This is a genomic window from Streptomyces sp. 4F14 (genome assembly GCF_048159485.1).
Taxonomy (GTDB): Bacteria; Actinomycetota; Actinomycetes; order Streptomycetales; family Streptomycetaceae; genus Streptomyces.
The window spans coordinates 451,442-508,941 of the sequence record NZ_JBLRVY010000003.1 but is presented as its reverse complement, the minus strand read 5'-3'; the positions used below and the strand labels follow the sequence as shown (position 1 = coordinate 508,941).

46 protein-coding genes (1 of these 46 cut by a window edge) are annotated in these 57,500 nt (G+C 70.7%); 22 read left to right on the top strand and 24 right to left on the bottom strand.

From position 1 onward, the window contains the following. Positions 1-365: the 3' portion of a DUF456 domain-containing protein gene (locus ACLZOT_RS06975; protein ID WP_416967851.1), read on the top strand. The gene continues 118 nt to the left of window position 1, outside the view; the window shows 365 of its 483 coding nt (coding positions 119-483); its start codon lies off the left edge, out of view; the stop codon is at positions 363-365. 36 nt (positions 366-401) lie between these two features. Here the strand turns inward: ACLZOT_RS06975 and ACLZOT_RS06970 are convergent, their stop codons facing one another. Beyond that, the gene (locus ACLZOT_RS06970) at positions 402-881 is read right to left on the bottom strand and encodes a methylated-DNA--[protein]-cysteine S-methyltransferase (protein WP_416967850.1); all 480 of its coding nucleotides are present in this window, start codon (positions 879-881) and stop codon (positions 402-404) included. 204 nt (positions 882-1,085) lie between these two features. Next, complete coding sequence (gene rsgA, locus ACLZOT_RS06965; RefSeq protein WP_416967849.1) at positions 1,086-2,198, bottom strand: ribosome small subunit-dependent GTPase A; 1,113 nt, start codon at positions 2,196-2,198, stop codon at positions 1,086-1,088. Positions 2,199-2,625: 427 nt separating this feature from the next. On the opposite strand from rsgA, the gene ACLZOT_RS06960 reads away from it, so the two are divergent. Next, the gene (locus ACLZOT_RS06960; protein ID WP_416967848.1) at positions 2,626-4,530 is read left to right on the top strand and encodes an AMP-dependent synthetase/ligase; all 1,905 of its coding nucleotides are present in this window, start codon (positions 2,626-2,628) and stop codon (positions 4,528-4,530) included. Positions 4,531-4,532: 2 nt separating this feature from the next. On the opposite strand, the gene ACLZOT_RS06955 is transcribed toward ACLZOT_RS06960, so the two are convergent. The 3 genes from ACLZOT_RS06955 to ACLZOT_RS06945 all read right to left on the bottom strand — a co-directional run bounded on the left by ACLZOT_RS06955 (position 4,533) and on the right by ACLZOT_RS06945 (position 8,464). Next, a complete protein-coding gene (locus ACLZOT_RS06955) occupies positions 4,533-5,225 on the bottom strand; it encodes a response regulator transcription factor (RefSeq protein ID WP_416967847.1) in 693 nt (230 codons plus the stop codon). A gap of 157 nt (positions 5,226-5,382) precedes the next feature. Continuing rightward, the gene (locus ACLZOT_RS06950) at positions 5,383-6,864 is read right to left on the bottom strand and encodes a cellulose binding domain-containing protein (RefSeq protein WP_416967846.1); all 1,482 of its coding nucleotides are present in this window, start codon (positions 6,862-6,864) and stop codon (positions 5,383-5,385) included. A gap of 280 nt (positions 6,865-7,144) precedes the next feature. After that, positions 7,145-8,464, bottom strand: a complete 1,320-nt coding sequence (locus tag ACLZOT_RS06945; RefSeq protein WP_416967845.1) for a radical SAM protein — start codon at positions 8,462-8,464, stop codon at positions 7,145-7,147. Positions 8,465-8,781: 317 nt separating this feature from the next. Here ACLZOT_RS06945 and ACLZOT_RS06940 point away from each other — a divergent pair, with 317 nt between their 5' ends. The 10 genes from ACLZOT_RS06940 to ACLZOT_RS06895 all read left to right on the top strand — a co-directional run bounded on the left by ACLZOT_RS06940 (position 8,782) and on the right by ACLZOT_RS06895 (position 22,186). Continuing rightward, positions 8,782-10,035 (top strand): D-arabinono-1,4-lactone oxidase, encoded by a 1,254-nt coding sequence (locus ACLZOT_RS06940; protein WP_416967844.1) that lies wholly within the window; start codon positions 8,782-8,784, stop codon positions 10,033-10,035. A 124-nt stretch (positions 10,036-10,159) separates the two neighbouring features. Continuing rightward, entirely contained in the window at positions 10,160-11,404 is a 1,245-nt protein-coding gene (locus ACLZOT_RS06935; RefSeq protein ID WP_416967843.1) for an ROK family protein, read from the top strand. Positions 11,405-11,477: 73 nt separating this feature from the next. Beyond that, positions 11,478-13,244 (top strand): glycoside hydrolase, encoded by a 1,767-nt coding sequence (locus ACLZOT_RS06930; RefSeq protein ID WP_416967842.1) that lies wholly within the window; start codon positions 11,478-11,480, stop codon positions 13,242-13,244. 224 nt (positions 13,245-13,468) lie between these two features. Next, positions 13,469-14,734: an ABC transporter substrate-binding protein gene (locus ACLZOT_RS06925; RefSeq protein ID WP_416967841.1), complete on the top strand. Its 1,266-nt coding sequence runs from the start codon at positions 13,469-13,471 to the stop codon at positions 14,732-14,734. 19 nt (positions 14,735-14,753) lie between these two features. Next, entirely contained in the window at positions 14,754-15,722 is a 969-nt protein-coding gene (locus ACLZOT_RS06920) for a carbohydrate ABC transporter permease (protein WP_416967840.1), read from the top strand. Then, entirely contained in the window at positions 15,719-16,561 is an 843-nt protein-coding gene (locus tag ACLZOT_RS06915) for a carbohydrate ABC transporter permease (RefSeq protein ID WP_416967839.1), read from the top strand. The genes ACLZOT_RS06920 and ACLZOT_RS06915 overlap by 4 nt, the downstream gene beginning before the upstream one ends. A gap of 12 nt (positions 16,562-16,573) precedes the next feature. Next, on the top strand, positions 16,574-19,450 hold the full coding sequence (locus ACLZOT_RS06910; protein WP_416967838.1) for a glycoside hydrolase family 2 TIM barrel-domain containing protein: 2,877 nt from the start codon (positions 16,574-16,576) through the stop codon (positions 19,448-19,450). 122 nt (positions 19,451-19,572) lie between these two features. Next, entirely contained in the window at positions 19,573-20,571 is a 999-nt protein-coding gene (locus tag ACLZOT_RS06905) for an ABC transporter ATP-binding protein (RefSeq protein ID WP_416967837.1), read from the top strand. After that, positions 20,568-21,368: an ABC transporter permease gene (locus ACLZOT_RS06900; RefSeq protein ID WP_416967836.1), complete on the top strand. Its 801-nt coding sequence runs from the start codon at positions 20,568-20,570 to the stop codon at positions 21,366-21,368. Before ACLZOT_RS06905 ends, ACLZOT_RS06900 begins: the two co-directional genes overlap by 4 nt. A gap of 35 nt (positions 21,369-21,403) precedes the next feature. Continuing rightward, a complete protein-coding gene (locus ACLZOT_RS06895; protein ID WP_416967863.1) occupies positions 21,404-22,186 on the top strand; it encodes an ABC transporter permease in 783 nt (260 codons plus the stop codon). Between the two features lie 51 nt (positions 22,187-22,237). On the opposite strand, the gene ACLZOT_RS06890 is transcribed toward ACLZOT_RS06895, so the two are convergent. Further along, positions 22,238-22,924 carry a TetR/AcrR family transcriptional regulator C-terminal domain-containing protein gene (locus ACLZOT_RS06890; RefSeq protein WP_416967835.1) on the bottom strand — a complete coding sequence of 229 codons (687 nt, stop codon included), beginning with the start codon at positions 22,922-22,924 and terminating at the stop codon, positions 22,238-22,240. Between the two features lie 145 nt (positions 22,925-23,069). Here ACLZOT_RS06890 and ACLZOT_RS06885 point away from each other — a divergent pair, with 145 nt between their 5' ends. Together ACLZOT_RS06885 and ACLZOT_RS06880 are read left to right on the top strand one after the other, a co-directional pair. Further along, the gene (locus ACLZOT_RS06885) at positions 23,070-23,669 is read left to right on the top strand and encodes an NADPH-dependent FMN reductase (protein WP_416967834.1); all 600 of its coding nucleotides are present in this window, start codon (positions 23,070-23,072) and stop codon (positions 23,667-23,669) included. Between the two features lie 13 nt (positions 23,670-23,682). Further along, positions 23,683-25,068, top strand: coding sequence for a DHA2 family efflux MFS transporter permease subunit (locus ACLZOT_RS06880; RefSeq protein ID WP_416967833.1), 1,386 nt, complete (start codon positions 23,683-23,685; stop codon positions 25,066-25,068). On the opposite strand, the gene ACLZOT_RS06875 is transcribed toward ACLZOT_RS06880, so the two are convergent. Beyond that, positions 24,989-26,305, bottom strand: a complete 1,317-nt coding sequence (locus ACLZOT_RS06875; RefSeq protein WP_416967832.1) for an MFS transporter — start codon at positions 26,303-26,305, stop codon at positions 24,989-24,991. The two genes, ACLZOT_RS06880 and ACLZOT_RS06875, sit on opposite strands and share 80 nt — an antisense overlap. Before the next feature lie 84 nt (positions 26,306-26,389). Between ACLZOT_RS06875 and ACLZOT_RS06870 the strand changes: the two genes are divergently transcribed. From ACLZOT_RS06870 to ACLZOT_RS06860, 3 genes are all read left to right on the top strand, one after another. Continuing rightward, the gene (locus ACLZOT_RS06870; protein ID WP_416967831.1) at positions 26,390-26,638 is read left to right on the top strand and encodes a hypothetical protein; all 249 of its coding nucleotides are present in this window, start codon (positions 26,390-26,392) and stop codon (positions 26,636-26,638) included. Positions 26,639-26,829: 191 nt separating this feature from the next. Continuing rightward, positions 26,830-28,149 (top strand): jacalin-like lectin, encoded by a 1,320-nt coding sequence (locus ACLZOT_RS06865; RefSeq protein ID WP_416967830.1) that lies wholly within the window; start codon positions 26,830-26,832, stop codon positions 28,147-28,149. 86 nt (positions 28,150-28,235) lie between these two features. Then, complete coding sequence (locus ACLZOT_RS06860) at positions 28,236-28,814, top strand: TetR/AcrR family transcriptional regulator (RefSeq protein WP_416967829.1); 579 nt, start codon at positions 28,236-28,238, stop codon at positions 28,812-28,814. A gap of 9 nt (positions 28,815-28,823) precedes the next feature. On the opposite strand, the gene ACLZOT_RS06855 is transcribed toward ACLZOT_RS06860, so the two are convergent. Continuing rightward, positions 28,824-29,192, bottom strand: coding sequence for a VOC family protein (locus ACLZOT_RS06855; RefSeq protein ID WP_416967828.1), 369 nt, complete (start codon positions 29,190-29,192; stop codon positions 28,824-28,826). Positions 29,193-29,341: 149 nt separating this feature from the next. Here ACLZOT_RS06855 and ACLZOT_RS06850 point away from each other — a divergent pair, with 149 nt between their 5' ends. Then, positions 29,342-30,724: a hypothetical protein gene (locus ACLZOT_RS06850; RefSeq protein WP_416967827.1), complete on the top strand. Its 1,383-nt coding sequence runs from the start codon at positions 29,342-29,344 to the stop codon at positions 30,722-30,724. Positions 30,725-30,739: 15 nt separating this feature from the next. On the opposite strand, the gene ACLZOT_RS06845 is transcribed toward ACLZOT_RS06850, so the two are convergent. The 6 genes from ACLZOT_RS06845 to ACLZOT_RS06820 all read right to left on the bottom strand — a co-directional run bounded on the left by ACLZOT_RS06845 (position 30,740) and on the right by ACLZOT_RS06820 (position 38,350). After that, positions 30,740-31,627, bottom strand: a complete 888-nt coding sequence (locus tag ACLZOT_RS06845; protein WP_416967826.1) for a hypothetical protein — start codon at positions 31,625-31,627, stop codon at positions 30,740-30,742. Continuing rightward, complete coding sequence (locus tag ACLZOT_RS06840; protein WP_416967825.1) at positions 31,624-33,699, bottom strand: hypothetical protein; 2,076 nt, start codon at positions 33,697-33,699, stop codon at positions 31,624-31,626. The genes ACLZOT_RS06845 and ACLZOT_RS06840 overlap by 4 nt, the downstream gene beginning before the upstream one ends. Further along, positions 33,696-34,628, bottom strand: coding sequence for a hypothetical protein (locus ACLZOT_RS06835; protein ID WP_416967824.1), 933 nt, complete (start codon positions 34,626-34,628; stop codon positions 33,696-33,698). Before ACLZOT_RS06835 ends, ACLZOT_RS06840 begins: the two co-directional genes overlap by 4 nt. Positions 34,629-34,736: 108 nt before the next feature. Further along, positions 34,737-35,441 carry a Crp/Fnr family transcriptional regulator gene (locus tag ACLZOT_RS06830; RefSeq protein WP_416967823.1) on the bottom strand — a complete coding sequence of 235 codons (705 nt, stop codon included), beginning with the start codon at positions 35,439-35,441 and terminating at the stop codon, positions 34,737-34,739. A 49-nt stretch (positions 35,442-35,490) separates the two neighbouring features. Further along, on the bottom strand, positions 35,491-37,176 hold the full coding sequence (locus ACLZOT_RS06825; protein WP_416967822.1) for a DUF2264 domain-containing protein: 1,686 nt from the start codon (positions 37,174-37,176) through the stop codon (positions 35,491-35,493). A 130-nt stretch (positions 37,177-37,306) separates the two neighbouring features. Further along, entirely contained in the window at positions 37,307-38,350 is a 1,044-nt protein-coding gene (locus ACLZOT_RS06820) for a rhamnogalacturonan acetylesterase (protein WP_416967821.1), read from the bottom strand. 240 nt (positions 38,351-38,590) lie between these two features. On the opposite strand from ACLZOT_RS06820, the gene ACLZOT_RS06815 reads away from it, so the two are divergent. Further along, entirely contained in the window at positions 38,591-40,297 is a 1,707-nt protein-coding gene (locus tag ACLZOT_RS06815; RefSeq protein ID WP_416967820.1) for a rhamnogalacturonan lyase B N-terminal domain-containing protein, read from the top strand. A gap of 43 nt (positions 40,298-40,340) precedes the next feature. Here the strand turns inward: ACLZOT_RS06815 and ACLZOT_RS06810 are convergent, their stop codons facing one another. After that, positions 40,341-41,750 (bottom strand): RICIN domain-containing protein, encoded by a 1,410-nt coding sequence (locus ACLZOT_RS06810; RefSeq protein ID WP_416967819.1) that lies wholly within the window; start codon positions 41,748-41,750, stop codon positions 40,341-40,343. Between the two features lie 210 nt (positions 41,751-41,960). Here ACLZOT_RS06810 and ACLZOT_RS06805 point away from each other — a divergent pair, with 210 nt between their 5' ends. After that, the gene (locus ACLZOT_RS06805) at positions 41,961-42,209 is read left to right on the top strand and encodes a hypothetical protein (RefSeq protein WP_416967818.1); all 249 of its coding nucleotides are present in this window, start codon (positions 41,961-41,963) and stop codon (positions 42,207-42,209) included. Positions 42,210-42,766: 557 nt separating this feature from the next. On the opposite strand, the gene ACLZOT_RS06800 is transcribed toward ACLZOT_RS06805, so the two are convergent. Both ACLZOT_RS06800 and ACLZOT_RS06795 read right to left on the bottom strand, forming a co-directional pair. Further along, positions 42,767-42,919 (bottom strand): hypothetical protein, encoded by a 153-nt coding sequence (locus ACLZOT_RS06800; RefSeq protein WP_416967817.1) that lies wholly within the window; start codon positions 42,917-42,919, stop codon positions 42,767-42,769. Further along, complete coding sequence (locus ACLZOT_RS06795) at positions 42,916-44,310, bottom strand: APC family permease (protein ID WP_416967816.1); 1,395 nt, start codon at positions 44,308-44,310, stop codon at positions 42,916-42,918. Before ACLZOT_RS06795 ends, ACLZOT_RS06800 begins: the two co-directional genes overlap by 4 nt. 126 nt (positions 44,311-44,436) lie before the next feature. Here ACLZOT_RS06795 and mmuM point away from each other — a divergent pair, with 126 nt between their 5' ends. Further along, positions 44,437-45,390, top strand: a complete 954-nt coding sequence (mmuM, locus tag ACLZOT_RS06790) for a homocysteine S-methyltransferase (RefSeq protein ID WP_416967815.1) — start codon at positions 44,437-44,439, stop codon at positions 45,388-45,390. A 138-nt stretch (positions 45,391-45,528) separates the two neighbouring features. Continuing rightward, complete coding sequence (locus ACLZOT_RS06785; RefSeq protein ID WP_416967814.1) at positions 45,529-46,584, top strand: LacI family DNA-binding transcriptional regulator; 1,056 nt, start codon at positions 45,529-45,531, stop codon at positions 46,582-46,584. Between the two features lie 68 nt (positions 46,585-46,652). On the opposite strand, the gene ACLZOT_RS06780 is transcribed toward ACLZOT_RS06785, so the two are convergent. The 7 genes from ACLZOT_RS06780 to ACLZOT_RS06750 all read right to left on the bottom strand — a co-directional run bounded on the left by ACLZOT_RS06780 (position 46,653) and on the right by ACLZOT_RS06750 (position 57,381). Beyond that, the gene (locus tag ACLZOT_RS06780; RefSeq protein WP_416967813.1) at positions 46,653-48,212 is read right to left on the bottom strand and encodes a carboxylesterase/lipase family protein; all 1,560 of its coding nucleotides are present in this window, start codon (positions 48,210-48,212) and stop codon (positions 46,653-46,655) included. 118 nt (positions 48,213-48,330) lie between these two features. Continuing rightward, the gene (locus ACLZOT_RS06775) at positions 48,331-49,566 is read right to left on the bottom strand and encodes an alginate lyase family protein (RefSeq protein ID WP_416967812.1); all 1,236 of its coding nucleotides are present in this window, start codon (positions 49,564-49,566) and stop codon (positions 48,331-48,333) included. Between the two features lie 17 nt (positions 49,567-49,583). Next, positions 49,584-52,679 carry an alginate lyase family protein gene (locus ACLZOT_RS06770; RefSeq protein WP_416967811.1) on the bottom strand — a complete coding sequence of 1,032 codons (3,096 nt, stop codon included), beginning with the start codon at positions 52,677-52,679 and terminating at the stop codon, positions 49,584-49,586. After that, positions 52,676-54,190, bottom strand: coding sequence for a glycosyl hydrolase family 28 protein (locus ACLZOT_RS06765; RefSeq protein ID WP_416967810.1), 1,515 nt, complete (start codon positions 54,188-54,190; stop codon positions 52,676-52,678). Before ACLZOT_RS06765 ends, ACLZOT_RS06770 begins: the two co-directional genes overlap by 4 nt. Before the next feature lie 34 nt (positions 54,191-54,224). Beyond that, positions 54,225-55,037, bottom strand: coding sequence for a carbohydrate ABC transporter permease (locus ACLZOT_RS06760; RefSeq protein WP_416967862.1), 813 nt, complete (start codon positions 55,035-55,037; stop codon positions 54,225-54,227). A 20-nt stretch (positions 55,038-55,057) separates the two neighbouring features. Beyond that, entirely contained in the window at positions 55,058-56,038 is a 981-nt protein-coding gene (locus tag ACLZOT_RS06755; protein ID WP_416967809.1) for a carbohydrate ABC transporter permease, read from the bottom strand. Next, on the bottom strand, positions 56,035-57,381 hold the full coding sequence (locus ACLZOT_RS06750) for an extracellular solute-binding protein (RefSeq protein ID WP_416967808.1): 1,347 nt from the start codon (positions 57,379-57,381) through the stop codon (positions 56,035-56,037). Before ACLZOT_RS06750 ends, ACLZOT_RS06755 begins: the two co-directional genes overlap by 4 nt. Between the last annotated feature and the right edge of the window lie 119 nt (positions 57,382-57,500).

Sequence of the window (57,500 nt, the reverse complement as noted above, 5' to 3'; positions counted from 1 at the left end):
TGAAGGATCCGCAGCCGGTCGCGTGGTCCGTGCTGGTCGGGGCGACGGTCGCGCTGTTCCTGGCCCAGGTGGTCCGCTGGGCCCTGCCGGCACGCCGCCTGCGGGGGTCGGGCGCGACGCCGAGAACGGCCGTGTACGCCGGGCTGGGCGCCCTTCTCGGGTTCGTACTGGTGCCCGTCCTCGGGGCGGTACCGGGTTTCGTCGGCGGGGTCTACCTCAGCGAACGGCTGCGGCTCGGGCGGCACGGGGAGGCGAGGGCGGCGTCGCGGACGGTGATGCGGGCGGGCGGGTGGAGCGTACTGACGGAACTGTTCACGTGTCTGCTGATCGTGGGGGCGTGGGTGGGGGCGGTGGTGTGGGGGTGAGCCGCATGGCTGGAGACCCTCACCGGCACACGCCTCTCACAAGGTGCCCTCCAACGTGAGCAGGCTGACCTTCCGCTCCAGTCCCCCCGCATACCCGGTCAGCGACCCGTCCGCCCCGATCACCCGATGGCACGGCCGCAGGATCAGCAGCGGATTCGCCCCGATCGCCCCGCCCACAGCCCGCACCGCCGCCCGGGACGCCCCGATGCCGGCCGCGATCTCCCCGTACGTCACGGTCGTCCCGTACGGAACCCCCTCCAGCGCCCTCCACACCCGCTCCCGGAACTCCGTCCCCTCCGCCCGCAACGGCAGATCGAACTCCTTCAGCTCCCCCGCGAAATAGGCACCGAGCTGCTCCCGGGCCACCCGGAAGGGCCCGGCATCCTCACGCCACCCGACCTGAGGCGTACGCCCGCCCTTCTGCCCCGGCACGGAGAGCGACGTGAGCGAGCCGTCGGGATCGGCGGTGAGGAGCAGCTCCCCAAGGGGGCTGGGGACCCTGATGTACGTACTCATCACACTTCCTCTTCTCCACCGGAACGACCCACTCCGGGCCCTCGCACAGTCCAGTGTGAGCGGTACGGGACCCCGAGGCTGGCGGAAATCCGACATGGGGTTCCACGGAGGAAGAGAACAACGGCGTCGCACGAGGCCCCGTGCCGCTCCCGTCAAGCCGGCCGCCCCCCTCCGGCCAGCCCGACCGGGCTCAGCTATCGCCCCTCAGCCGTCCCACCCCCGCTTGGCCACCCTCTTGGCGCGGCCCTCGGCGCCCTTCGCCTTCCACTCGCGGCGGATTTCCGCGCGGAGGCGGGCGTCGGACTTGGCGGTGATCCACTGGTTCTCGCGGACGAGTTTGCGGTAGCTGTCGAGGCGGCGGGGGGAGAGGGTGCCGTCGGAGAGGGCGGCGAGGACCGCGCAGCCGGGTTCGGCGTCGTGCGCGCAGTCCTGGAAGCGGCAGTCGCGGGCGAGGTCCTCGATCTCCGAGAAGACCTGGCCCACGCCGTTGCCCGCGTCCCAGAGGCCGACGCCGCGCAGCCCGGGTGTGTCGATGAGGACGCCCCCGGTGGGCAGGGGGAGGAGGTTGCGGGTGGTGGTGGTGTGCCGCCCCTTGCCGTCGACGTCGCGGGCGGCCCGGACGTCCATGATGTCGGCGCCGGCGAGGGTGTTGGCGAGGGTGGACTTCCCGGCACCGGAGGCACCGAGGAGGACGCAGGTGCCGTACCCGACCAGCGAGGTGAGCTGTTCGACCCCGTCTCCCGCGAGCGCGCTGACCGTGAGGACCGGCACGCCGGGCGCGGTGCTCTCGACGTCCCTCACGAGGTGCGCGAGGACGACGGGGTCGGGCACGAGGTCGGCCTTGCTGAGGACGACGACGGGCTGCGCGCCGGATTCCCAGGCGAGCGCCAAGTACCGTTCCACGCGCCCGAGATCGAGCTCGACGGCGAGGGAGACGGCGATGACGGCGTGGTCGACGTTGGCGGCGAGGACCTGCCCCTCGGACCGCTTGGAGGAGGTGGACCGCACGAACGCGGTACGCCGGGGCAGCAACGTCCGTACGTAGCGCGGGTCTTGCCCCGCGGGGTCGACGACGGCCCAGTCGCCGGTGCAGACGACCTTCATCGGATCGCGCGGCACGACGAACTCGGTGTCGGCGCGCACGACGCCCTCGGCGGTGACGACATCGCACATGCCCCGGTCGACACGCACGACTCGCCCGAGGACAGCGCCCGTTGACCGGTGGGGCGTAAAGACGTCCTCCCACTCCTGGTCCCACCCGTAGGGGGCCAGCGGATGCGAGGGAACAGCAGGAACAGCAGAAACGGAGAAACTCAAGGGAAACCCTTCACAAGGGCGGCCCCGGCAACGCTCGTTGAGCGCTAGACAGTAAGCCGACGACCGCGGAAGTGGAGCAAGAACACCTGGTTGCCGCGGGGCACGCCCGCCTGGAAAGCAGCCATGACTCACACCTCCCGATCTTTCGTCGACGTCCTGTACGGAACCCGCACAGCGTAGAGAACCGGGGAATGCGTTCACCACCGGTTTTCCTCACCCGTGGCCGGTTTCTCAGAGCCGGATCAGAAGCGGATCAGAATCCGTTCGGAGATTCCCGTCGGCGACCTGTCGTACCGGCCCGTCACCTTCCAATACTCCGGGTAACCGCACGAGTTCCCCACACGGCGATCGTACGATCCCCTCCCCGCCCCGGGCGTGTCGTTCCCGCCCGTTCACCCCCCCACCGCTCTTCCCCCCGGAGCCGCCCGTGTCCTCGCTCTATCCGCTCGCGTCCACGCTGATCGACGGGATCGAACCGCCGGTCGTGGAACCGGAGCTGGTCCGGTCCGACGACGGGGAGGTCAGGGAGGTGTCGGTGCCCGCGCTGGTGCCCGCGGTCGGCTACGGCTCGCTCGCGGACCTGCCGTTCGACAACGCGACGCGGGCGCCGCGGGACGTGGTGTTCAGCAGGCGTACGGGGGACGGGCGGTGGGCGGACGTGACGGCGGAGGCGTTCGCGCGGGAGGTGACGGCGCTCGCCAAGGGCCTGATCGCGGAAGGACTTTCGCCGGGTGACCGGATCGCGGTGCTGGCGCGTCCCTCGTACGAGTGGACCTTGGCGGACTTCGCGGCGTGGGCGGCGGGCCTGGTGACCGTGCCGGTGCATCCGTCGTTCTCGCCGCGCCGTATCCAGTGGGTGCTGCGGCACTCGGGCGCGGCGGCGCTGGTGACGGAGAGCGTGTCCCAAGTGACCGCGGTGGCACCGGAGTCGGTGGGGCTGAGGCATGTGTGGGTGATCGACCGGGGGCATCTGGAGCGGCTCGCGGAGCTGGGCGAGGACGTGCCGGACGCGGAGGTCGGGGTGCGGCGCGGGATGCTCGGCCCGGGCACGCCCGCGTCGCTCGTGTACACGTCCGGCACGACGGGCCGCCCCACGGCGTGCGCGCTGACGCACGGCAATTTCTTCGCCCAGGTCGACAACGTCGTGGAGTTGCTCTTCCCGGCGTTCAAGTCGGCGGCGGGCAGGGACACTTCGGTGCTGCTGTGCGCGCCGCCGGCGCACGCGTTCGGCCGGGTCGCGGCGCTGGCCTGCGTGCGGGCGCGGGTGCGGACGGGGCACGCGCCGAGCGCCGTACCGGAGGAACTGCTGCCGCTGTGCGAGGAGTTCAGGCCGTCGGCGGTGTTCGCGACGCCCGCGGCGCTGGAGGGGGTGTTCCACCATCTGCGGGCCAGGGCGCAGGAGTCGGGGAAGCTGACGGCGTTCGACCGCTCGGCGCGGATCGCGGCCCGTTTCGGCGAGGCGGAGCAGCGCCATCGGCTCGGCCGGGGTGAGGGTCCGGGGCGGACGCTGCGGGCGGCGCGCGCGGTGTACGACCAGAGTGTGTACCGGCGGCTGCGGTCCTCGCTGGGCGGCCGGGTGGGGCACGTGGTGTGCGGCGGGTCGGCGCTGCGGCGGCAGTTGGCGGCGTTCTACACGGGTGCGGGCGTCCCCGTGTACGAGACGTACGGGCTGACGGAGGCGACGGGCATCGCGGCTCTCGCGCCGCCGCTGCGGCCCCGGCTGGGCACGGCCGGCCATCCGCTGCCGGGCACGGCGGTCAGGATCGCCGCCGACGGGGAGATCCTGCTGTCCGGCGGCCATGTCCTGCACGGCCGCTGGGACCCCGGCGCGACCAAGCTGCTGCCCGCCGCGCCGGGCGGCTGGCTGCCGACCGGTGACCTCGGGCGGCTCGACGAGGAGGGGTATCTCGTCGTCACCGGGCGGCGTTCCGACACGCTGACGACCATCAACGGACAGCGAGTTGCTCCGCTGGCCGTCGAGAACCGTTTGCGGGCCCACCCGTTGATCTCCCGGGCCGTCCTGGTGGGCGAGGGCCGCCCGTACGTCGTCGCCCTGCTGACCCTCGACCCGCCCGGTCTGACCCACTGGCGCCGGACCGCGAAGCGCACCGACACGCCGTACGAACTGCTGCTGGACGACGCCGAGTTGCGGGCCGTCCTCCAGGAGGCGGTGGACGAGGCGAACACGGCGACGGGCGCGGGGATCCGGCGGTTCGCGGTGCTGCCGGGGGACTTCACGCAGACGTCGGGGCATCTGACGCCGATGGAGACGCTGCGGAGGGACCGGGTGCTGGGGGACTTCGCGGGGGAGGTGGAGGGGCTGTACCGGTGAGGTCAGTCCACGCAGAGCCGGTACCCCACCCCCCGCACCGTCCTGATCAGCGTGTGCCCGGGATCCCCCAGCTTCCGCCGCAGGTAGTAGACGTACGTCTCCACACTCCCCGACTCCGTGCGCCGCTGCCACACCCGTTCCTGGAGCTGCTCCCGGGTCAGCACGCGTCCGGGGTTCTCCAACAGGTAGCGCAGGAGGGCGAATTCGGTGCCGGTGAGGTCCAACGGGCGCCCGGAGACCCGGACCTGGTGTGCGTCGAGGTCCATCTCGACCTCGCCGGCGCTGAGGTGGCCGACCGCCGGGACCGCCGTACGGATGCCGCTGCGGCGCAGCAACGCCCGTACGCGTGCGGCGACTTCGCGGAGTTCGAAGGGTTTCGTGACGAAATCGTCGCCGCCGAGGTCGAGGCCGCGGACGAGGTCGTCGACGCCGCCGCGTCCGGCGAGGAAGAGGACGGGGACGGTGACGCCGCGGGCGCGCAGGATGCGGCAGACCTGGAAGCCGTCGATGTCGGGGAGGCGGACGTCGAGGAGGACGAGGTCGGGCAGTCCGCGGGCGATGAGTTCAAGGGCCTGGCGGCCGGTCGAGGCGGTGCTCACCCGGAATCCGGCGAACTCCAGCGCCATGGTGAGCATGCCCCGGACGCTGTCCTCGGCGTCGACGACGAGGATGCGCGCGGAGACAGGGGTGGTCATGTCCTGCCCCTCCGTGCTTGAGTTATCAACATCTACGGAACGTATCGTCACACATACCGGCGAGTAACTGAACTTGCCCGTGGCACGGTCCGGCACACACGAACGCCCCGGACCTTCACAGGTCCGGGGCGTTCGTGAAGTTCCCTGGCCGGCTCCCCTATTCGCAGGGGTGCCCGTTCAGCGTGAACCCGTAGGGCGCCGTGTTCTTGCCCTCCCAGGACGCGAGGAACCCGAAGGAGAGCGTGCCGCCCTCGGCGACCGACTTGTTGTAGTCGGCGGCGGTGGCGATGACCCGCGAGCCCATCTGCGCGAGGGACGCGTCCCACATCTGGTCGACGTGCTGGCCGTCCTTGAAGGACCAGGAGACGTGCCAGTCGGTGAGCTTCTCGACGGTCGTGACGGTCACGGTCGCCTGGAAGCCGTCGGGCCACTGGTTGACGAGGTCGTAGGTGACCGCGCAGAGCGCCCTGCCCTCGGAGGAGCCGCCGCCGCCCCCGCCGGAGGACCCCCCGGGCGTGCTCGGCGACTCGCTCGCCGCCGCCGACGAGGTGCCCTGCGGCTCCGGGTCGGTGCGCCCGCCCCCGTCGGACGGCGAGGGGCTGTCCGACTTCGGCGTGGGCGTCTCGAAGGAGGGCACGCCCCCGACGACCGGCGTGGAGTCGGTCGGCGTCCCCCGCGAGGCCGTCTCGTCGCGGGTGTCGTTCCCGCCGAACGGCATCAGCGACACGCCGAGCGCAAGCACCGACACCAGTACGGCGGCCACGAGCAGCCCGCCGCGCAGTGCCTTCGCCTTGGACGCGGCGGACCTGGCCGCCTCGCTCTCCGGGTCGTTCAGGTCGGGCCGCCCGGCGCCGAGCCGTACCTCGGCGGCGCGGCGGCGGCGCTCCAGGTAGGCGAGGCCGCCCCAGCCGATGACGCCGCCCGCGAGCGCGGCGGGCAGGCCCCCGCCGTGCAGGCGCAGACACGCGGCGGCCTCCGCGCACTCCACGCAGGTCGCGAGGTGGCGGGAGAGGTCCTCGGGCGTGTCGGCGGCCGGTGAGCGGGTGACCGCGTCGAGGAGGCGGACGTAGGAGCGGCACTCCGCGTCGAGCGGCGTGTCGAGGTGGTTGCGGTGGCAGCGGTCCCGGAACAGGCCGCGTACCTCGCCGAGCTGCTCGGCGGCGTCCTGCGGGTCGAGGCCGAGGCGGCGGGCGACGGCGCGCAGCGGGAGCGCCTCCACCTCGGCGAGCCACAGCAGCGCGGCGTCGGGTTCCTGCATGTCACGCAGGCCGCGCAGGGCGATGGGGCGGCTGAGGGGCGGGCCGGTGTAGCGGGCGGCCTTGTCCGAGTTGAGCCACAGGCGCAGGTCGGGGTCGAGGCGGTGCCCGTGGCCGCCGGCCTCCCAGCCGGCCGCGCTGGTGCGGACGGCCGTCAGCAGCAGGGGTATTCGGGGCAGCCGCGCGGAGCGGCGGCCGATGCTGCGGGTGCCGTCCTCGGCGGCCCGGGCCTCGCGGATGCCGAGGGCGAACGCCTCACGGGCCAGCTGATGGGCGGCGGTCGAGCCGGCCGTGCACAGGTCGGCGTACGAAAGGACGGCGTCCCAGCACTCGGAGAACAGCGCGGCTTCCGCGGCGTCCTTCGGGGTCGGCAGGTCGGGCATGGGTCTCCTGCATTCGAATGCGAGGTCAACTCACCATAGCGGTTAAGGAGTTGGGGGGAACCTCGCGGCAGGGCCGAAGCTTTTCACGTCATCCGCACAACTGACAAGCGCGGTATTCAAAAGCGCTTACCGCGGGTTGCCAGTTCGTGCCGAAGGTCGACAAAGCGCCCTGACGTGAAAGACGGCCGGTCCCGCACGAGAGGCCCGACTTCGGACCTTCATACGGGACCGGCCGCCTTCGCGCTCAGTCCGTGCCCTATCCGTTACACAGCCGCCTCGGCTACACCGCCGCCTCGTCCTTCGCGGGCAGGCTGTCCATGAAGGAGCTGACCGAGAAGACCGCGCGGCCGGGGCCGGGGTCGCCGTAGCCGGGCGGGGAGGAGAGGCCGAAGTCCTCCATGGTCTGCCGGTACGCCTGGAGGAGGCGGATGTGGTACTCCAGCGGGGCGCCCGCCGGGTTGGCCTTGCCGAGCGGGGTCGTCGGCTCCGGGCACCAGGTCGTGAACCGGGGGGTGATGCCCTTCGACATGAAGAAGCGCAGGCCCTCGGTGGTGGAGTCGATCGCCTCGTCGACCGTCTTGAAGCCGAACGGCTCCGCCATCTCCACGCCGGCCACGAAGTTGGGGATCACGTTGCGGGCGCCGAAGATCTCCGCCGAGTCCAGGATGCGGCGGTGCCACTCGTCGCGGCCGACGTACCGCTCCTTCCCGGGGCAGTACATCTTGAACAGGTACTCGTCCCACACCTCGTAGTTGGGGTGGTAGATCTGCACGCCGTAGTCCTTGAACCGCTGGACGTCGTCCTTCGGCAGCGCCTGCGCCACGACCTTGCCGATCCAGCGGCCCGGGAAGCGCTCCTCGATGGCCTTGGCGTAGTGGCCGTAGAAGTCGGCCTCGTCGCGGCCCGAGACGGTCTTGGTGATCGCGCCGCCGGTCAGCGTGTAGGCGGTGGACGCCTTCGCGGTGTCGTAGCGGTCGATGATCTCCAGCGCCTCAAGGACCTCCTCGACGTCCTTGACCCCCGTGTACGGGCGGCCGGCCGCCTTGTGCTGGCGCCAGTTGTGGTTGATGTCGCAGTACTGGCACTCCTCCTTGGCGCCGAAGTACTGGCAGACCCGGAAGACCGTCAGGTAGATCAGATAACCCCACTGGATCGTCGGGGCGACCTCCATCACCGACTTCCCGTTGGAGAGCTTGTGCCGGTAGTACTCCGGCATCGGCGGCACCCCGACGTCCGCGATCCGCTTCCCGTCCAGGTACAGCCCGAGCATCCCCGAGTCGTCGGCCGCGACCCGGTACGGCGACGCCGGGTTGACCCGCACGGACACGACCGTCCGCCGCAGGTCGTAGGGCCCGCCGGTCAGGATGATCTCCTCCGGCGGCCGGCGCAGCGCGGCCTCCCCCAGCTCGGGCAGAGTCCCATGATCGAACGAGAAGATGAAGTACGACTTCGGCTTCACCTCCCCGCCCTCGTTGTCACTCAGCGCGGAGGCGTCGAAGGCCACTCCCCCGCGCAGCAGGTCCTCCTTGAAGACCGCTTCCCGGGGCACCTCCGGAAACCGCTCCATCAGATCCTCGACCAGCGCGGTACGGCTGCCCATCCCGTCACTCCTCCCGCTACACACGTACGACTCCTCACGGTATGCCCCCGCGAGGGGTGACGTGGGGGCGGGGTCCCTTTACGGGGGCGTCAAGATTTCCCGGCAGACGATTTCAGCGGCCATCCACCTGTTTTCCCTACGGCGCTCCGCGCACTCCCCGACGCAATTCCGCGCACCCCTTTCCGCCCGGCGGCAATACGCGGCGCCGGCATTCCGGCGACCGCGCACATTCCCCGCCGTCCGCCCCCTCGCACCGGCCTTCACCCCGACGGGGTAGGTTTCCCCCGCATCCCCTCGGAAGCCGGAAGGACGGCCTTATGACCGCGAGCGTGACCAACTGGGCGGGCAACATCAGCTTCGTGGCGAAGGACGTGGTGCGGCCGGACACTCCCGAGGGGCTGCGGAAGGTGGTCGCGGGGAGTGACCGGGTGCGGGTGCTGGGGAGCGGGCATTCGTTCAACCGGATCGCCGAGCCCGGGGCCGAGGGCGTGCTGGTCTCGCTGGACGCGCTGCCGCGTGTGATCGACGTCGACACCGCGCGGCGTACCGTCCGGGTGGGGGGCGGGGTGCGGTACGCCGAACTCGCCCGGTACGTCGACGAGTCGGGGCTCGCGCTGCCCAACATGGCTTCACTGCCGCACATTTCGGTCGCCGGGTCGGTCGCGACGGGGACGCACGGGTCGGGGATGAGGAACGGTTCCCTCGCCGCTCCCGTCCGCGAGGTCGAACTCCTCACCGCCGACGGCTCGTTGGTCACGATCGGCCGAGGCGACGAGCGATTCCCCGGCGCCGTCACCTCGCTGGGCGCCCTCGGTGTCGTCGTCGCGCTGACCCTGGACCTGGAACCGGCGTACGGCGTGGAGCAGTACACGTTCACCGAACTCCCCCTGGAGGGGCTGGACTTCGAGACCGTGGCGGGCGCCGCGTACAGCGTGAGCCTGTTCACGGACTGGCGGGAGCCGGGGTTCCGGCAGGTGTGGGTGAAGCGGCGGATCGACGAGCCGTACACGGGGTTCCCGTGGGCCGCGCCCGCCGCCGAGAAGCTGCACCCGGTGCCGGGGATGCCGGCGGAGAACTGCACGGAACAGTTCGGCGTCGCCGGGCCCTGGCACGAGCGACTCCCGCATTTCAAGGCGGAGTTCACCCCGAGCAGCGGCGACGAACTCCAGTCGGAGTACCTGCTCCCGCGCGAGCACGCGACGGCCGCGCTCGGTGCAGTCGGGAACGTCCGGGACGCGGTCTCCCCGGTCCTCCAGGTCTGCGAGGTCCGCACGATCGCGGCGGACGAGCAGTGGCTCAGCCCGGCGTACGGCCGCGACTCGGTGGCCCTGCACTTCACGTGGATCGAGGACACCGCGGACATGGCCGCGGTGCTGCCCGCCGTCCGCGCGGTCGAGAGCGCTCTCGACGCCTTCGGTGCCCGCCCGCACTGGGGGAAGGTCTTCACCACCGCCCCGGCGGCCCTGCGCGAGCGCTACCCGCGCCTCGACGACTTCCGCGCCCTGCGCGGCGACCTGGACCCGGCCGGGAAGTTCACGAACGCGTTCGTTCGCGAGGTGCTCGGCGACTGACCGCCGGCCGACTTTATCAACCCCCTTTCCGAACCCTTGTCGAATGGGGGGAGGCCCCCATAACCTGGCGCGGCGCCGGAGCGACGCTGCTCCCGCGCGGGTGGAAGGGATGGGGGCAACTCCGGTGAAGCGCACATCACGCGACATCCGCACCGCGAACCGCTACGAGGTGCTGCGCCAGATCATCGCCCGCTCGCCCACCTCCCGGCAGGAGCTGGCCGCCGAGACCGGCCTGAGCCTCGCCACGGTCGCGACCCTCGTCGGGGAGCTGCTCGACCTCCGGATGATCACGGAGGTCGGTTTCGAGGACTCGGCGGGCGGCCGTCCGCGCGGCCTGGTCGCCGTGAACACCGGCGGCGGCGCCCTGATCGGCGTGGACATCGCGGAGACGTACGTCCATGTCGAGCTGTACGACCTCGGCCTGAACGTCCTGGCGCGGGCGCAGGAGCGGATGCGCCCGGGGCAGAGCCGCCCGGAGCAGGTCGTCGCGCACATCGCGGCGGCCACCGGCTCGGTCGTCGCCCAGGCCGGGGTGGACGCGGCGCGGGTGCTGGGCGTCGGGGTGAGCATGCCGGGCCAGGTGGACCGGGCGACCGGCATCTCCGAGTACGCGCCCAACTGGGACTGGCACGACGTTCCGTTGCTCGACCTGCTCTCCGAACACATCGCGTACCCCCTCTACCTGGAGAACCCGCTGCGCGCCTGCGCGGTCGCCGAGCTGTGGTTCGGGGCGGCGCGCGGGCACGGCGACGCGGTCGTGGTGATCCTCGGGACGGGCGTGGGCGCCGGGCTGATCCTGGGCGGGGCGGTGCACCGGGGTGTCAGCTCCAGCGCCGGGGAGTGGGGGCACTCCACGCTGGTCCTCGACGGCCGGCTCTGTCACTGCGGCAACCACGGCTGCGTCGAGACGTACGTCGGGGCGCCCGGGATCATGCAGAACATCAGGGAGTTGAGCCCGCGCAGCCCGCTGCTGCACCCCGGTGACCAGTCGGCGACGCTGGACGCGCTGGCCGCCGGGCTCGCCGAGGGCGATCCGCTGGCCGTCAAGGTGGTCCGGGATCTGGCCCGCTACCTCGGCGCGGCCATCGCGGACCTGGTGAACGTCCTCAACCCGGAGCTGATCGTCCTCGGCAGCTGGGTCGCCGCGCGCCTCGGCGAGCCGCTGGTCCAGGAGGTCCGCGAGGCGGTCGCCCGGCACGCCCTGAAGCGGCCCATGGCCGCGACCCGGATCGTCCTGTCGTCGATCCCCACCGACTCCGCCTGCCTCGGCGCGGCGACGCTCGCCCTGGAGGGCGCGTTGCAGTCCGTCGGGCAGAGCGGCGGCAAGCGCACCACCAAAGCAAGGAGCCGTACCGCACCACCTTCATGACGAACGAAGGGATGCAGTCTTGTCGAGATCACTGATCACAACCGCCTTGGTAGCACTGGCAGTTGGCTCCACCTTGCTCACCGCGCCCCCGGCGGGCGCCGCGACACCCGTCGCCGAGGTCTCTCCGTACGCGGCCCAGACCATCGACAACATCGGTGCGTCCGGGGCCTGGTGGGTGAACGACCTCCAGCACTTCGACCCTCGCGTACAGGCCCGGGTCGCCCAGCTCCTGTTCTCCAAACAGGGCTTGGACCTGAGCAGCTACCGCTACAACATCGGCGGCGGGGGCACGGCGGTCACCACGCCGTCCCGCGCTCCCCAGGACTTCCTGAAGCCCGACGGCACGTACGACTGGAGCCGGGACAAGGGCGGCCGGACGTTCCTGAGGTACGCGGCGAAGTACGGCGTGGAGGACCTGATCGCGTTCGTGAACAGCGCGCCCGCCGCCTGGAAGACCAACTCCCAGAGCTGCGGCGGGTACTTGAAGGAGGAGAACACCGCCGACTTCGCGAAGTACGTCGCCGACGTGACCGACCACTTCGCGCGGCTCGGCCAACGCTTCGACCACATCAGCCCGTTCAACGAGCCGACGAACAGCTTCGACTCCTGCGGCCAGGAAGGCATGCTGGTCCCGGTCTCCCAACGGGACGACATCGTGCGGGCGCTGGGCGCCGAGCAGCGGGCCCGGGGGCAGCGCACGGGGATCATCGCGGACGAGTCGAGCAGCACGACCGGCTTCAACTCCGAGGTCCCGCAGTGGATCTCGCAGCCCGGCACCGCCCAGTACGTGTCCAAGCTGGCGCATCACACGTACAACAACCCGGGCGACGACCAGCGGGCGAAGGTGTACGAGACGTCGAAGTCGGTCGGCAAGGAGTCCTGGTCGACGGAGATCTGCTGCTTCGGGCAGGGCGGCACCGGCTGGGCGAAGGAGTACGACCCGACGATCGAGGGCGGGCTCAACCTGTCCCGGATCATCTACAAGGACTTCGCCGTCGCACACGACTCGGCGTTCCAGTGGTGGGTGGCGCTGTCGGAGATGATCGGTTCGGATCCGTACGCGAAGAACGGTGACGGCTGGAACGACGGGCTGATCTACTACGACCCCAACTACGCGACGAACGGCAACCAGACGCTGTACTTCACGAAGCGGTACTACGTCCTCGGCCAGTACAGCAAGTTCGTGAAGCCGGGTTCCGTCGCGCACAACGTGACGGGGATGCCGTCGGGTGTCGAGGCCACCGCCTACGACCGGGGCGGCCAGTGGGTCGTCGTGGTGAACAACCACAACGCGGCCGAGACCGCCGTGGACGTGCGGTTCCACAGCAGGACGCCGGTGCGGGCGCGGGAGGCGGTGCGGACGTCCGCCGACGAGAACTGGGCGAAGGCCGCGCGCCCGTCGGTGCAGGACGGGACCGTGTCGGCGACGCTCGCGCCGCGTTCGGTGACGACGTTCGTCCTGGACCAGAAGCGCCGGTCGGCGCCGACGGCGGTCACGGGGACGCTGGTCGGCAGGCAGTCCGGGAAGTGCCTGACGGCCGACGCCTCGGGCGCGGCGCTCGCCGACTGCGCGGCGGACGGGACGAGGTGGTCGTACGACGCGAAGGGCGCGCTGAAGGGGCCGAACGGCTATCTGACGGCGGGGAGTTCGGGGCCGGCGTCGGTCGACGCGTTCACCGGGGAGAGCGCTCAGCGGTGGCTGCTGAACGCCAACGGGCAGATCGTCTCGGAGAGTTCGGGCAAGTGCCTGGACGTGAGCGGGCAGGCGACCGGGGCGGGGAGCAAGGTGATTCTCTACAGCTGCACCGGAGGTGCCAACCAAGCCTGGGCCAAGAGCTAGTCACCCCGGCCGGGAGGGCCGCCGGGTGTCTCGCCCGGCGGTTCCCAACCCCCTTGCTCCACCGCCTTGTTCGTCCGGTCGAACAGTCACAACGCTTCGAACAGACTTTGTTCAACCCCTTGCCGAAGCCTTAGCCGAAGGTTAACGTCCCGCTCCGCGACGCATTCGAGCCACAGCGCCCGAGGCGTCGCGTCGCAGCCGCACTCAAGACAAGGACGTCAGGCATGTCGGCATCGAGCAACAGCAACTTCAATCGTCGGTCCGTGCTGCGGGCCGCGATGGGTCTCGCCGCCGCCGGCGGGCTGGCCGCGTGCGGCGGCAACACGGGCCGCAGCGGGGGCTCCGGTTCGGGCAAGGACCTCGTGCAGTACTTCCACGCCTACGGCGAGGCCGGGGTCGAACAGGCCGTGAAGAAGTACGCGAAGGCGTACAAGGACGCCAACGTCTCCACGCAGTGGATCACCGGCTCCAACTTCGAGCAGAAGCTGTTCGCCGCGCTCCTCACCGACAACGCGCCCGACGTCTTCGAGTTCCACCCGCAGATCCAGCTCGTCAAGAGCGGTCAGGTGGCCGACCTGACCGACATCATCGCGCCGGTCAAGAGCGACTTCAACCAGGCCGACATCACCTCGCACACGGTCGACGGCAAGATCTACGGCGTCCGCATGATCGACGACCCGCAGTTCTTCTACTACCGCCCCTCCATGTTCGAGAAGGCGAAGATCGAGGTCCCGAAGACGCTCGACGAGCTGATAGAGGCCGCGAAGGCGCTCACCACGAGCAAGGTCAAGGGCGCCTACCTGGGCAACGACATCACCCCGGTGCAGTCGCCGCTGATCTGGTCGGCGGGCGCGGACACGCTGACCGCCGACAACAAGCCCGCGTTCAACACGGACGCGGTCGCGGCCGGCCTCAAGCAGATGCGCGGGCTGTTCACCAGCGGCAACCTGCTGCTCGGCGCCCCGGCCGACTGGTGGGACCCGTCGGCGTTCACGCAGGGCCTCACGGCGATGCAGTGGTGCGGCATGTGGGCGATGCCGGTCATGCAGAAGGCGCTCGGCGACGACATCGGCATCTTCCCGTTCCCGAAGATCGGCACGGCCGGCAAGGAGTCGGTGATCAACGGCGGCTGGTCGATGTTCGTCAACGCCAAGGGCAAGAACGTCGAGGCGGCCAAGGAGTACGTGAAGTGGCTGTGGATCGACCAGAAGCAGTACCAGGAGGACTTCGCGACCTCCTACGGCTTCCACATCCCGCCGCGCACCTCGCTCGCCGAGAGCGCCACCAAGCTGAAGTCGGGGCTGCCCGCCGAGGGCGTCAAGCTCTTCAACCAGTTCGGGCACTTCGACAACATCGGCTGGACGCAGGCGATGATCTCCTCGATCAACGACGTCGTCGCGAACTCCATCCGTAAGGGCGACGACCCGAAGGCCCAGCTCGACGCGGCCGAGAAGAAGGTCGACGCCGAGCTCAAGAAGCTCTTCGGATAGGCCGCGGAGAGACCACGACATGTCGACCACCACCGCGCGGAAGACAGCCTCCTCCGCCTCGTCCCCGGCCCCCTCGGGCCGGCGGCCGAGGCGGGGGTTCGCCGCCTCCCCCACCGCGAACTTCTGGCTCTTCACCGGGCCCTTCCTCATCGGCCTGATCGTCTTCGTCTTCGTGCCGATCGGCTGGAGCATCTGGCTCAGCTTCTTCGAGGCGCGCTTCACCGTCACGCCGAGCGAGTTCGTCGGCTTCGACAACTACAAGCAGATCCTCACGGACGTCGACTTCCGCAACTCGCTGGTCACGTTCACCGTCTTCGCCGCGTTCATCGTGCCGCTCACCTGGGCGGTCTCGCTGGGGCTCGCGCTGCTGGTGAACCGGATCAGGATCGCGCGGGCGTTCTTCCGGTCGGCGTTCTTCCTGCCGACCGCCGTCAGCTACGTCGCCGCCTCGCTGATCTGGAAGATGTCCCTCTTCAACGGCGTGCGCTTCGGCCTCGCCAACACGGTCATCGGCTGGTTCGGCGTCGACAACATCGCCTGGCTCGCCAGCCCCGACCCGCCGTGGTACTGGCTGGTCATCGTCACCGTACGCCTGTGGCTCCAGTCGGGCTTCTACATGATCCTGTTCATCGCGGCGCTCCAGAACATCCCCAAGGAGCTGTACGAGGCCGCCGCGCTCGACGGCGCGAAGCCGGGGTGGCAGACGTTCCGGTACATCACGCTGCCGCAGCTGCGGGCCACCTCGACCGCCGTCATCCTGCTGCTGCTGATCGCGGCGTACCAGGCGTTCGACGAGTTCTTCAACCTGCTCTCCAAGGCCACCTGGGGCCAGCCGCCGCTGGTGGAGCTCTACAAGATGGCGCTGGGCGAGAACCAGAACTACGGCGTCGGCAGCGCGGGCGCGGTCGTCCTCACCGTCCTGATCTGCGTCGTCACGCTGATCCAGGGCAAGATCATGGGCTTCGGAAGGGGGGAGGAGTCGAAGTGAGCAACCGTAAGCGCGGCTCTGTCCTCGGCAACACGGGACTGTACATAGCGACCGCCGTGGCCGCCTTCCTCTTCCTGATCCCCTTCTATCTGATCGTCCGCAACGCGCTGATGACGGACCCGGAGATCACCGGCGAGAACTGGAAGTGGTTCCCGACCAGCATCCAGTGGAGCAACTTCAGCGAGCTGTTCGACGACCCGACGGTCGATTTCGCGCGCTCCCTGTGGAACTCGACGGTCGTCGCGGTCCTGTCGACGTCCGGCATCCTGCTGGTGTGCTCGCTCGCCGGGTACGGCCTCGCGCGGATCCCGTACAAGCACGCGAACAAGGTGTTCTACGTCGTCCTCGCGACGCTGATGGTTCCCACAGCCGTCACCTTCGTGCCCAGTTTCGTCCTGGTGTCGTCCCTCGGCTGGGTGGACTCTTACCGAGGTCTCATCGTTCCGGGGCTGTTCAGTGGTTTCACGTGTTTCCTGTTCCGGCAGTACTTCCTGGGATTCCCCAAGGAGCTGGAGGAGGCGGCGCGGGTGGACGGGCTCGGCTACTGGGGCGCGTACTGGCGTGTCGTGGTGCCGAACTCGCTGAACTTCTTCGCGGCCATGGCGACCATCACGTTCATCAACGGCTGGAACTCCTTCCTCTGGCCCCTGGTCATCGGGCAGGATCCCAGTTCGTGGACGGTGCAGGTCGCGCTGTCCTCATACATGACCAACCAGACCGTGAACTACCACCTGATCTTCATGGCCACCGCCGTGTCGATCCTCCCGCTGGTGTTCGTCTTCCTCTTCCTGCAGCGCTGGCTGGTGCAGGGGATCGCGCAGACGGGTATCAAGGGCTGAGCTAGGAGACCGATGTCTTTCCGCACCACCTCCACGGACGTCGACTACGTCGAGGACGTCGCACCGGGCCGCGGGACGCTCCCGCCACGCGCCTGGTACGCGGCCTCGGACGCGGCCACGCTGTCGTTGAACGGACCCTGGCGCCTGCGGCTGTCGGCGACGGCCGGCGCCGAGGACGACACGTTCGCGGCACCCGGGTACGACGCCGGGGGGTGGGCGGAGGTCTCGGTCCCCGGGCACTGGGTGCTCCAGGGCCATGGCGCCCCGATCTACACGAACGTCCTCTACCCGTTCCCGGTGGACCCGCCGCACGTGCCGACGGAGAACCCGACCGGTGACCACCTGCGCGTCTTCGACCTGCCCGGCGACTGGCCGGCCGGCGGGGACGCGGTCCTGCGCTTCGACGGCGTGGAGTCCTGCGCCCGGGTCTGGCTGAACGGCACGGAACTCGGCGAGTTCAAGGGCTCGCGCCTGGCCCACGAGTTCGCGGTGGGCGGCCTGCTGCGGCCCGAAGGCAACGTTGTCGCGGTCCGCGTCCACCAGTGGTCGGCGGGCTCCTATCTGGAGGACCAGGACCAGTGGTGGCTGCCGGGCATCTTCCGTGACGTCACCCTCCTGCACCGCCCCGAGGGCGCCGTCCAGGACTTCTCGGTCACCTCTTCCTACGACCACGTCACGGGCACCGGCACCCTGCGCGTCGACTCGGACGTCCCCGGCCGGGTGACCGTCCCGGAGCTGGACCTGGACATCGAGACCGGTTCGCAGGTGACGCTGTCCGTCGACCCGTGGACCGCCGAGACGCCTCGCCTGTACGACGCCGTCCTCGCCACCGCCGGCGAACGCGTCCCGCTCAGGATCGGGTTCAGGACCGTCGTACTCGAAGACGGCCTGATCAAGGTCAACGGGACGCCGATCCTCTTCAAGGGCGTCAACCGCCACGAGTGGCACCCCGAGACGGGCCGCGCGCTCGACCTGGAGACCATGCGCGAGGACGTGCTGCTGATGAAGCGGCACAACATCAACGCGGTGCGTACGTCCCACTACCCGCCGCACCCCGCGTTCCTGGACCTGTGCGACGAGTACGGCCTCTGGGTCATCGACGAATGCGACCTGGAGACGCACGGCTTCGGCGAGCAGCAGTGGCGGGACAACCCGGTCGACGACGACCGCTGGACCCCGGCCCTCCTCGACCGCGCCGAGCGCATGGTCGAGCGCGACAAGAACCACCCCTCGATCGTCTTCTGGTCCCTGGGCAACGAGGCGGGCACCGGGCGCGGCCTGACCGCGATGTCCGAGTGGATCCACGGCCGGGACCCCTCGCGGCTCGTGCACTACGAGGGCGACTGGTCCTCCCGCGACACCGACGTCTACTCGCGGATGTACGCCTTCCACGGCGAGACCGAGGAGATCGGCAAGCGGCTCGACGGGGGCACGGGGAAACGGCGTGAACTCCCCTTCATCCAGTGCGAGTACGCGCACGCGATGGGCAACGGCCCCGGTGGACTCGTCGACTACCAGCGGCTGTTCGAGACGTACGACCGCCTCCAGGGCGGGTTCATCTGGGAGTGGATCGACCACGGCATCGTCCACGAGGAGTTCGGGTACGCGTACGGCGGTGACTTCGGCGAGGAGCTGCACGACGGGAACTTCGTCTGCGACGGCCTGATCTTCCCGGACCGCACGCCCTCCCCCGGGCTCCTGGAGTTCAAGAAGGTCATCGAGCCGGTGTCGTTCGTGGGCGGCACGGGCTCGGGCACGGTCACCGTGACCAACAAGCAGGATTTCGCGGACCTTTCGGCGTTCGCGTTCTCCTGGGCGTTCCAGGTGGACGGCGAGGAGGTGGCCTCCGGTCCGCTGGAGGTGCCCGCGCTCGCGGCCGGCGCGTCGGCGGACGTGAAGCTGCCGCCGGTGCCCTCGGTGGACGTGCCCGAGGGCGCGGAGACGGGGTGGACGGTGCGGGCCGTGCTCGGCGCCGACACGCTGTGGGGTGCGCGGGGCCATGAGGTCGCGTGGGGTCAAGTGCCGGTCACCGAGAGGGCGTTGCCGGTACTGGGCGCCCAGGTCGCGCCGGTCGTCGGGCCGGACGGGATCACGCTCGGCCCGGGTGTCTTCGACTCCCGTACGGGTGCGCTGCTGTCGATCGGGGCGGTGCCGGTGACGGGCGGGCTGAAGCTCGACGTGTGGCGGGCGACGACCGACAACGACAACGGCACCGAGTGGCACTCCGGCATCAACTACAGCGAGCTGTGGCGCAAGTCGGGGCTGCACCGGATGCGGCACCGGATCGACGCGGTGGAGGTCGAGGGGGACGCGCTGACCGTGCGGACCCGGGTCGCGCCGGCCGCCGCCGAGGCCGGGCTCGCGACCGTGTACCGGTGGACGTCCGACGGTGAGCGGCTGAAGCTCACGGTGTCCGTGACACCCGAGGGGCGGTGGTCGGTCCCGCTGCCGCGCCTCGGCGTCCGGTTCGGGCTGCCCAGGACGACGGACGCGGTGCGCTGGTTCGGCGGCGGGCCGCTGGAGGCGTACCCGGACACCCGGGAGGCGTCGCGGATCGGGGCCTGGGAGTCGACGGTCGACGCGCTCCAGACGCCGTACGTGTACCCGCAGGAAAACGGTTCGCGGGCCGATGTGCGCCGGGCTACGCTGGGCGGGCTCCAGGTCGAGGGTGACCCGGAGTTCTGGTTCACGGCCCGCCGCTGGACCACCGAGGAGCTGGACGCCGCCCGCCACCGCACCGACCTGGTGCCCGGCGAGACGGTGTGGGTCCACCTGGACCACGCGGCGCACGGTGTGGGGACGCAGGCGTGCGGGCCCCGGCCGCTGCCGCAGTACGAACTGGAGGCGGCGCCCGCAGAGTTCTCGTTCGTGTTCACCGAGGGTTTCTAGGTTCTCCTTCTTCTGATCGCCGAGGCCGGTCCGGTACCTCCGGACCGGCCTCGGCCGTGCCACCCCCCGCCTTCTCGTTTTCCCCTTCGTATCCGTCCCTGTGTTGTATGGAGGCTCATCGAGTGAGCGGCAGCATCGAGGTGCGCGGGCTGTCCCGCACCTTCCACACCACTGTCCGACGGCCGGGCTTCGCGGGCGCGCTGCGTTCGCTGGTCGACCCCGAGCGGGTCGTCAAGCACGCCGTGTCCGACATCTCCTTCGACGTCGCCGAGGGTGAACTCCTCGCCCTGCTGGGCCCGAACGGCGCGGGCAAGTCCACGACGATCAAGATGCTCACCGGCATCCTCACCCCGACCTCGGGCGAGGCGAAGGTCGCCGGGGTCGTCCCCTACCGGGAGCGGGAGCGCAACGCCCGCAACATCGGCGCGGTGTTCGGGCAGCGCACCCAGCTCTGGTGGGACCTGCCGGTGCGCGAGTCGTTCATGATCCTGCGGGACATCTACGAGGTGCCCAAGGCCGAACACGCGGCGCGGCTCAAGGAGTTCGACGACCTCCTCGACCTGTCGTCGTTCTGGTCGACCCGCGTGCGCCACCTCTCCCTCGGCCAGCGGGTGCGCTGCGACCTGGCGGCGGCGCTGCTGCACGACCCGGCCGTGGTGTTCCTCGACGAGCCGACGATCGGCATGGACGTCGTGGTGAAGGAGCAGGTCCGGGAGTTCCTGCGGCACCAGGTCGAACAGCGGGGCCGTACCGTCCTGTTGACGACGCACGACATGACGGAGGTCGAACGCCTCGCGGAACGCGTCGTGCTGATCAACCACGGCCGGCTGGTCCTGGACGGGCCGCTGGAGGACATCCGGCGCAAGTTCGGCTCGACCTGGCAGGTGCGGGCTACGCTCGCCGACCCGCACACCGAGGTGACGCCGCTGCGCGGGATAGCCGTCGTCGGCCGGGAGGGCCCGCAGGTCGTGTTCGGCCCCGAGGGCCCGGACGCGCCGACCGTCCACCAGGCCCTCAAGGCGGTCATCGAACGGTACGAGGTGACGGACATCGCCCTCGACGAGGCCGACCTCGAAGACGTCATGCGCGCCGCGTACGTCCACACGGAGGACGGGCGATGAGCTCTTTTGCCTGGCGTGCCGCGCGGGTCACGCCGCTCGGCGAGCTGTACACGCCACCCCGGATGACGGGGGCGCTGCTGCGGCTCACCGTACAGATCGTGCTGGTCGCCTCGCTGTGGCACGGGCTGTACGCGCAGACCGGGACGACCGCCGGGCTCGACCGGGGGCAGGCGGTGACGTACGCCGTGCTGGCCGTACTCAGCTCCCGGATCAGGGAGTTGGACCAGTACTCGGGGCGGGACACCGTCCAGCAGCATGTGCATTTCGGGACGATCGTGTACTGGTGGATGCGGCCGATGCCGCCGCGCCGGTACTACGCGCTGCGGGCGCTGGGCGAGCAACTGTACGGGTTCGCCTGGGCGTTGTTCGGGTACGCGGTCTGTCTCGCGGCCGGAGTGATCGATCCGCCCGAGTCGGCTGCCGTGGCCGGGGTGTTCGTGCTCAGTCTGGTGCTCGGGCAGTGGGTGCTGTACTACATCATGCTGGTCATCGACCAGTGGTGCTTCTGGGCGCTGCGCAACGGGGCCGCGCTGCTGATCCTCGTGTTCGCGCAGAACCTGCTGTCCGGGGTGTACGCGCCGCTGTGGTTCTTCCCCGACTGGTTCGTCACGCTCAGCTCCTGTCTGCCGTTCCAGGCGACGCTGAGCGTGCCGCTGTCCCTGTACATCGGGCGGATCCCGCTGTCCGACGCCGGCTTCCAACTCGCCGTGCAGGCGGGGTGGGTGGCCGGTCTGGCCCTGTTCACGCGGTTCCTGTGGTCGCGGGCCGCTCGTCGCGTCGTCGCGCAAGGAGGCTGATCCGCTTGGGTTCCGTAGTGAAGGCCACGCGGATCATGTGGCGGATCACGCGCCTCAACTTCCGTGCGCAGCTGGAGTATCGGGCCGAGTTCCTGCTGATGATCGCGATCGGGGCGATCTGGCAGGTGTCGGTGATCGTGTTCGCGACCGTGCTGCTCACGCGGTTCAGCGGGATGGGCGGCTGGGACAGCCGGGACGTGCTGATGATCCCGGCGATGCGGATGCTGGCGCACGGGCTGTTCGTGCTGTTCCTCGGGCGGGTGCACGGGATCGGGCGGTTCGTGCAGGAAGGGAAGATCGACGCGTATCTGCTGCGACCGCTTCCGGTGTACCGGCAGATGCAGCTGGAGTACTTCCCCACCAACGCGATCGGGGACCTGACGGTCGCGGTCGGGCTGATGGTGGGGGCGCTGAGCCGGAGCCAACTGGACTGGGACGCGGCGCGAGTCGGGTATCTCATCGCTGCCGTGCTCGGGGGGATGCTGCTGGAGGCCGCGCTGTTCACGCTGGTCGCCTGCGCGTCCTTGCGCTTTCCCGCCGCCGACTACTGGGGGCGCTGGCTTGAGGAGTTGCTCGGGACGTTCGGGAGCTATCCGCTGAACGTGCTGCCCAAGGCCGTTGGAGGGCTGCTGACTTACGGGTTGCCGCTCGCGTTCGTCGCGTACTTCCCGGCGGCGGTGCTGACGGGGCACGGGCACGGGACGGTCGTGCCGTACTGGGTGGCTGCCGCTTCGCCGTTGCTGGGGTTGCTCGCGTATCTGGGGACGCGGGTGCTGTGGCGGTGGAGCCTGCGGCACTACAGCGGGGTGAACGGCTGAACTGTGGTTGTTTGAGGGGCCGTCGCGGTGTTCGCGGCGGCCCCTCGTGGTTCATCCGGCCCGGTACGCCCGCAGGAACGCCGCCACTCCGCCGCCGAGCAGGCGGCGGGCGTCCTCCTCGGGGAGGGGCAGTACGCCGTAGTGGGTGCGGAGGGTGAGGGTCTGGGAGGTCAGGGCGACGAAGTGGGCCGCCGCGAGGGCCGGGTCGCCGTGCGCGTCGAGGAGGCTCTCGTCGTGGAGGGCCTGGAACGCCTCGGTGAGGGCGGCGGTGACCGGGATCGGGCCCGCCTCCTGCCAGGAGCGCAGGACCTCGGGCGGTACGTGGTCGGCCTCGGCGTGGATGTGGCGGACCAGGGCGAAGTGGTCGGCGTAGCGGGTCAGGAGGTCGGCGAAGCCCTCCGCGAGGGCGGTGAGGTCGCGTTCCAGGTTGTCGGGGTGCGGGGGTCTGCCGGGGGGCAACACGCTTGCCAGGCAGGCGAGTTGGGCGTCCTTCACCTCGGCCGACGTCCAGGTGACGACCGTGCGGAACAGTTCGGCCTTGCCGCCGGGGAAATGGTTGTAGAGCGTGCGGGTCGAGACGCCGGCGGCTGCCGCGACCGCGTCGACGGAGGCGCGGGTGTAGCCCTCGCGGCCGAAGAGGGTGCAGGCGGCGCCCGCCATCGCGGCCCACTTCTGCACCTTGCGGGGCGAGTGGTTCTGGAGGGCGGCCTCCCACCGGGCTTCGTTGGTCGTGCCCACACGGTCTCCTCGTGCTTCGCGGTTGTGTGCACCGCCGATTGTGTCTTTATGCAACGCTCGTTGTGCTTCAGACAACGCACGTTGTACTTTACCGGATGTGAGCCGACCTCGGCAGTCGAGCCGGGGCACGAACAGGGGGATATCCATGTCTGCTTACACAACTCCGTTGCGTGTGGCCGTGATTGTCGGCAGTGTCCGCGAGGGGCGGCAGGGGCGTGCGGTCACCGACTGGTTCCTCAAGGTCGCCACCGCGTACGAGGGACTGGAGCTGGACGTCGTCGACCTCGCGGACGTCGAGCTGCCGATGGTGATGCCGGGCTGGGGCGGCGAGGTGGGCGACGCCGTCGCCGCCGTGCTGGGCGAGGTCGGGCCCCGGCTCGCCGCCGCCGACGCGTTCGTCGTCGTCACGCCCGAGTACAACCACAGCTTCCCGGCCTCGCTGAAGAACTTCGTCGACTGGCACGGGCCGCAGTGGCAGGCCAAGCCGGTCGGGTTCGTCTCGTACGGGGGGCTCTCGGGCGGCATCCGCGCGGTGGAGCATCTGCGGCAGGTCTTCGCCGAGTTGCACGCGGTGAGTGTGCGGGACGCGGTGAGTCTGCACGCGCACTGGTCCGGGCTCGGGGAGGACGGGGGGCCTCGGGACAGTGCTGTGGCGGAGGGGGCGGCGAAGGGGATGCTGGGGCAACTGTCCTGGTGGGGGCGGGCGTTGCGCGGGGCGCGGGCCGAACACCCCTACCAGGGCTGAAGGGGGGAGAGTCATGGCTGTCGGCATATCGCCGTCGCCCGTCTCCGACGCCGCCGCGTTGAACCGTACGCTCGGTGTGATCCTCGTCGGTTCGCTGATGGTCGTGCTCGACGGGACGATCGTCGTCGTCGCGCTGCCGAGTCTGTCGGGCGCGTTCGGGGCCTCGCTGGGGACGATCCAGTGGACGCTGACCGGGTACACGCTCGCGCTGGCCGCCGTGATCCCCACGGCGGCGTGGGTGATGGCCCGGGTGGGCGCCAAGCGTGCCTATCTGCTGGCGCTCTCGCTGTTCACGCTCGGTTCCGGGCTCGCGGCGTTCGCCTGGGACGCCGGGTCGCTGATCGCCTTCCGGGTCGTCCAGGGGCTCGGGGGCGGGCTGTTGATGCCGGTCGGGATGGCGATGGCGCTGTCCCTCGCCGACCGGGAGCGGTTCGGGCGGACCATGGCGTTGATCGGGCTGCCCGTGCTCATCGGCCCTGTGTCGGGGCCGGTGTTGGGCGGCTGGCTGATCGATGCCGCGTCCTGGCACTGGATCTTCCTCGTCAATCTGCCGGTCGGCGCGCTGGCGCTGGTGCTCGCGGCGCGGCTGCTGCGGGCCGACGCGCCTCGCGGTGACGTACCCCGGCTCGACGTACGGGGGCTGGTGTTGCTGCCGCCCGGCCTGGCCCTGCTGCTGTACGGGCTCGCCCGGGGCGGTGAGCGCGGGGACTTCTCGGCGCCGGGGGTGCTGGGGTTCGTGGCCGTCGGGGCCGTACTCGTCGCGGCCTTCGTACGGCATGCCCTGACGACCAGTCACCCCCTGCTGGATCTACGGCTGTTGGGCGACCGGACGTTCGCGCTCGGGATCGGGACACTCGCGCTGTTCGCCTGCGGGTACTTCGGGTCGGCGTTGCTCGGGCCCATGTACTGGCAGCAGGTGCGGGGTTGGGATGCGACCGGGACCGGGTTGCTGGGGGTGCCCGTCGGGCTCGCCATCGGGGGGACCATGCAGATCGCCGCGCGGCGTGTGGACCGGGTGTCCCCCCGGGTGCTGATCGCGTGCGGGGCACTGCTGGCGTCAACCGGCATGGCCTGTACGGGGGTTCAGGTCGGCGTCGAGGGAGTGGCCGCCTGGCGGGTCACCTCGACCCTCGTCCTGATGGGCGTCGGCGTCGGGATGGTGATCATGCCGACGATGACCGTCGCGAGCCGGGAGCTGCCCAAGGCGCGGATGGGGGCGGCGAGTACGGCACTGGCGATCAACCAACAGCTGGCGGCATCCGTGGGGACCGCGTTCCTGTCCGTGCTGCTCGGGGCGGTGGGGGTGAGCCCCTCGGGCTTCAGGACGGCGTTCCTGGCGGCGGCGGCGCTGCCTGCGCTGGCGGTGGTGCCGGCGTTGCGGTTGCCGGGGCGGGCGTGAGGTCGGTGGTTGTGCGCCCGTGCTCGCGCCCCGCCCCCCGGATCGGGGTGAACAGGGCCGCCCCGGCGATCAGGAGGCAGCAGGTGCCGGCTATCGCCGCTACCGGGGTCGTGCCGTGGTGTTCCGCCGCCCAGGTGAGGGCGGCGGCGCCGATCGGGGCGGCGGAGTACTGGAGGGTCCAGAACGCCGATGTCACTCTGCCCAGGAGGTGTTCGGGGGTCACCTCCTGGCGCAGGGACATCGAACAGGTCCCGCCGATGGCGACCGAGGCGAGGAACGCGGCGGCCATCAGGGCGACTTGAGGCACCGAGTCGGCCCGGCCGAGCCCGACGACCGCGAGGCCGGACAGCACGACCGACGCGGTCCACACGGGGCCGAAGCCGAGGCGGCGCCGCAAGCGGGCGACCAGGAGGGATCCGGCCACCGTCCCGACCGCGCCGACCGCCATCACGACGCCGACCGTCCCGTCGTCCCGCCCCAGGTCGTGCTTGACGTGGTAGATCAACAGGTCGATCAGCCCGAGCGTGAGGAAGCTGAACAGGAACAGCAGGACGGTGACCGACCGCAGCACGGGATGCCCGTACAGAAAGGCCACGCCGACCTTCAAGTCCCGCCAGACACCGGGATGTCGACCACCTTCGCGGGGCAGCTTCCTGATCCGTACGGCGATCAGGCACGCGGCCGAGACCCCGAAGCTGGCCGCGTCCACGCCGACGGCCGCCGCCGGCCCCGTCCAGGCGGCCACCGCTCCCGCGCCCAGCGGCCCCAGCACCCCGGCCGCGGCGGCCGTCGCGTTGAGCCGGCCGTTGGCCTCCGTGAGCCGCTCGGTCCCGACAAGTCCCCGTACGACGGTCACGTACCCGACCGCGAAGAGCATCCCGACAGCCTCGCAGACCGGCAACACGACGTACAGCAACCAGACTTGGGGGCCCGCCAGCCAGACCAGCGGGATCAGCCCGTACAGCGCCATCCGGACCAGATCGCAGCCGATCAGCAGCTTCCGGCGGTCGACCCGGTCGACGACGGCCCCCGCGAACACCGCCGACAGCACCAGGGCGGCACCGCCCAGCGCCGTCAGCAGCCCCATGCGCGCCACCGAACCGGTCGCTTCGAGGACGAGGAGGGGGAGGGCGATCAACGCGAAGGAGTCACCGAGGACGGACAGCGTCTGAGCGAGCCAGAAGACGCTGAAGTCGCGTTGTTTCCAGAGGGGTTGGCCGGTGCGCGTGTCGTCCATCGCACCGACCCTACGGCGTTGCCCGCGCCGGGGTGGGTATTTCGGCTTGCGGAGGCGGGAGGACATACGGGCACGATGACCTGCATGGACCTCTCTTCCGGCCGCCCGGCCCAGCCCGACGAACACCCCACGTGGGACGCGGCGCTCGCTCTCGTCAACCGCGACCTCGACACCCTGCTCCGGCTGTGGGTGATGCCGCCGTGCGACGAACACCGGCTCGGGATGCACGCGAGGGAAGCAGCGGGGCGTGCGGTGTGGTGGTGCAACGGCGGGAGCGGTCATGTCCAGGGAGCCGTAGGGGAGTTGACGGCACCCTGGCAGCCGCGCCGCTAGCGGCGTAAGCGTCGTAAAGAGGGGAAACGCGGCGAGTTGCAGTAACCGCTTGCTCACAGTTTCCCGGCGTTTCATCCGCCACCCTTGTGCGTCACACCGGTCGCCCCCAACCTGAGCATTGCTCACGTCTCTTTACGCTTCACTGCCCTTCCCTTTCCCCTCTCTTTTCGTCGACCGGAGACTCCCCCACCATGAGACGCATCATCGGCACCCTCGCCGCGACCGCGCTCGGCTTCGCCGGGCTGACCGTGGCCTCGGCGGCACCCGCGCAGGCCGCGCCCTCGGGGACGTTCAACGTCCTGACGTACAACGTCGCGGGCCTGCCCGAGCCCCTGAGTTCGAGCAAGCCGGCCACCAACACGCCGTTGATCTCGCCCCGGTTGGGCGCGTACGACATCGTGAACGTGCAGGAGGACTTCAACTACCACGCGGCGCTGTACGCGAACGACGACCACGCGTACCGCACGCCGACCAGTGGCGGCGTACCGTTCGGGGACGGCCTCAACACGCTCTCCGATCTGCCCTTCGAGGACTTCGAGCGGGTGCGGTGGAACCAGTGCACCGGCACCAACTGCCTGACCCCGAAGGGCTTTTCGCTGGCTCGGGTGCGGCTCGCGGAGGGCGTCTTCGTCGACCTGTACAACGTCCACACCAACGCGGACGACTCCGCGGACGCGCTCGCCGCGCGGCGGGCCAACATCACGCAGCTCTCCGACTTCATCACCGCGAACTCGGCGGGCAACGCGGTGATCGTGATGGGCGACACGAACACGCGCTACACCCGCAGCGGCGACAACATCCGCACGCTGACCTCGGTGAACGGCCTCACCGACGCGTGGGTGCAGCACGTCAAGGGCGGTACGCCGCCCACGCAGGGCGCGGAGGCGCTGGTGTGCCCGACGAGCGCGCCGCCGAACACCTGCGAGGTCGTCGACAAGGTCCTGTACCGGGGCAGCGACCTGGTCGACCTCTCGGCGACCCGGTACAACAACGACTGGGCGAAGTTCCTGGACTCGGCGGGCGGCAACCTCTCCGACCACTTCCCGCACACGGTCGACTTCTCCTACACCCTCAACTCCTCCTTGCGGGCGAGTGACTTCTTCGGCGGTCCGCACGGCACGGCCTTCAACGACGCGGACGACCTGCCCTCGTCGCCCGCCCCGCGCACCCTCACCCTGCGCGGCGCCTCCCGCCTCGACTCGGTCTCCCTGGGCCTCGCGGACGGCACCGCCCTCACGCACGGCGGCACCGGCGGCACGGCGACGTCCCTCACGCTCGCGAGCGGCGAGCACCTCACCTCCGTCAAGCTGACGCAGGGCCAGAAGGACGGTCGTACACGGATCTTCTCGGCGTCGTTCGGCACCGACAAGGGGCGTTCGCTGTCCGCCGGTACGGCGACCTCGGAGGCCAGGACCTTCACGGCGCCGGCCGGCTGGCAGATCGTCGGGTTCACGGGGCGCTCGGGCACCGAGGTCGACAAGCTGGGGGTTCTGTACGCGCCGATCGGCTGAGTGAGGCCGTACGCGGTGATCGGTTACGCGGTGATGGCTGCCTAAGTGTCCTAGGATCCTGCCTAGGACACGGACGGAGGCACCTCATGGCGCGTGCGGGAATCACGGTGGACCGGCTCGTCGAGGCCGCCGCCGAGCTCGCCGACGAGGTGGGGTTCGAGAACGTCACCCTGTCCGCGCTGGCCCGGCGGTTCGGCGTCAAGGACGCGAGCCTGTACTCGCACGTCAAGAACCTCCAGGAGCTGCGCACCCGCCTCGCGTTCCTGGCCGGCGCCGAGCTGATCGACCTCATCTCGGCGGCCGTCGCGGGGCGGGCCGGCAAGGACGCGCTGGTCGCGTTCGCGGGTGCCTATCGCGCGTACGCCCAGCGGCATCCCGGCCGGTACGCGGCCACGCAGATCCGGATCGACCAGTCCCTCGTCGCCGAGGCGCCCGCGCTGCGCCGGACCGCCGACATCACGTACGGGATGCTGCGCGCGTACGGTCTCGACGAGCCCGATCTCACGGACGCCGTCCGGCTGTTGCGCAGCACCTTCCACGGGTACTGCGTGCTGGAGGCGGCCGGGGGGTTCGGGGCGTCGCGGGACGTTCGGGAGTCGTGGGACCGGGCGGTGGACGCGCTGCATGCGGCGCTGGTGAACTGGCCTCGGGGGCAGGGTGGTTGAGGGGGATGGTTACCCCGCGCGTTCGGCGGCGCTCCGTTCGACGCAGAACTCGTTGCCCTCGGGGTCCTGGAGGGTCGCCCATCCCGTGCCGTCCGGCTTGCGGTGGTCCTCCGCCAGCTTCGCGCCGAGGCCGAGCAGGCGTTCCACCTCCTCGTCGCGGGTCCGGTCCTGGGGCTGGATGTCGAAGTGGACGCGGTTCTTGGCGGACTTGCCCTCGGGGACGGCGATGAAGAGGAGGGCGGCGCCTTCGAGGAGGACCTCGGGGTCGCTGGGTTCGTCGTCCTCGTTGAGGGGCTGGCCGAGGACCTGGGACCAGAAGGTCGCGAGGGCGTAGGGGGCGTGGCAGTCGATCGTGGTGTGCCGGATCAGTGACGTCATGACGGTGATCCTTGTGCACGGGGGTGGTTGAGGCGAACTCGTTTTCTGTACAGGGGATCGAGGCGGAGGCGCGGGGCGCGGGGGGCGTGGCGGGGATCGGGGCGGTGGGGGCGCGGCAACCTTTCCCCCGCCCGCGGCGACCACAGCACATGACAACCGCACCACGCACCACACGTCACCGCCGGGTCCGCGCGGCCCGCAAGCCTCTCGTCGGAGGGCTCGCGGCGCTCGGGGTCCTCGCGGGCGCCTGGTACGCGACCGCCGGGGCGGCCCCCGCGCCGAGCCTCACGCCGACCAGCACGCTGGTCCAGCTCCCCGCCAAGTTCCCGTATCTGTCGGCCGGTTACAACAACACGCGGGAGTGGACGAGGACCTCGACGGCGGTCGCCCCCGACGGCACGCTGCGGGTGGCCTGGCCGGCGGCGGACGGCGTCCATGTCACGCCGCTCACGGCGGCGGGGCTGCGGGCGGGCGCGGACTCGGTCGTCAAGGGGGCGAAGGAGGTCGGCGGACTGGTCGCGCACAACGACGGGTTCGCGCTGCTGACCCGCGTCGCCGACACCAACAAGTGGAAGGAGACGGCGGCGGCGATCGTCCGTTTCACCGGCGGCCGCCAGACCTGGTCGACGAAGCTCACCGGCACCGCGAGCAACGACACCTCCCCCACCCTCGACGGCCAACTCACCTGGAACGGCACGAAGTACGGCGCCTACTTCGTCGTCCACGGCGCGGGCGGCTTCGCGGACGGCCACTTCGGCGACAAGTTGACGTACGTCAGCCCCAAGGGCGCGAAACTGACCGGGGGTTGGGGCTGGGGATGCAGCCACAACGAGGGCATCGCCCTGCACGCCGAGACCACCGGCGACTTCACCTCCCTCTGCTTCGACGACTGGCGCTCGGGCCTCTTCGTCTCCACCGGCATCGGCGCCCCCGACGTCGCGCCGGTCGTCCAGCGCGAGCAGTGCTGGGCGGGCTACTGCGGCGGCACGTTCCCGGGCCGCACGGGTGACCTGGTCCGCTCCTCAACCGGCCGCTACGCAACGGCCTTTGCCTCCCGAGGCGCCGCCACCGCCAAGAAGAACCCCGCGGACTCCAGCGGCCGAGGCTGGTCGGTCACCCCGAAGACGACCACGCACCAAGTGGCCATCGCCTTCCTGGCGAACCGCAACTCCGGCCCGGGGAAGGCGACTTACCTCACCTCGGCCCCCGGCACGGAACACACGAACGTCCACATCGCCCCCTACGGCAAGGACCGCCTCCTCGTCTCCTGGGAGTCCCTCTCCCAGCCCCGCTGCGCCTCCGGCACCTGCACCGGAACCTTCACGGGCACCCACTTCCGCCTCATCGACTGGACCGGCAAACCCCAGTCCGCCGACAAGGTCGTCCCGGTTCGCATCACCGGGGACATCGCGGTACTGAGGGACGGGACGCTGACGTGGGCGTACACGCCGGTGACGCCGTCGTATGCGACGGGGCTGAACGGGGTTTCGCCTGCGACGGGGTGGGTTCGGGTGGCTCGGCTCAAGCCCTGACCCGCTGGAGCCCGGTCACCAGGAGGGCTGCCGGGCCTCGCCGTTGACGCGGCCGGGCGCCGGGCGGCCCACCGCCAGCAGCCGGTCCCGCAGCAGTTCGGAGAGTTCCTGCCGCTCCTGCTGGGTGAGTGTGCCGAGGAGTCCGGCCAGCTCCTCCTGCCAACTCCCCTCCGGCCGCAGGAGTTTCTGGTTGCTCACCGACCACTCCAGCACCCGGCCGACCTCGTCCGGCCGACGGGCCAGCCAGAGCGCCGCCAGGGAAGCCGGTCCGTCGCGCAGTACGCGGAGGCAGAAGTCGTACTCCTCGCGCGGCAGACCGGACCAGGTCTGGGAGGGGATCTGGCCGGGCGGCGCCAGGTGCAGTTCTCCGGCGGCCTCGACGCCGTGCACGTCGACGAGCCGGTACGTCAGCCCGATGTCGTCCAACCGGTAGGGAATGGCGGCCAGTTGATGCATCAGCCCGCCGGCGCTCACCTCGGACTCGCCGGAGCCCGTCAGCGCGCGCAGGCGCCGGTCCAGGTCGGCCCGTACGGCGCTCCAGCCCTCCTTCGTGCCGGAGCGCACGGCGCGTGCCGGGTCGTGGACCCACCACAGGACTCTGGCGTCCACCGACTCGGCGCCGTACATCGTGGGCAAGGTGACGCGCCGGGTGGCGAGTTGTTCGTCGAGGCGGACGTGGAAGGCGGTGTCGTAGCGGGCGAGCAGGGACGGCACCGGGTCCTCGGCGAGGCGGGCGAGGTCGTCGACCGGGGTCAGTTGCTTCCGTGGGGCTCCCAGGACGCGGTACCTGTCGTCGGGCGTCCTGAGGACGAGGGCCCGGTCCCGGCGTCCGGACCAGCGCTGGGCGAGGAGTTCGCGCCGGGGGGAGCGGGGGGCGACGGTGTAGACGGGGGTGTCGGTCATCGCGGGGTTCCTTCCGGGGGTGTCGGACCGGCGCCCCGGCGCCAGGAGGCGAGGGCGCGGCGTGCGATGTCCCGGCCGGGCAGGTCGGGGGCGGGGAAGCGGTCGACCTCGACGAAGAGGCGCAGGGTGCCGTGGCGCATGTCGTGGGCGAGGCGGCCGAACAGGACGGTCACGGCCCGGGCTCGGCGCTCGTCCCAGGTTCCTTCGCGGCACCAGCCCAGCAGGGCACGCGAGGTCGGGTCGAACGAGCTGTCCCGGTCGAGGGCGCCCCGCACGAGGTCCTCGACAGGTGCGGCGAACTCCCCTTCTTCGTCCAGGATTTCCTCCTGGAACCAGTCGGCTCGCCGCAGGAGGGAGGGCAGGACACCGAACGCGAACTCCTCCTCCCAGGAGATTCCGGACGAGGCCCAGTCGAGGACGCACCGGAAGACCGCCGGACGGGTGTCCTCCGTGAAGAGTTCGATCAGGGACGAGCGGACCGCACTGTTCACCCGGTCCTCTCCCTCGCCGTCCCTCGGCGGCCGGGGCAGCCGTCGCAGCAGGGTCATCGCGAGGTCCGGCCGGGCCTGCCCGAAGAGAGTGCCGCAGGCGTGCGCGACGGTGGTGCGCCGCTCCCAACCGCCGGACACGCTCCAGCTGTCGAGGCGGTACTTGACCTCGGTCGCGAGGACAGGGTCGTCGGCGGCCATCCCCAGCGCGTGGGCGGCGATCCGCCTGCTGGTGGCACGGTCGGAGGCGGCGAGGGTCGCGATGTGCCGCAGGGCTCGCCGACCGCCGCCCCAGCCCGCCGCGAGACCCATCACGCGCCCGGCGGGGTCGGCGAGTTCGGCCTCTTTGATGCCTTCCAGCCAGGCGGTGAGGACGGTGGACAGCTGCCCGTACTCCCGCCACACGTGCCGCAGCACGGTCTCGGCCTTCCGGTGCCGGGTGAAGCGCACCGGCTCCACGGCGTAGGTGAAGCCGCTCGCCGCGTGGATCTCCTTCGGCGCGCACTGGGCCCGGACGGTGCGCAGCAGGTCGCCCAGGGGACGGCGGAAGACGAACCGCGGGTTGTCGCGGGGGACTTCGGTGGAGCCTTCGGCCGGTGGGAGGAGTGCGGCGAGCTGTCCGTCGGCCACTTCCAGGAGCCGGTCCGCCTCCTCCCTGACGATGCGGTGGTCGAGGCCCTCGAAGACGCAGGCGGCCAGGAGGAAGGCGAGGCCGTCGGGGTCGTCGCGCACCTGGTCGATCAGTTCGGGGGTCTCGTCCTCGGCGAGGAAGCTGAGACGGCTGCGGACGTCGTCGTCCTCCCGGTCCGTGTCGGTCAGCAGGGAGACGAGTTCGGCGACTTCGGCGGGGACCAGTTCGGGCGCGAGCAGCTCGTCGAGGAGGCCGGGTTCCAAGGCGTCCAGGAACGCCGCCCGTTGGCGGGCGTCCGGGATCTCTTCCTCGATGCGGGCGTCGAAGACGGCCCGGGGCGCGGGCGGTTCGCAGCGGACGGGGGTCAGGTGGAGGTCGCGTTCGACGCGGCGCAGGAGTTCGGGGTCGTCGGGGAGGATGACGACCATGCGGGCCCGCTCGTCGTGCAGGCGGTTGCGCAGGTTGCCCAGGACGGCGGGCCTGAGGGGCTGGGTGGGGACCAGTCCGTCGACCAGGTAGCCGCGGGTGCCCTTGTGCTGGGGCCGCCACAGGTCGAGGTCCGTACTGCCGTCCACGGCCCTGAAGTTCAGGTCGCCCCCGGTGTGCCGGCGCAACAGGTTGAGCGCCGCCGTCCGACGGCCCGTGCGGGGTGCGCCGGCCAGGAAGAGGACGCCCTGGTCGAGTTGGCTCAACGCGGCCGGGAACCACGGGGGTTCGGCGAATCCGCGTTCGGCCTCCAGGATCTCCAGGGCGGAGATGGGGCCCTCCAGGGCCTCGACCCGGCGGGCTTCCGGCGTCGCGCCACCGCTGTGCAGCTGCTGACCGCCGTACACGGACCCGGTGTTGACGTTGGCGACCCTCGCGTAGATGACGGAGCGGGCGTCGCCGGGCGGGTCGTCCAGGTCGTCGTACTCGTCGGGCTGCCCGGCCGTCTCCTCGGTGCCGGTGCTCATCGCGGCCACGTGTTCTTGTCGCCCTGCACGGTGTCGCCGAGGTTGCCGTGCACGGTGCCGACCTTGTGTCCGCCGACCTGGTCACCGGCGACGTGGCTGACGTGCTGGTCCCCGTCGACGTTGCTGACGTGCTGACCGCCGTGCACGGTACCGGTGTTGACGTTGCTCCGGTCCGCGCGATTGACGACGGTCGCGGGGCCCCGCCCCTTCGCGCGCTCCTCGGGTACGGCCTTCTCCTGGTCGTCCATCACCTGGTCGCCGAGGATGCGGCGGTCGTAGAGGTTCCCGGACGGGGCCGGGATGTACAGCCAGGCGCGTTGTTCGAAGCGCTTCCCGGGCACGGTGGCGGGGACCGGGATGAAGTGGTCGGGGTGGCGGCCGGTGTAGCCACTGGCCACCGCGTCCTCGAAGCAGCGGTCGGAGACGATCGCGGCGACCTGGGTGGTGCTCTCGCTGGAGGCGGCCAGGATCGCCTTCACCGGCGTGGAGTCGAGCAGCCGGTGGGTGTCGTTGCGGGGCGTGCCGTTGCCGTCGAACTCCTCGCCGGAGTCGGGCAGCGGGCCGACGTGGAGGCTGACGCGCAGCCGGAGGCCGGCGACGCCGTGCGAGTGGACGTTGAACTCGGTGAGGATGTCCTGGAGTTGGTGGAGCCAGGGGTGGATCACGAACGGCATGGCCGTCGGGTCGAAGCCGAACACGTACCCGTCGCCGGTGGAGTTGGGGAAGCGCCGGTCGTTCCACAGCTCGTCGAGCCCGGCCCGCTCCAGGGACATCCTGAGGAGCTGGGGGATGTTGCGGCTGATGGTGCCGTGTTCGACGGCGGGGTGGCCGGTGAAGTCCTTCGCGTCCACGGCGACGATGCCCCGGTAGGGCGGCAGGGCGCGGCTGCGGCTGTACGGGAACGCGGTGGGGGCGGGCAGGTCGGACATGGTCTGCTCCTCGGATTCCTGAAGTGGGCCTGTCGGCCGGGCACTTCGAGAATCCGGGAGAACGCTCTCCCGACCTGCTGCCCGAGTGCAGCAAACGAGTGACGCGAGTCACATGGAGACGCCGGGGCGATGCGAGGGCGTCTCCCGGGCGGCGTACGCGCGCAGGGCGGGCAGGTCCCCGATCTCTATCCCGCCCCGCCCTCGCACGCGCACGGCCCGGAAGGCCGGCTCCTGCGCGATCAGCCGCCCGACGGTGTTGCGGGACATCCGCAGGTACTGCGCCAAGTCCATGACGCTCAGGGGAAGTTCGACGTCCATCCCGGGGAACGGACCGGGCCACCGCGAGACGTCGGCGATCCGTACGAGCGCCCCCGCCACCCGCGTCGGCGCCTCACCGCCGTGACGCTGTTCGGCGGTCTCCCGGATCCGGGTGATGGCGTGCCGTTCGAGGTGCGCGGCGAGCCGGTGTTCCTCGACGAACCGGCCGAAGCGTGCCGCGTGGACGACGGCGACCCGGCAGGGTCCTAACGTCTCCACGCTCGCGAGCCGCCCTCCCCCGCCCCGCACGGCCATCTCGCCCAGCAGTTCCCCGGGCCCACGGAACGCCAACAGGTCCTTCGCGCCGTCGCGTTCGATCCTGACGACCTTGGTCAGCCCGTCGAGCAGCACGAGTACGTGCGAGCCTTCCTCCCCCTGCCGCAGCAGGGCGTCGCGGGCGGGGTGGAGGCGTTCGTGCGCGTCCTCCAGGAGCGCCGCCCACACCCCCTCCCCCACGATGTGCCGCAGGGTCCGCCCCTCCCAGTGGTCGCTCATGGCACCGACCTTAGGTTCAATCCGCCGGTGCCGCAGCGGAGTCGGTCAACTACGGGCGGCGTTCGACCTCGACCGTTCCGGTGCCGATCCGGACGTTCACCGAGCCCCCCGTGGCCCACCTGACCGTCAACTCCCCTTCCCCCGCGGTCTCCACGGTGACCGCGTCTCCCAACTCTCCAGGCTCAGCCTCCCCGGTGAGCCTCGCCAGGGCGACGAACAGGGTCGGTCCCGGCCCGGTGGTGTCGCCCTTCATCTGGACGAGTTCGGAGCGGGTGCCCTCGGGGGCGGACCAGCCTGTGATGTGGACGGGGGTTCCTTCGGGGGTGTTCGAGACCAGGAACGCCCGTACTTCGACGGCGCCTTGGGCGAGGGTGATGCTCGTGACGTGGGCGGACGTCGAGGTCGTGTGGTGGGAGGCGATCCAGTCGGGGCCCGTGCCGAGGGGGGTGATGTCGGTGCGGGTGGGGTCGTCGTCGATGAGGATGCTGTTGTCCGGCAAGGGAGAGGGCGCGGGCGCGGGGGTCGTGATCGTCGAGTAGGCGAGGCGGGTGTAGTAGGGGTCGTAGCGGGCGTCTTCGCTGCCGTGGTTGTGGAGGCGGACGATGCCGTCGGAACGGGTGGACTGGAGGAGCCAGTTGGGGGCGGGGAGGGGCGTGAGGGCGTCCTCGCGTTCTGCGGGCGACGGGGATTCCGTGGCGGTCCAGACCTCGTGGTCCGGGGGGAGGAGGAGGCCGAGGAAGCCCTTGCTGGCCCAGTAGGGGGACGCGGGGCCCGAATAGCCTTGCAGGACGTCGGAGTCGGGGCCGTGCCAGCCGAGGGTGAGGAGGCCGTCGGGCGAGACCGCGTCGCGGTCCAGGAAGTACTTGAGGGCGCCCGAGGCCAGGCGGCGGGTCTCGCCGGGTGCCAGGGGGGTACGGCCGGTGAGCGCGCCGAGCCAGAGGGGGGCCGTCGTCGCGAAGCGGTAGGTGAGGGAGCGGCCCTGGTGCAGGGGGGCTCCGTCGGCGCCGAACAGGCGGGCGTAGTCGGCGAGATGGCGTTCCAGGCGGCCGCCGTAGAGGTCGAGAAGCTTGGGGTCGTCCGCGAGCCAGGCGTGCAGGACCGGGTAGAGGTGCATGGCCCAGCCGTTGTAGTAGTCGAACTTGCGGCCGTCGCCGTCGGTGTACCAGCCGTCGGCGATGTACCACTGCTCGACGCGTTCGAGGCCCTGCTCGACGGCGTGACGGGAGGCTTCGGGTTCGTGGCCGATGGACTCCAGGAAGCCGCCGACGGTGACGGGGAACAACTCCCAGTTGCAGGGCCAGGGTTCGGCGGTGAGGGCGTCGGTGAGCCAGGCGGCGGCACGCTGCCGGACGGCGTCGTCGAGGCGGTCCCACAGGAGGGGGCGGGTCAGGCGCAGGGCGAGGGCGATGGACGCGGCCTCTACCAGGGGCTGGCCTCGGTGTTCGATCTTCGGCCAGACGCCCGCCGTACCGGCCGCGAGGCCGTCCGCGTAACGCTCAAGTGCCGTCTCGTCGCGGCGGAACGCGGCCAGCAGCAGGGTGCGGGCGTACCCTTCGAGTCCGTCGGAGAGGCGGCCGGACCAGCTCTGGCGGTCGCCGGGGAAGTGGTAGAGGGCGCGGTCGGGGGTGGCGTACGGCTCGGTCGCGGCAAGGAGGGTGTCGGCGGCCCGCTCCCAGTGGGCGCGGGTGTAGCCGGTCACCGGGCTGAGGGTGGGGTCGGGAGGGGGGAGGTGCATGGACGAACGCCCTTCTCAGGCAGCGACTTTCAGATCTTCATGAACCTGGGGCGCCCCGGTTCCGGTCGGGACGCCCCAGGGGCTTGTACGGGCTCATTCCCCGGGGAACGCCACCCCAGTCACGCTTCTCTCACCCTTCCCTCACCGAGCCCCGCGGTATGAGGTGCTGCGCGGTGAGTTCGTCCCGTACGAGTTCCGCGTACACGGTCGCTCCATGCACGGATGTGTGCGTGTTGTCGCGCTTCTCGTTGTACAGGTAGATCGCCTTGGACCCCTCGGGCCCGAGCGACTCGACGAGCGCCTTGGTCTTCGCGGTGAGGTCGATCAGCGGGACGTTCCGGGCCGCCGCGACGGAGCGGATCACCGCCGGGTGGTCGACGCCAAGTCCGTTGACGAGGAGGGCGGTTCCGTTGTTGAGCGTGCCGTCCGCGTTGAACCAGCGCCGGACGATGGGGGTGACGAGGACGGGCCGGCCCTGCTTCTCGCGGATCCCGGCGACGAGGGCCTCCAGGTTGGCCCGGTAGGTCGCCTCGTCGGTCGTCTTGTCGTTGTGCGCGAGCTGGACGAGGACGAGGTCACCGGGGCGGATCAACGGCTGGACGGTGGCCCAGAGTTGGGGGTTGGAGAGATAGGTGACCGTACTCTCCCCGGAATCCGCGTAGTTGGCGACGGAGACGCCCTTGCGGAGGTACTGCGGGAGCTGCTGGCCCCAGCCGGAGTACGGGTCGCCGGGCTGGTCGCAGACCGTGGAGTCGCCGACGAGGAAGATCTGGCGGGCGTGCCGCGCGGGGGTGACCTGGATGCCGGCGAGGGCGGGTGCGCTGCCGCCGAGGGCGAGGTCGAGGCCGGGGGTGCCGTCGGGGCCGGTCGGTTCGCCTTCCGGCGTACGGACGTTGACGGTGAAGCTGCGGGCGGTGCGCTCTCCGGCGGGTACGGCCGTCTCCGGGAGGAGGGAGCGGCGGGTCTCGCCGGTGATGCTCGTGGCGGACGCCGTGTCGCCGCCGAGGAGGACCTGCACGTCGTACGTGCCCGGCGGGACGTCGAAGTGGCAGGCGGTGGCGGTGCAGTTGGCGAGGCCGAGGCGCGGACCGCCGGGGTGGGCCTGTGCGGGGGCTGCGGACAGGGCGGTGCCCAGGGTCAGCGCGGCCAGCACGGCGATGTTGAAACGTCTCACTCGGTGCTCCTCGTGGGTACGACAGGGCCTGGCGGCAGGACCGTACCCCCTTCGGCAAGCGCTTTCTAGACTCTGGACCCATTTCACATGATTGCCAACCTCCAGCAAGCGAAAGCCCTTTCGCGAAATCGATTCAACTGTCACTCTGCTGAAGCCGGAGGCCGGTCGAGCCGATCACGGATCCGGCACCCGCACCCACCCCCCACAGCTCGATCCCCCACCCCACAGGAGGCTCTCCAGATGTCCGAAAACACCGTGTCCGAAAACCCAAGAGCCGCCGCCGCGACCGGAGTTGGCCGCCGCGCCTTCGTCGTCGGTGCCGCGGCCGCCGCCGGAACCGCCGCGCTCGCCGGGCCACTCGCCACAGGCGCCTCGGCGGCGGCCTTCGGCTGGAGCGACGACGGCTCCAACTACGTGGTGGACACCGGCGCCAGCCTGGTCTTCAAGGTCTCGAAGTCCAACGGCGACCTGTCCTCGCTGGTCTACAAAGGCACCGAGTACCAGGGCTACGGCGGCAAGAACTCGCACATCGAGTCGGGCCTCGGCTCCTCGACGGTGACGATCGCGCAGTCCGGCTCGACGATCCTGGTCTCGGTGGCCCACGGCACGCTCCGGCACTACTACGCGGCCCGCAGCGGCGAGAACAACATCTACCTGTGGACCAACCGCGCGGACACCTCGGTCGCCTCGACCCGCTTCATCCTGCGCGTCAAGGCCGGTCTGTTCCTCAACGACGAGCCGGATTCCTACACTTACGCGCCGACGACCATCGAGGCGTCGGACGTGTTCCAGAAGTCCGACGGCCAGACCCGCTCGAAGCACTACTCGAAGCTGCGCGTCATCGACTACAACTACGTCGGCTGGAGCGCGAACGGCGTCGGCCTGTGGATCGTCCGCTCCAACCACGAGAAGGCGTCCGGCGGCCCCTTCTACCGCTCCCTGCTGCGCCACCAGAGCGCGGACGGCGGCGGCCTGTACGAGATCCTGCACTACGCCCAGAACCAGACGGAGAACGAGCGCTTCGGCCTCCAGGGCCCGTACGTCATCGCCCTCACCGACGGCGGCGCCCCCTCCTCCTCGCTGTACGCGGGCACCCTGACGACGTCCTGGGCGGACTCGCTCGGCATCTCCGGGTACGTCGCCTCCGGCGGCCGGGGCAAGGTCGCGGGCGTCGGCATCACCGGGCGCAACACGGCGTACCCGTACACCGTGGGCCTCGCCAACTCGGCGGCCCAGTACTGGGGTTCGGCCCGCTCCTCGGACGGTTTCTTCTCGATCGGGCAAGTCCTGCCGGGGACGTACACGTTGACGGTGTTCAAGGGTGAACTCGCCGTCTACACCACGTCGGTGAGTGTCAGCGCGGGCGGGACGACCACCCTCAACTCCATCGCGATCCCGTCCTCCAACGACCCCTCCAACGCGGGCACGATCTGGCGGATCGGCGACTGGAACGGCACGCCGGGCGGGTTCAAGAACGCCGACCTGATGACGTACGCGCACCCCTCCGACGTACGCGCCGCGGCCTGGACCGGGAACGTCGTGATCGGCAGCGGCAGCGAGACGTCCGCCTTCCCCTGCTACTTGTGGAAGGACGTCAACTCCGGGCTGATCGTGTACTTCAAGCTGACGGCCGCGCAGGCCGCCGCCGCGCACACGCTGCGGATCGGGGTGACGACCGCGTACGCGAACGGGCGTCCGCAGGTCGTCGTCAACGACTCCTGGACGTCGACGATCCCCTCGCCGCCCACGCAGCCGAGCACGCGGTCGCTGACCAACGGGTCGTACCGGGGGAACAACTACACGTTCACGTACAGCGTTCCGGCGAGCGCGTGGCTCACCGACACGAGCCAGTACAACCAGTTGAAGATCAACGTGGTGAGCGGGTCGGGGTCGACCGGGTTCCTGAGCGCGGGGACGGCGATCGACGCGATCGATCTGCTGACGTGAGAAGAGAGGGTCCGGAGCCGGCGGCTCCGGACCCTCCGCGGTATCAACTACCGCGCGTCCACTGCTGGTTGGTCGCGCCGTTGCACGTGTACGTGATGATCGCGGCCGAGTTGGCGGTGGAGCCCCCGTTCACGTCGAGGCACTCGCCGCTCGCCCGGGACTTCACGAGCCAGTAGCTGCCGGAGGCGGTGACGCTCCACTGCTGGGTCGTCGCACTGCCGCAGTTCTCCTGGGTGACGCTGCTCGCGTTCTCCTGGAGGCACAACGAGCTCTGGCGGCCGATCAGTTGGTAGTAGCCGGTGCCGAGGTCCTTGAACCACCACTTCTGGTTGCCGCCGCTGTTGCAGGTGTACTGGCTGATCGCGACGCCGGTCAGGAGGGACTGGTTGGCGACGTCCGCGCACTTCGAACTGTGGCGGGCGACCAGGGTGTTGTAGGTGGCGCTGACCCCGGAGACCGTTCCGGCGGCCGTGTCCACGGTGATCTCCGGGGACCACGACATCGACATCGAGGTGTTGCTCGGGAACGTCAACGGCAGCCACACGTAACGGGAGTCGTTGACCTTGGCGCCGAAGGAGTTGCCCCAGCGGTCGCCCATGTAGAGGTACGAGGTGCCCGAAGTCCCCTGGACCGGCAGGACGTACGCGGTCTGCGAGCCGTACGCCGTCGAGTCGCCGACGTTCGTCATCGCGGACCAGGGGCCGGCCAGGTTCGTGGCGGTGGCGTACTGCTGCTGGTTGGGGCTCCAGCCGGTGGCGCCCGAAGTCAGCATGAAGTAGACGCCGTTGCGCTTGAACAGCGCGGGTGCTTCGCGGTGGCCGCCCGCCCAGGGGTTCGCGACGAGGCTCGCGATGCCGGTGTAGTCGGCCGTCAGCCGGTAGATCTGGAGGTCGTAGTTCTCGTTCGCCGCCGAGATCATGTAGCCGGTGCCGTCCGTGTCGACGAACGTCGTGATGTCACGGGACATGTACTGGCCGAGGGGCCGGAAGCTGCCCTGGTAGCTGTAGTTGCCGTCGACCGTGTCGGAGACGGCGACCGCCGCGCGGGCCTCGCCGTAGTCGACGCCGTTCTCCTTGTGCATCCACATCACGAACTTGCCGGTGGAGGCGTTGTAGATGACCTTCGGGCGCTCGATGTACGCCGTGCCCAGCTCCGTGGCGCTGGACTGGGTGAGGACGCGGTTGCGGAACTCCCACGTCTTGAGGTCAGTTGAGCGGTAGGCGCTCACCGAGCGGAAGGTGTTGTCGGTGTTGCGGTCCTCGCCGAACCAGTAGTAGTAGGAGCCGACCTTGAGGACGCCGCCGCCGTGGGCGTGCACGACGTTGCCCGAAGTGTCGGTGAACTGGACGCCGTTGGGGAGCGTCTGGGGTGCGGCCTGGGCAGGGCCGGCCACGGCCAGGGCGCCGGCCAGGGCCGTACAGAGGGCGATCAGGATCGCGTACACACGTCTCATCTCACGCACTCTCCTTCAGGGGTTCATGGGGGGGGGCGCCCCTCGCGGGCGACGTTCGACCCTGCGAACAGAATGTGACATTCCGAACGCCGAAAAGGTAAGGGCGTGTTACGGCGAGGTCAACGGGTCTGACGTGACTTGAGGGAAAGCGTTTTCTCAAACATGTTTCAAAAACTGTTATCGCGGGTGCCCGGTCCCGTCTCCTCAGGCGTGCGCACCCTCTTCCTCACGGCTCTCGCCCTCCTGCTCGTCGCGAGCGGGCCGGTACCGGCGTCCGCCGCCGCCGAGATCTCCCTCGTCACCCCGGCCCCGGCGGCCGCCCAGCGACAGCCCGCCCCCGAGGATCCGCCGAGCGCCGCCGACAACGGGGAGTTCGGGTGGTGGCCGTACGTGCTGCTGCTCGGGACGCTGGGCGCGTTGCTGACGCCGGGGACGGTGTGGCCGCGGAAGTTCGACTGACGCTTCGTCATATTCCGCCGGGATGAACAGGAGGAACCAGTCGCGGTCGTGGGGGTGGCGCCACGCTTCGTCGTCGTCCAGGAGGTGGGTGGTCGGCGTCGCGGGGTCGAGACCGGCGCCGCGCCGCCGAAGTGGCACGCATCCGGCGCCGCGCCGCCGAGGCAGTGGCGCAGGAACCGTCTGCTGAGTCACAGCCCCTCGACCGCCGGCCCCCGCCCCCTGCGCCCGCCCCAGCCGCCGCGCGTGCGCGATGGTGCCGGTCCAGCGGCCAGGACGTCGCAGGGTCGCCCGGCACGGCCTCCGGCCCCAACGCGCCATCGCCGTCCGGCTGTTCGAGAGACACGAGCGATCTCGGCGCGCGGACGCCGTACGCCGCCCGGACCTGCGTCGCGCCGGACTCGTACGCGTGGGCCTCGCACCGCCGGTAGTTCCCATGCGGCCCGGCGGCCCTCGCCGGAGTTCCCGGCGGGCTTACGGGGTTCCCGGCCGGCTTCCGGCAAGGCTCCCCGCAGGGTTCCCGGCGGGTTCCGCGGCGAGTCCCGTGCGGGCCGACCCCTTCACCGCGGCCGGCCGCTCCCCCGGCTCGCCCGCCACACCCCGGCGGTGACGCCGTGGCCAGGGTCGTGGACGAGCGGTTCGAGGCCGACGCGGCAACGCCAGATGCCGAGGATCTCGCGGGCCCCTTCGAGGGTGACGGCGCTGGCGGTCACGAGGTCAGGCCGGCCGACTCCCGTTCCTCGGGCCCTTCCTGACGTCCCTTCAGCCACACGTACACCGGGATCCCCGCGAACAGGAACAACGCGCCCTGGTACACCGCCGCGTACCCCGCCCCGGCGATCAGCCAGAACGAGAACCCGAACGACAGCCCGGCGACGAGCAGGTCGCGGACGAGCCCGGCGGGCCGTACGCGCTCGCGGGTGCCGCGTGCCAGCCAGTACAACTGGGCGGCGGCGGACAGGAGGTACGGCACGCAGCCGGTGAACGTCGTGATCAGGACGAGGACACGGAACGTCGTGTCGGGACCCGCCGTGTAGTTGAGGCCGATGAGCGCGGTGCCCAGCACGGCGACCGCCCACACGCCGAAGCCGGGTACGCCGCCCTTGCCGACCTTCGCGAACGGCTTCGGGAAGAGGCCGTCCCGCGCGGCGGCGTACGGCATCTGGGCCGCGAGGAGGATCCAGCCGTTGAGGCAGCCGACGATGGAGGCGACGGCGACGAGGGCGATGGCGGTGCCGCCCCAGGTGCCGCCGGTGATGGCGTTCACCGCGTCGGCGAACGGGGCGCCGGACTCGACGAGTCGATCGTGCGGGACGAGGCCGAAGACGGCGATCGTGCCGAGGATGTACACCAACGCCGAGGCCAGGGTGCCCAGAACGCTCGCACGGCCCACGTTGCGCTCGGGGTTCTCGACCTCGCCCGCGCTGACGGCGGCCGACTCGACGCCGAGGAAGCTGTAGAGGAGCAGCGCGGCGGAGGCGGCGAGCGCGCCCGGCACGCTGTCGCCGGTCGCGTTGAACGGGCCGAAGTTGTCCGTGTCGACGAAGAAGAGGCCGATCGTCGCGACGAGGAGCAGCGGGACGAACTTCAGGACCGTGGACACGATCTGGACCGTGCCGACCCAGCGCGTCCCCGCGAAGTTCGCGGCGGCCGGGAGCCACAGCGCGAGCAGCGCGACGAGCCCCTCCAGCGCGTGGTTGCCGTGCAGGGGGATCAGGACGTCGACGTATCCGACGACGGCGACGGCCAGCGCGGCGATGGAGACCCAGCACATCGTCCAGTACGACCACGCCGACAGGAACCCGGCGAACGGGCCGAACGCGTCACGCGGATAGACGTACAGGCCGCCCGTGACGGGGCTGCGCTTCGCCAGCGTGCCGAAGAGCAGGGCGAGCAGGACGGCGGCGACCGAGAGGACGACGAAGGCGAGGAGGCTGAGCGTGCCGAAGGGGGCGACGGCGGAGGGGAGGGCGAAGATGCCGCCGCCGATGATGTTGCCCATGACGAGGGCGGTCGCGGCGGTGAGACCGAAGGCGCGGCGGGGAGAGGCTTTGGGGGCGCCGGACGCGGGGGCGTCCGAGACAGGCGTATCGGCGGAGGTCATCGTGTTTCCAGGGGCGGTTTCGGGACGAGGGGGCGTGATCGTATCCCCGTATCCCACATCGTGGGCAGTTCGTTCACGAACTGGACACATTCGGCCGTCCCGCTCCGTGTCGACTAGCGTCGGGGCATGACCAGCGAAACGCCCGCCCCGCTCCTCACCGAGGCACTCGCCGCCGGTTCCCTCGTCCTCGACGGCGGCATGTCCAACCAACTGGAGTCCGCCGGGCACGACCTGAGCGACGAGCTGTGGTCGGCCCGGCTCCTCGCGGAGGTCCCGGAGGCGATCACGGAGGCACACCTCGCGTACTACCTCGCGGGCGCGGACATCGCGATCACGTCGAGTTACCAGGCGACGTACGAGGGCTTCGCGAAGCGGGGCATCAGCCGGGAGAGGGCGAGCGAACTCCTCACGCTGAGCGTGGAGTTGGCGCGGGAGGCGGCACGCAGGGCACAGGCCGGCGCCGTCACCGTAAGCACCCCCACCCCCCGCCCCCTCTACGTAGCCGCCTCCGTGGGCCCCTACGGCGCGATGCTCGCCGACGGCTCCGAGTACCGCGGCCGCTACGGCCTCACCGTCCCCGAACTCGCCGCCTTCCACCGCCCCCGCATCGAGACGCTGGCCGCGGCTGCCCCCGACGTCCTCGCCCTGGAGACGGTCCCCGACGCCGACGAGGCGAGGGCCCTGATCGACGTGGTGCGCGGCCTCGGTGTCCCCGCCTGGCTGTCGTACAGCGTCGAGGGCGACCGCACCCGGGCCGGCCAGCCCCTGGAGGAGGCGTTCGCGCTCGCGGCGGACGTGGACGAGATCGTCGCGGTCGGCGTGAACTGCTGCGTCCCCGAGGACGCGACGCGGGCGGTGGAGACCGCGGCGCGGGTGACGGGCAAGCCGGTCGTCGTGTACCCGAACAGCGGCGAGGGCTGGGACGCGAACGCCCGTGCCTGGACGGGGAGTTCGTCCTTCGCGCCGGACGAGGTCGAGGGCTGGCGGACCGCGGGCGCCCGGATGGTCGGCGGCTGCTGCCGGGTCGGCCCGGAGGCCATCGCGTCGATCGCGAAGACGCTCTCGGCGGCGGGCCGGTAGGCACGGGGACCGGGGTCCCGCCCACGCTGCTAGCCTCCCCGCTGGGAACCGTTTACCGAGACTGTTTCCGCGGTGGTACGGGGGCGCGGCCCAGCCCCTTGCGACAAGCGGTTACCACGGGGCGAAGAGGGGCGGAACATGACCAGGAAGAGCGGGGAGCGCAGCACGATCCGGGACGTCGCGGCCCGCGCCGGGGTATCGGCGGCGACCGTGTCCCGGGTGCTGGGCGGCGTCTACCCGGTGAGCGCGGAGACCCGGGCCCGGGTGATGCGCGCGGTGCGGGAGCTGGACTACGTCGCGGACGCGCGCGCGAAGGCGGTCGCCGGGGTCGGCACGCCCACGCTCGCGTTCGTCCTGGAGGACATCACGGGCCCGTCGTTCGCGCTGATGGCGTACGGCGTGGAGCGCGAGGCCGCGCGCCACGGCCACCTGTGCCTGGTGTGCGGCACGGAGGGCGACGTACGCCAGGAGACCGAGTTCGTGGAGATGATGCGGGCGCAGCGGGCGGCGGCGGTCATCCTCGTGGGCGGCACGGCGGACACCCCGGAGTACCGCGAGCGCACCCGCAGGATGGCCGACTCGCTGGCCTCGGCGGGTTCGCGCCTGGTGCTGTGCGGCCGTCCCCCGCTGGATCCGGGCGCCCCGGTCACGGTCATCGAGTACGACAACGAGTCGGGCGCCCACGCCCTCGTCGCGCACGTCCTCACGCAGGGCCACTCCCGGGTGCTGTTCCTCGGTGGCCGCCCGGACCACACGACGGCGCAGGGCCGTGAGCGCGGGTACGCGAGCGCGCACCGGGCACGCGGCGTCGAGATCGACCCCGCGCTGGTCCTGCACGGCGACTTCACCCGCGACTCGGGGCACCGCCTGATGCGCCAGGCCCTCGCGGACGGCCTGGACTTCACGGCGGTCGTCGCGGCGACGGACATGGTCGCGGCGGGCGCGCTGACGGCCCTGCACGAGGCGGGCCTGAAGGTCCCGGACGACGTGTCGCTGGCCGGGTACGACGACATCCCGTACGCCCGTGACCTGTATCCGGCGCTGACGACGGTCCACGTGCCGTACGAGGAGCTGGGCCGGGTCGCCGTGCGGACCGCGCTGGGCCGTACGCCGGGCGCCTCGGACGAGCACCTCCTGCTGGGGACGCACGTGGTCGTCCGGAACTCGGTGAAGCCGCCGAGGGACGCGCGGTAAGCGGTTACCCGGCTTTCCCCGGTCTCACCGGCTTCCCTCGGCCTCACCGGCTTCCCCCCCCCCCGGTCTCACCCGGCCTTCTCCGACCCCGTGCGCCGCAGCCGCCGGACCACGGACCGCAGCTCGGCCCCGCGCAGGGACCGTGCGGGGAGGGGTTCGACGACGGCCTCGGCCTGGTGCGGGACGACGGTCGGCGCCTCCCACAGGGCCAGGTCGGCGTCGCGTGGGCCGAGCGCCGTACGGGTCGGCCCGTCCCCGAAGACGCGTACCGGGTGGGTGGCGTCCCACGCCTGCCAGCCCGGGTCGCCGGTCTTCGCGAAGCGGGTCCATGCCTCGTGCATCTCGGTGGCGAGGAGTTTCGGCGGGGCGTCCCCGGCGAGTTTGACGGAGTCCGGGGAGTCGCCCGCGTCGAAGACGAAGCCGAGTTCGAGGGAGTGGCAGGCGCCGAGTGCGGGGCGGCCGGAGGGCCAGGCGAACTCGTACAGGTATGACATACCTGGGCGGGAGTCGGCGAGGCGGTGCAGGGGGCGGCGGAGCATGTGGTCGGTGACCATCTGGCCGACGATCTCGGCGGGTCCGGCGTCGGGGTGGAGGGCGCGGTAGCCCCGGGGTACCTCGGAGCCACAGTGGCAGCGGGCCATGGCTCCGGCGAGGGCGACGGGTCCGAGCCGGTCGACGCGCTCGACGAGGCCGCCGGGGACGAGCCAGAGCCGGTACTCGTCGCTGGTCCAGCCGAGCAGCAGGTCCACGTCCCGGGCGGCGTCGCCGTCGATCAGGGCCTGGAGGGGGTCGCGGGGCACGAAGTCGCCGTCGGTGACGATCCCGAACGCGGGGCCGCCGAGGACGGGGCTGGAGAGCCGTCCGACCTCGTGCTGGGTGCGCAGCAGCAGGTCCCGGTCGACGGCCGCGAACGCCTCGGCGGTCGCCGGGACCTTCAGCCGGTTCGCCATCCGGCGCACCATCCGCCGCACCTTGTCCCGGTCGGACTCCTCGGGCGCCCCGCTCTGGAGCACGGCCCGCCGGAACAGTCCCTGTGCGCGGGGTACGGCGATGAGGGCGCCGATGCTGATCGCGCCGGCGGACTGGCCCATCAGGGTGACCTGGTCGGGGTCCCCTCCGAACGCCCCGATCGCGTCGCGGACCCACTCCAGGGCGGCGAGCTGGTCGCGCAGTCCGGGGTTGGCGGGGGCGTCGGGGAAGAGGCCGTAGCCCTCGACGCCGAGCCGGTGGTTGAGGGACACGAACACGATGCCGTCCCGTGCGAACGGCGTCCCGTCGTACACCGGGACGGCGGAAGAACCCCTGGTCAGCGCGCCGCCATGGAACCAGACGACGACCGGAAGCCGGGCTCCGGGACCTGGTTCGGGCGTCCAGATGTTGAGATTGAGGCAGTCGTCCCCCGGGATGTCGGGGTCGGACAGGAACTGCGCGAAGGCTTCGGAGTACGGGGGTTTCGGCGCCGTCGGCCCGAACGCCCCGGCGTCGCGGACGCCGGTCCAGGGCTCGGGCGGCTCCGGGGGCCTGAAGCGCAGCGCCCCGAAGGGGGGTGCCGCGTACGGGATCCCTCTGAAGACCGAGATGCCGTTCTCATACCTGCCGCGTACGTCCCCGTAGGGAGTCCTGATCACTGGCCCCATCTGTCACCAGCCCTTCGCGCACTCGTGCACCGGTAGTACCAGAGCACCACGAAGGCGCCCGGTATTCCGGTGCACGAGCCGTTCAGGGGGCTATTCGGCGTACGCCGTCCTATTTGGCGTACATCAGGGTGCCGAAGCCGAGCTGGTCGAAGCCTCCGCTCGTGGTCCCGTAGTCCCCGCCGCCGCCCTCGGGGGCGACGGTGGCGTAGATCTGGGCGATGTACTTGTCGTCGAGGTTCAGCCTGCGGTTGTAGTGGAAGTGCAGCTGCGCCCAGACCGGGCGGGCCTGGCCCCGGGCCGTCGCGGAGACGACCGTCTGGGACTGCTGGGAGCAGTTCTGCCCCGTACCCCAGGTGTAGGTCGTGAAGGGGACGTCGAGGCCGAGGTTGTACTTGGCGACGTACTGCGCGGCCTTGAAGAACCGCCGGTCGTCGTACGAGTACAGGTCGTCGCCCTGGTTCCAGGCCATCTCGCAGATCGCGCCCATCTGGCCCATGCCCATGAGGCTGTGGCCCTGGTCGCGGCCGGACTCCTGCCACTGGCCGAGCGCGTAGCCGTCGGAGTCGGTGTACAGGAACGGGACGGCGTTCTTGATGGAGCCGTTGCCCGCGCCGGACTTGAAGTAGGTGACGGCCTGGTCGTACTTGGCCGCGTCGTCGTTGAGGATGCCGATGGCCATGACGGACCCCATGGTGCAGAGGTCCCAGTTGGCCCAGTAGTTGGTGATGCAGGCGTCGTTGTGGCCGGTGAGGAACTGGTTGTTGAGCGGGTAGAAGACCCGCGCCAGCATCTCCTGGGCGGCGGCGAGGTCGAACCCCGAGTAGCCGCGCATGAGTTCGCAGGCGTTGGCGAACTCCCAGCCGTAGATGCCGGCGGCGAGGAAGCGGTCCGCGTTGCCGGTGACCGTCGTCAGCGTCCTCGACCAGGCGTTGAGGATGTTCGCGGCGCAGACGGCGTTGGCCTCGGTGCCGGCGACCTTCCAGCGCAGGGCGTTCTGGTAGGCGGCGGCGATGTCGTTGTAGAGCAGGGTGTAGTTCTCGCCGGTGCCGCCGCGCACGACGGTCGCGGTGGCCCGGTTGGTCCAGGTGGAGGCGGAGTGGGAGTTGGCGGTCAGCTTGTTCCAGCCGGACAGCCAGGGGTCGGTGCCCGCGGCGACGCGGACCTTGGCGCGGTTGATGTCACCGGCGTTGTGGAGCATGCCGGGGTGGGTGAAGGTCGCCGGGGCGGCATCCGCGGTGGTGGGGGTCAGCGCGGAGGCCGCCGAGCCGAGCGCGAGGGCGGCTGTGAGTCCGCCTGCCGATTTCAACAGGGCGCGGCGGCTGGGGAGTTGGGGACTGCGGCTCATGGGGGTGGGGCTCCCGTCTAGGCAGAGGCGACGATCACCTCGGTGAACCTTGCGGTGGCGAGGGCGAGTTGGCTGCGCGAGCAGACCACCAGGCCCACGTGGTAGGGGGCGTCACCGAACAGCGGGACCGTGCCCTCGGCGAGAGTGGTCCAGGTGGCGCCGTCGTCGGTGGAGACGGCAGCGGCGAAAGCGGTTCCCGTGCGCTTCAGCCGCAGCAGGGTGGGGAGTTGGACAGCAGTGCTGCCGGTGAACGCGGAGGCTCCGGCGACCGTCGGGCGCAGCATGAGCTGCGCGGTGCTCCCGCCGGTCACGACGATCCCGGCGGCGAGGTCGAAGGGGTTCGGGGACTTCGCCATCAGCAGTCCGACCCGGTCGGCGGTGGCGCCCTCCCGGGACAGCAGCCGCGCGGTGACCGTGCAGTCCCCGCTGACCTGCCGCCGTACGAACTGGCCGGTCATCCCTTGGTTGTTGGCACTGAGGTCGACGCCCGCGCCGCGTACGGCGAAGGTGCCGTCCGCGTACGTGCTGCTGCCGGGCGTGAGGATCGCGACGACCCCGAGAGTGCCGAACGCGGACCGGTCGACGACGGCGTCACCGAGGTCGCCGGCGGACCAGGGGGCGGGGACCTGGCTCGGCGGTACTGGCACCAGGACCGTGGGCGTGGCCGCCACACTCGCCGCGACGGACTCCGAACACGGCCCGGCTCCGGTGGAGTTGGTCTTGGCGACGGCGTAGTGGTACGTCGTCCCGGGGTCGGCGGTCGGGTCGGTCCAGCGGATGCGGGTGCCGAAACCGACGGGGCCGACTCCGGTGGCGACGGTGCGGAAGGGGCCGTGCGGACGCGGTGCGCGCAGGACGGTGTAGCGGGCGGAGAGGTCGGGGTCGGTCCAAGTGAGCCCGTCGGGGCCGGACTTGAGGTCGGTTGCGGTCCGGGTCGGGCGCGGGGTCCGCCAGACGGTTCCGGCGCTGTCCGTCACGCTGACGTTGTCGAAGGCGCCGGTCCCGGTCTCGGCGTACGGCTCGTCGACGCCCAGGCAGGAGGTGAGGGTGAGCCCCGCGCGGACCGTACGGCCCAACTCGACGTCCGTGGAGCCGACTTCGGTCCAGTGGACGCCGTCCGGGGAGATCGACCCGGTGCAGCGGCGGCCCTTGCGCGTCACCCGTACCCAGTAGGGCGCGCGCAGCCGGTATCCGTCGCCCGCGCCCTCGACGTACGGCGCTTCGAGCGGGGTCGCCGACTCGGGGAGCGTGCCGAGGTCGGAGATCGGGAAGGCGGCCTTGGTGGTGATGGCCTCCTGCCAGGTGGGCGGCACGGGCATGGAACCGGTTCCCGAGACGGTGGCACCCCGCGAGGCGCGGACGCTCCACACCCCGCTCCAGGTGTACAGCGGCAGCCCCTGGATCAGCATCGAGGCGCGCGCCGCGCCCGGGTCGGTGGAGTCCCGCAGGGTGACGCCGATCCTGGAGTACTGCGAGCTGAGCGGCCACACGATCCGCGCGGTCACCGATCCGTCGCCGCGCAGGGGGAGTTGGGCGAACTGGTGGGTGTCGGCGGTCCCCGACGCCTCCAGCACGAACCGTTCCCCGTCGTACGCGGTCGAGCCGGGGATCTCGACCGCCCCGACGTCCCCGCTCGTCCAGGCCCCGGGCAGCCCGGCGTTGGCGCCGACGGCCGCCGAACTCCCGCTCGCGCCGAGGTCGTTGGAGGCGCTGACGGTGTAGTGGTACGCCCGTCCGGGCCGGACGGCGGTGTCGGTGTACGCCGGTGCGGTCACGCCGGTCGCGAGGACCGTGTAGGGGCCGGCGGGGTGGGTGGCACGCCGGATCGTGTAGCCGCTTGCCGAGACCGACGGCAGCCAGGCCAGCTCGACCGCGCGCTTCTCCCCCACCGCCGTGAGCCCCGCCGGGGGCGTCGGAATCGTCGGCGCGGGGGCCGTCGTACCGGCGTAGGTGAAGGTGCCCCAGCTCGGCAGGTCGTCGTTGCTGCCCTCGACGAGGCGGGTGCCGTTCGCGCCCCGGAAGACGGCCGCCCGGACGTTCGGCGCCTCGATGCCGCGTACGCCCTGGTAGTGGGCGAGGTACATCTCGTAGACCGGCGGCAGGGTGCCGCGGCCGATCGCGGAGACCGTCTGCTTGATGTACTTGCCGGTGCGGTCGAGGTCGGGGGTGAAGGGGACGTCGCCGCCGAGGTTGTAGCGGGCCGCGTACTCGGCGTTGGCGAGGATGCGGTTGCCGTCGAAGGCCCACAGGTCGACGCCCTGGTTCCAGGCGACCTGCGCGATGTCGCCCATGAGGCCGACGGCGAGCTGTTCGTGGCCCTGGTCGCGGCCCGACTCCTGGCCCTGGCCGTCGGGTTGGACGACGCGGTGGGCGACGCTGCCGTTGCCCGCACCGGCCGCCGCGAAGCGCAGGGCGTCCTCGACGAGGGTCGGTTCGTCGCAGAACACCCCGATGGCCAGGATGGTCTGAATGGCCGTCAGGTCCCAGTTGCCGTTGGCGTACAGCATGTAGCCGGAGACCGCCGGGTACCAGACGTCGAGGAACGACCGTTCGCAGCGCGCGATGTCGGCCTCGGCCCAGCCGTCGTAGCCGGTGTGGCGCAGGAGTTCGGCGGCGTTCGCGAACTTGAAGCCCTGGAGGCCGGCGCCGAGCGGTCCGTCGGCGCCTGTGACGATCGTCAGTGACGCCGACCAGGCGTTGAGGATGTCGCGGGCCTTGTCGGCGTTGGCGCGGTTGCCGGTGACCGCCCACAGCAGGGCGTTCTGGTAGGCGGCGGCCGAGTCGGCGACGGCCTGGTTCTGGAAGTTGGTGGGGCCGCGGCCCCAGGAGGTGATCTGGCCCGTGTTCTGGACGGCGTACGTGCTCTTCGAGCGGGCGTGCGCGGCGAGCGCCAAGTAGCCGTCGTACACCGGGGACTGCTGCGCGGCGACGGCGGCTTTCATGCGGGCCAGGTCGTCGGCGGTGTGCAGGAGGCCGGGGTGGGCGAAGGACGAACCGCCGGTCGGCGTACGGGTGGTGGCGCTCGCCGCCGGGACGGTCAGGGTGCTCGTCCCGGCGGCGAGGAACAGGGCGGCGGACGAGCCGAGCAGTCCGCGGCGGCTGATGGGGCTCACTTGCCGGCCTGCGCTTCCGCCGTGGTGATGAACTTCAGGTTGATGACGTGCTCGTTGGAGAACCACTGCATGACGTCGGTGGTGTAGTACCAGCCGGGCTTCTTCATCGAGTCGGCGATGGCCTGCCCGTTGATGACCAGGTTCTCGAACGTCACGTTCTTGATGGCGTGTTCGGCGTCGTAGCCGAGGAACAGGGACGGCTTGGCGTTGGTGCCGGTGTAGGTGAGGTTCTTGATGTAGACGTTCTCGATGCCCCGGCCGACCGAGGTGTTGTACTTCGTGTTGTACATGACCTTCATGTAGATGACCTGGCCCCAGCGGAAGTTCTCGATCCGGATGTCCTCGGCGCGGACGTTGCGGATCAGGTTGGAGTCGCCGGGGTTGAGGGCGATGCAGCCCTGGTAGTTCATCTGCGGTTCGCGGTGGTCGCAGATGTCGATGTTCTGGAAGTGCAGGTTCTCGATGACCTCGGGGTTGTCGGTGTTGCCGTGCGTGCCGACGTTGATGGGGTGCGCGACGTCCGCCCAGAGGGTCGCGTTCCTCACGGTGACGTTGCGGGTGTCGCCGTAGTAGTTCCAGCGGTGGGCGTAGATGGCGATGCAGTCGTCGGAGTTGCGCATGAAGACGCCGTCGATGACGACGTTCTCGCTGCAGAAGACGTCGATGCCGTCGCCCCAGCCCTTCGAGCTGAACGAGCGCAGGCCCTTGATGTGGACGTTCCTGCTGTTGCCGAGCTGGGTGGCGTACCCGTTCGGGTTCAGCATCGTGACGCCCTCGATGCGGATGTTCTCGCTGTTCTCGACCAACGCCCCGCCACCGGACGTGGAGTTGATGAACCCGCGCCCGGTCAGGCGGGCGTTCTTCACGCCCTGGAAGAGGACGGTCGCGGTGAGGACGGCGCCGCCGTCGAGGTACACGGTCTGCCCCTCGGCGACCTTGAGGGTGCCGTCGGAGGTGGTGTGCACGCCGGGGCCGAAGTAGAGGACGTTCGGGTCCCCGGACTTGGGCGCTCGCGGGTCGGGGCAGCCGGTGAGGACGTGCAGGGTGTCGAAGACGTCGTCGTTGATCTGGACGACGACGTTGCGCGGTTCGTCGAGGGTGAACCGCAGGGTGTCGCCGAGGAGTTCGGGCGTGATGCCGTACGAGTCGGGTCTCACGCGGGCCTTGGTGGTGCCGCCCTTGAGGTAGGTCACCTCGATCTCGACGGAGCCGTGGAAGTCGAAGGAGACCAGGGAGGAGTTGTAGACCTTGCCGGAGCCGGTGGCCGCGTTGATCTCGCCGAGCTGGGGGCGCCAGATGTCGAGGGTCTGCCAGTCGCCGTCGGGGGCGGTGCGGACGCGGACCTTGTAGCTGGTGTTGGTCGGCATGGCCGCGGGGCGGGGGTGAGTGACAAGGCTCGGACCGGAGTCGGCGGCGTTCGCCGCGCCGGCCGTCACCCCGGTGAGCCCGGCGGCGAGGGTGGCGGCACCGGCCGCCTGGAGGGCGGTGCGGCGGGAGAGGGGCGTGTTCATGGCGGCTCCTGAAGAAGACACGGAGGAAGAGGAGTTACTTGAGTCCCGACGTCGACATCCCCGCGACGAAGCCGCGTTGGGCGACGAGGAACACCAGCAGGATCGGCACGACGTACATCACCGAGGCGGCGGCCTGGAGTTCGGGCACCGGGGCTCCCGAGTCGTTGACGTACGTCGTCATCACGGCGACCGCGAGGGTGGTGCGGTCGGTGGAGAGCAGGAGTTGGGGGGCGATGTAGTCGCCCCACGTCCAGGTGAAGGCGATGATGAAGCTCGCGGACAGGACGGGCCAGGACTGCGGGAGGAAGATCCGCCAGAAGATGCCCGCGTATCCGGCGCCGTCGATGATCGCGGCCTCCTCCAGCTCGCGGGGCAGCCCGGCGAAGAACTGCCGGAACAGGAAGACGAGATAGGGCGCTGCGGACAGCCCCCACAGCACCCACGGCCAGTACGTGTCGACCATGCCGACCTTCGCGAAGATCAGGTACGTCGGCAGCAGGGTGATCATCTGGGGCAGCATCATCGAGCCGATGAGGATGCCGAACAGCGTCTTCTTGCCCGGCGCGTCGAGGCGCGCGAACCCGAAGCCGACCCAGGCGGAGCTGAGGGTGACGAGGGTGGCGTAGATGAGCGCGATGATCAGGGAGTTGCGGGCGTACCCGAGGAAGTCGATCTGGGTGAAGGCGTCGGCGAAGTTGTGCCACTGGAAGTGGTCCGGCAGCCAGTGGACGGGCGAGGCCGCCAACTCCCCCTGTGTTTTCAGGCCGGTGAGGATGAGCCAGCCGAACGGGCCGAGGAACAGGCCGGTGAGGGCGACGAGTCCGGTGTAGAGGGCGAGGCGGCCCATGCGGACGCGGACGGTCGTGGTCACTTCTTCGCCTCCGGGTCGACGTTGTAGAAGACCGCGCCGGACGTGAACCGGAAGAGCAGTCCCGTCACGGCGAGGATGATGACGAAGAGCACCCACAGCAGCGCGGAGGCGTAGCCGTAGCGGCCGAGCGCGAAGTACTGCGCGAACACGTGCATCATGTACAGGTAGTTGGACTGCGGCACGGTCGTGATCCCGCTGGTGTCGCCGAGCGGCGCGAGCAGCAACGGCATGATGGTCTGCACCGAGGCGATCATCCCGGTGACGGTCTGGAAGAGCAGGACGGGCGACAGCAGCGGGACGGTGATGCTGCGGAAGGTCCGCCAGGCGCTCGCCCCGTCGAGCTTCGCCGCCTCGTGGAGTTCGCGGGGGACGTCCTGGAGCCCCGCCAGCGAGATGATCATGATGTTCCCGGCGGCCCACAGCACGGTCATCAGCAGCACGTACCGCGCGTACGGGTCGGCGAGCCAGCCCACCGCGTCGATGCCGAAGAACGTCAGCACGCCGTTGGTGGCACCGGAGTTCTGGTCGAACAGCGCCTTGAAGGCGAGGCCCGCGCCGACCGGCGGCACGACCGCCGGCAGATAGATCAGCGTCCGGAACAGCCCCCGTGCCTTCACCGGCCGGTTGAGCAGTACGGCGAGCCCGAGCCCGGCCGCGATGGACAGCGGCACCGACGTCACGGCGAAGAGCCCGGACCGGCCGAGGGCGTCCCACGTCACCGGATCGCCCATCAGCTCGCGGTAGTTGCCGAGGCCGATGAACCTCCAGTGCGGGGAGATGCCGTCGAAGGTGGTGAAGCTGAGCCAGAGCGCGTACCCCATCGGGATCACCGTCAGCAGCACGAAGCCGATGATCCAGGGGGAGGTGAACATGTAGAACGCGCGGTGGCGGCGGGCGACCATCGTGGTGCCGCGCTTCTCCCGGGCGGGCGGCGTCTCGGTCCGTGCCGGTGTCGCCGTCATCTGATCGACCGTCATCCCACCTGCTCCTTACCGCGCTTGAGCTGCTCGTTGACGACGTCGTTCAGTTTTCCGGCGAGGGAGTCGACGGAGATCGCGCCGTTCATCGCCGCCGGGGCGGCCTGGTTGAAGAGGGCGTCGAGGGCGTCGGCTCGCGTGTACGGGGTGAAGGAGACGACCGAGTAATGCCTCAGTTCGTCGTCCTGGACCTTCAACGTGCGCTGCTGGTACGCCTCCTGATGGGGCATCAGGGGCCGCAGGGACTTGAGGGTCGGGATGCCCCAGCCGCCGGCTGCGCGCTCCTTGGCGGGTTCCTCGCCGAAGAACCATTCGAAGACCCGCCAGGCGGCGTCCTTGTTCTTCGCCTTCTTCGGCATCCACAGTCCGGTGCCGCCCTGGCAGGCGCTGATGCGGGGGCCGCCCGCGAAGACCGGGGCGGGCGCGAGCCGGGAGACGGCGGCGAGTTTCGGATCGGCGCCGATCATCCCGCCCAGCCAGTAGCCGGAGTTGGTCATCGCCATGCGTCCCGCCTGGTAGGTGGGGCCGTCCCAGCCGTTCGGGTCGGGCTGGATCAGGCTCGGGCCGACCTTGGTGCGGCAGTAGTCGATGTACCAGGCGAGCGCCTTGCGGGCCTCGGGTGTGGTGAAGTCGACGCGGGAGAAGTCGTCGTTGAAGAGGCTGCCGCCCGCCGAGGCCGTCATCGTCGCCAGCAGCGTCGAGCGGGTCAGGCCCGCGTAGCTGCCGCCGAAGACGATGGTCTGGCCCCGCTTGCGCCGGGCCAGGCGGCGCGCGTCCTCCTGCCACTGCTCGAAGGTGACGGGCTCGGTCTCCGACGGGTAGGCGAGGCCCGCCTTGTCGAAGACGGCGGTGTTGTACCAGTACATGGAGTCCTGGGAGAAGTCCTTCGCCATGCCGTAGCGCGGGCCCTTGCCCTGGGTGCGGCCGTCGAAGCGCCACAGGTCGTTCACCGGGTCGAGGTCGGCGGCCCTGAGGACGGTGGAGCGGGCGAAGTACGGGTCCAGGTTCTCGGCGACGCCCCGGGCCGCGAAGTACGCGGCGTCCACCGCGCCCACGCCGCGCACCAGATCGGGCGGGTTTCCGCTGGTCAGCATCGCGATCAGCTTGGTGATGTCCCACTTGACCAGCTCGACGGAGATCCCGAGTTTCTTCTTCGCCTGCCGGACCTGGTCGGGGGTGATGTCACCCGGCGACACCATCACCGTGACGGACTCGCCCCCGCCGACCGAGCCGGAGACCTGGAGCGCGCACCCGTTCAACGCCGCCGCGCCCGCCACGGCCCCGCCGGCCGACAGCGCGAGGAACCTGCGGCGGCTGGGAGGGGCACCGGCGTGGGAGCGCATGGGGTCTCGCCTTCTCGAAAGGGTGGGAATCGGGCATGGCGGCGGCTCGCCCGAGGAACGTGTAGCAACCGGTTGCTACGTCCGAACGGCCCGAGCTTCTGTCGCCCAGCAGAGCCCGT

Bases quoted from the DNA above. Each gene is read 5' to 3' on its own strand.
- ACLZOT_RS06970 (WP_416967850.1), bottom strand. From the start codon at position 881: ATGAGTACGTACATCAGGGTCCCCAGCCCCCTTGGGGAGCTGCTCCTC.
- ACLZOT_RS06955 (WP_416967847.1), bottom strand. From the start codon at position 5,225: ATGACCACCCCTGTCTCCGCGCGCATCCTCGTCGTCGACGCCGAGGAC.
- ACLZOT_RS06950 (WP_416967846.1), bottom strand. From the start codon at position 6,864: ATGCCCGACCTGCCGACCCCGAAGGACGCCGCGGAAGCCGCGCTGTTC.
- ACLZOT_RS06945 (WP_416967845.1), bottom strand. From the start codon at position 8,464: ATGGGCAGCCGTACCGCGCTGGTCGAGGATCTGATGGAGCGGTTTCCG.
- ACLZOT_RS06940 (WP_416967844.1), top strand. From the start codon at position 8,782: ATGACCGCGAGCGTGACCAACTGGGCGGGCAACATCAGCTTCGTGGCG.
- ACLZOT_RS06925 (WP_416967841.1), top strand. From the start codon at position 13,469: ATGTCGGCATCGAGCAACAGCAACTTCAATCGTCGGTCCGTGCTGCGG.
- ACLZOT_RS06920 (WP_416967840.1), top strand. From the start codon at position 14,754: ATGTCGACCACCACCGCGCGGAAGACAGCCTCCTCCGCCTCGTCCCCG.
- ACLZOT_RS06910 (WP_416967838.1), top strand. From the start codon at position 16,574: ATGTCTTTCCGCACCACCTCCACGGACGTCGACTACGTCGAGGACGTC.
- ACLZOT_RS06900 (WP_416967836.1), top strand. From the start codon at position 20,568: ATGAGCTCTTTTGCCTGGCGTGCCGCGCGGGTCACGCCGCTCGGCGAG.
- ACLZOT_RS06895 (WP_416967863.1), top strand. From the start codon at position 21,404: ATGTGGCGGATCACGCGCCTCAACTTCCGTGCGCAGCTGGAGTATCGG.
- ACLZOT_RS06885 (WP_416967834.1), top strand. From the start codon at position 23,070: ATGTCTGCTTACACAACTCCGTTGCGTGTGGCCGTGATTGTCGGCAGT.
- ACLZOT_RS06880 (WP_416967833.1), top strand. From the start codon at position 23,683: ATGGCTGTCGGCATATCGCCGTCGCCCGTCTCCGACGCCGCCGCGTTG.
- ACLZOT_RS06875 (WP_416967832.1), bottom strand. From the start codon at position 26,305: ATGGACGACACGCGCACCGGCCAACCCCTCTGGAAACAACGCGACTTC.
- ACLZOT_RS06870 (WP_416967831.1), top strand. From the start codon at position 26,390: ATGGACCTCTCTTCCGGCCGCCCGGCCCAGCCCGACGAACACCCCACG.
- ACLZOT_RS06865 (WP_416967830.1), top strand. From the start codon at position 26,830: ATGAGACGCATCATCGGCACCCTCGCCGCGACCGCGCTCGGCTTCGCC.
- ACLZOT_RS06860 (WP_416967829.1), top strand. From the start codon at position 28,236: ATGGCGCGTGCGGGAATCACGGTGGACCGGCTCGTCGAGGCCGCCGCC.
- ACLZOT_RS06855 (WP_416967828.1), bottom strand. From the start codon at position 29,192: ATGACGTCACTGATCCGGCACACCACGATCGACTGCCACGCCCCCTAC.
- ACLZOT_RS06850 (WP_416967827.1), top strand. From the start codon at position 29,342: ATGACAACCGCACCACGCACCACACGTCACCGCCGGGTCCGCGCGGCC.
- ACLZOT_RS06845 (WP_416967826.1), bottom strand. From the start codon at position 31,627: ATGACCGACACCCCCGTCTACACCGTCGCCCCCCGCTCCCCCCGGCGC.
- ACLZOT_RS06840 (WP_416967825.1), bottom strand. From the start codon at position 33,699: ATGAGCACCGGCACCGAGGAGACGGCCGGGCAGCCCGACGAGTACGAC.
- ACLZOT_RS06835 (WP_416967824.1), bottom strand. From the start codon at position 34,628: ATGTCCGACCTGCCCGCCCCCACCGCGTTCCCGTACAGCCGCAGCCGC.
- ACLZOT_RS06830 (WP_416967823.1), bottom strand. From the start codon at position 35,441: ATGAGCGACCACTGGGAGGGGCGGACCCTGCGGCACATCGTGGGGGAG.
- ACLZOT_RS06825 (WP_416967822.1), bottom strand. From the start codon at position 37,176: ATGCACCTCCCCCCTCCCGACCCCACCCTCAGCCCGGTGACCGGCTAC.
- ACLZOT_RS06815 (WP_416967820.1), top strand. From the start codon at position 38,591: ATGTCCGAAAACACCGTGTCCGAAAACCCAAGAGCCGCCGCCGCGACC.
- ACLZOT_RS06810 (WP_416967819.1), bottom strand. From the start codon at position 41,750: ATGAGACGTGTGTACGCGATCCTGATCGCCCTCTGTACGGCCCTGGCC.
- ACLZOT_RS06795 (WP_416967816.1), bottom strand. From the start codon at position 44,310: ATGACCTCCGCCGATACGCCTGTCTCGGACGCCCCCGCGTCCGGCGCC.
- mmuM (WP_416967815.1), top strand. From the start codon at position 44,437: ATGACCAGCGAAACGCCCGCCCCGCTCCTCACCGAGGCACTCGCCGCC.
- ACLZOT_RS06785 (WP_416967814.1), top strand. From the start codon at position 45,529: ATGACCAGGAAGAGCGGGGAGCGCAGCACGATCCGGGACGTCGCGGCC.
- ACLZOT_RS06775 (WP_416967812.1), bottom strand. From the start codon at position 49,566: ATGAGCCGCAGTCCCCAACTCCCCAGCCGCCGCGCCCTGTTGAAATCG.
- ACLZOT_RS06765 (WP_416967810.1), bottom strand. From the start codon at position 54,190: ATGAACACGCCCCTCTCCCGCCGCACCGCCCTCCAGGCGGCCGGTGCC.
- ACLZOT_RS06760 (WP_416967862.1), bottom strand. From the start codon at position 55,037: ATGGGCCGCCTCGCCCTCTACACCGGACTCGTCGCCCTCACCGGCCTG.
- ACLZOT_RS06755 (WP_416967809.1), bottom strand. From the start codon at position 56,038: ATGACGGTCGATCAGATGACGGCGACACCGGCACGGACCGAGACGCCG.
- ACLZOT_RS06750 (WP_416967808.1), bottom strand. From the start codon at position 57,381: ATGCGCTCCCACGCCGGTGCCCCTCCCAGCCGCCGCAGGTTCCTCGCG.